52 protein-coding genes and 1 pseudogene (1 of these 53 running past the window's edge) are annotated in these 57,671 nt (G+C 60.1%); 18 read left to right on the plus strand and 35 right to left on the minus strand.

The genetic code is table 11. The annotated features are described in order from the left end of the window. Nucleotides 1-318: 318 nt before the first annotated feature. Nucleotides 319-2,289 carry a glycogen debranching protein GlgX gene (gene glgX / locus ASD36_RS09320; protein WP_060502990.1) on the plus strand — a complete coding sequence of 657 codons (1,971 nt, stop codon included), beginning with the start codon at nucleotides 319-321 and terminating at the stop codon, nucleotides 2,287-2,289. Between the two features lie 82 nt (nucleotides 2,290-2,371). Continuing rightward, nucleotides 2,372-2,860, plus strand: coding sequence for a MaoC family dehydratase (locus ASD36_RS09325; protein WP_060502991.1), 489 nt, complete (start codon nucleotides 2,372-2,374; stop codon nucleotides 2,858-2,860). A 102-nt stretch (nucleotides 2,861-2,962) separates the two neighbouring features. On the opposite strand, the gene ASD36_RS09330 is transcribed toward ASD36_RS09325, so the two are convergent. Genes ASD36_RS09330 through ASD36_RS09345 form a run of 4 tightly spaced genes read right to left on the minus strand, consistent with a single transcriptional unit; the run spans nucleotide 2,963 to nucleotide 8,103 of the window. Further along, nucleotides 2,963-3,511, minus strand: a complete 549-nt coding sequence (locus tag ASD36_RS09330) for a sarcosine oxidase subunit gamma (protein WP_060502992.1) — start codon at nucleotides 3,509-3,511, stop codon at nucleotides 2,963-2,965. After that, nucleotides 3,504-6,497, minus strand: coding sequence for a sarcosine oxidase subunit alpha (locus ASD36_RS09335; RefSeq protein ID WP_060502993.1), 2,994 nt, complete (start codon nucleotides 6,495-6,497; stop codon nucleotides 3,504-3,506). The genes ASD36_RS09330 and ASD36_RS09335 overlap by 8 nt, the downstream gene beginning before the upstream one ends. Next, complete coding sequence (locus tag ASD36_RS09340) at nucleotides 6,494-6,838, minus strand: sarcosine oxidase subunit delta (RefSeq protein WP_060502994.1); 345 nt, start codon at nucleotides 6,836-6,838, stop codon at nucleotides 6,494-6,496. Before ASD36_RS09340 ends, ASD36_RS09335 begins: the two co-directional genes overlap by 4 nt. Nucleotides 6,839-6,849: 11 nt before the next feature. After that, complete coding sequence (locus ASD36_RS09345) at nucleotides 6,850-8,103, minus strand: sarcosine oxidase subunit beta (protein WP_060502995.1); 1,254 nt, start codon at nucleotides 8,101-8,103, stop codon at nucleotides 6,850-6,852. A gap of 406 nt (nucleotides 8,104-8,509) precedes the next feature. Between ASD36_RS09345 and rpsU the strand changes: the two genes are divergently transcribed. Both rpsU and ASD36_RS09355 read left to right on the plus strand, forming a co-directional pair. Beyond that, nucleotides 8,510-8,746, plus strand: coding sequence for a 30S ribosomal protein S21 (gene rpsU, locus ASD36_RS09350; RefSeq protein ID WP_060502996.1), 237 nt, complete (start codon nucleotides 8,510-8,512; stop codon nucleotides 8,744-8,746). A gap of 265 nt (nucleotides 8,747-9,011) precedes the next feature. Further along, a complete protein-coding gene (locus ASD36_RS09355) occupies nucleotides 9,012-9,899 on the plus strand; it encodes a tetratricopeptide repeat protein (protein ID WP_060503156.1) in 888 nt (295 codons plus the stop codon). Between the two features lie 33 nt (nucleotides 9,900-9,932). Here ASD36_RS09355 and ASD36_RS09360 read toward each other — a convergent pair whose 3' ends face one another. The 7 genes from ASD36_RS09360 to ASD36_RS09390 form a co-directional block, all read right to left on the minus strand. Continuing rightward, the gene (locus tag ASD36_RS09360) at nucleotides 9,933-11,138 is read right to left on the minus strand and encodes a GGDEF domain-containing protein (protein WP_060509987.1); all 1,206 of its coding nucleotides are present in this window, start codon (nucleotides 11,136-11,138) and stop codon (nucleotides 9,933-9,935) included. A 160-nt stretch (nucleotides 11,139-11,298) separates the two neighbouring features. Beyond that, nucleotides 11,299-12,699 (minus strand): NAD(P)(+) transhydrogenase (Re/Si-specific) subunit beta, encoded by a 1,401-nt coding sequence (locus tag ASD36_RS09365; protein WP_060502998.1) that lies wholly within the window; start codon nucleotides 12,697-12,699, stop codon nucleotides 11,299-11,301. A 10-nt stretch (nucleotides 12,700-12,709) separates the two neighbouring features. Then, a complete protein-coding gene (locus tag ASD36_RS09370; protein ID WP_060502999.1) occupies nucleotides 12,710-13,120 on the minus strand; it encodes a proton-translocating transhydrogenase family protein in 411 nt (136 codons plus the stop codon). Between the two features lie 62 nt (nucleotides 13,121-13,182). Further along, entirely contained in the window at nucleotides 13,183-14,337 is a 1,155-nt protein-coding gene (locus ASD36_RS09375) for a Re/Si-specific NAD(P)(+) transhydrogenase subunit alpha (protein WP_060503000.1), read from the minus strand. A gap of 192 nt (nucleotides 14,338-14,529) precedes the next feature. Then, nucleotides 14,530-14,754, minus strand: a complete 225-nt coding sequence (locus ASD36_RS09380) for an aa3-type cytochrome c oxidase subunit IV (RefSeq protein ID WP_060503001.1) — start codon at nucleotides 14,752-14,754, stop codon at nucleotides 14,530-14,532. A gap of 222 nt (nucleotides 14,755-14,976) precedes the next feature. Beyond that, a complete protein-coding gene (locus ASD36_RS09385) occupies nucleotides 14,977-15,726 on the minus strand; it encodes a hypothetical protein (protein WP_060503002.1) in 750 nt (249 codons plus the stop codon). 228 nt (nucleotides 15,727-15,954) lie between these two features. Continuing rightward, nucleotides 15,955-18,264: an EAL domain-containing protein gene (locus tag ASD36_RS09390; protein ID WP_060503003.1), complete on the minus strand. Its 2,310-nt coding sequence runs from the start codon at nucleotides 18,262-18,264 to the stop codon at nucleotides 15,955-15,957. A gap of 440 nt (nucleotides 18,265-18,704) precedes the next feature. On the opposite strand from ASD36_RS09390, the gene ASD36_RS09395 reads away from it, so the two are divergent. After that, complete coding sequence (locus ASD36_RS09395; protein ID WP_060503004.1) at nucleotides 18,705-19,475, plus strand: gamma-glutamyl-gamma-aminobutyrate hydrolase family protein; 771 nt, start codon at nucleotides 18,705-18,707, stop codon at nucleotides 19,473-19,475. Here the strand turns inward: ASD36_RS09395 and ASD36_RS09400 are convergent. The 3 genes from ASD36_RS09400 to ASD36_RS09410 all read right to left on the minus strand — a co-directional run bounded on the left by ASD36_RS09400 (nucleotide 19,472) and on the right by ASD36_RS09410 (nucleotide 22,106). After that, nucleotides 19,472-20,443, minus strand: coding sequence for a 2-hydroxyacid dehydrogenase (locus ASD36_RS09400; RefSeq protein WP_060503005.1), 972 nt, complete (start codon nucleotides 20,441-20,443; stop codon nucleotides 19,472-19,474). The genes ASD36_RS09395 and ASD36_RS09400 overlap by 4 nt on opposite strands. A gap of 28 nt (nucleotides 20,444-20,471) precedes the next feature. Beyond that, nucleotides 20,472-21,500 (minus strand): LacI family DNA-binding transcriptional regulator, encoded by a 1,029-nt coding sequence (locus tag ASD36_RS09405; protein WP_060503006.1) that lies wholly within the window; start codon nucleotides 21,498-21,500, stop codon nucleotides 20,472-20,474. 105 nt (nucleotides 21,501-21,605) lie between these two features. Beyond that, nucleotides 21,606-22,106, minus strand: coding sequence for a MarR family transcriptional regulator (locus ASD36_RS09410; protein ID WP_060503007.1), 501 nt, complete (start codon nucleotides 22,104-22,106; stop codon nucleotides 21,606-21,608). A gap of 94 nt (nucleotides 22,107-22,200) precedes the next feature. Here ASD36_RS09410 and ASD36_RS09415 point away from each other — a divergent pair, with 94 nt between their 5' ends. The 4 genes from ASD36_RS09415 (at nucleotide 22,201) to ASD36_RS09430 (ending at nucleotide 25,859) form a co-directional block, all read left to right on the plus strand. After that, the gene (locus ASD36_RS09415) at nucleotides 22,201-22,992 is read left to right on the plus strand and encodes a creatininase family protein (protein WP_060503008.1); all 792 of its coding nucleotides are present in this window, start codon (nucleotides 22,201-22,203) and stop codon (nucleotides 22,990-22,992) included. A gap of 120 nt (nucleotides 22,993-23,112) precedes the next feature. Beyond that, complete coding sequence (locus ASD36_RS09420; RefSeq protein ID WP_060503009.1) at nucleotides 23,113-24,240, plus strand: GTP-binding protein; 1,128 nt, start codon at nucleotides 23,113-23,115, stop codon at nucleotides 24,238-24,240. Then, nucleotides 24,240-25,229: a WD40 repeat domain-containing protein gene (locus tag ASD36_RS09425; RefSeq protein ID WP_060503010.1), complete on the plus strand. Its 990-nt coding sequence runs from the start codon at nucleotides 24,240-24,242 to the stop codon at nucleotides 25,227-25,229. Before ASD36_RS09420 ends, ASD36_RS09425 begins: the two co-directional genes overlap by 1 nt. A gap of 63 nt (nucleotides 25,230-25,292) precedes the next feature. Further along, nucleotides 25,293-25,859, plus strand: a complete 567-nt coding sequence (locus ASD36_RS09430; RefSeq protein ID WP_060503011.1) for a helix-turn-helix domain-containing protein — start codon at nucleotides 25,293-25,295, stop codon at nucleotides 25,857-25,859. A 10-nt stretch (nucleotides 25,860-25,869) separates the two neighbouring features. Here the strand turns inward: ASD36_RS09430 and ASD36_RS09435 are convergent, their stop codons facing one another. The 4 genes from ASD36_RS09435 to odc2 form a co-directional block, all read right to left on the minus strand. Continuing rightward, a complete protein-coding gene (locus ASD36_RS09435; protein ID WP_060503012.1) occupies nucleotides 25,870-26,313 on the minus strand; it encodes a glyoxalase superfamily protein in 444 nt (147 codons plus the stop codon). A 306-nt stretch (nucleotides 26,314-26,619) separates the two neighbouring features. Then, complete coding sequence (locus ASD36_RS09440) at nucleotides 26,620-27,306, minus strand: OmpW family protein (protein WP_060503013.1); 687 nt, start codon at nucleotides 27,304-27,306, stop codon at nucleotides 26,620-26,622. Nucleotides 27,307-27,510: 204 nt separating this feature from the next. Then, nucleotides 27,511-28,089, minus strand: a complete 579-nt coding sequence (locus ASD36_RS09445; protein WP_060503014.1) for an N-acetyltransferase — start codon at nucleotides 28,087-28,089, stop codon at nucleotides 27,511-27,513. Between the two features lie 87 nt (nucleotides 28,090-28,176). Continuing rightward, nucleotides 28,177-29,310 carry an ornithine/lysine decarboxylase gene (gene odc2 / locus ASD36_RS09450; RefSeq protein ID WP_060503015.1) on the minus strand — a complete coding sequence of 378 codons (1,134 nt, stop codon included), beginning with the start codon at nucleotides 29,308-29,310 and terminating at the stop codon, nucleotides 28,177-28,179. 710 nt (nucleotides 29,311-30,020) lie between these two features. Between odc2 and ASD36_RS09455 the strand changes: the two genes are divergently transcribed. The 3 genes from ASD36_RS09455 to ASD36_RS09465 all read left to right on the plus strand — a co-directional run bounded on the left by ASD36_RS09455 (nucleotide 30,021) and on the right by ASD36_RS09465 (nucleotide 32,666). Then, on the plus strand, nucleotides 30,021-30,920 hold the full coding sequence (locus tag ASD36_RS09455) for a LysR family transcriptional regulator (RefSeq protein ID WP_060503016.1): 900 nt from the start codon (nucleotides 30,021-30,023) through the stop codon (nucleotides 30,918-30,920). Between the two features lie 97 nt (nucleotides 30,921-31,017). Next, nucleotides 31,018-31,659, plus strand: coding sequence for a DUF1007 family protein (locus ASD36_RS09460; RefSeq protein WP_060503017.1), 642 nt, complete (start codon nucleotides 31,018-31,020; stop codon nucleotides 31,657-31,659). Next, nucleotides 31,653-32,666, plus strand: a complete 1,014-nt coding sequence (locus tag ASD36_RS09465) for a nickel/cobalt transporter (RefSeq protein ID WP_060503018.1) — start codon at nucleotides 31,653-31,655, stop codon at nucleotides 32,664-32,666. Before ASD36_RS09460 ends, ASD36_RS09465 begins: the two co-directional genes overlap by 7 nt. A 4-nt stretch (nucleotides 32,667-32,670) precedes the next feature. Here ASD36_RS09465 and ASD36_RS09470 read toward each other — a convergent pair whose 3' ends face one another. The 4 genes from ASD36_RS09470 to ASD36_RS09485 form a co-directional block, all read right to left on the minus strand. Continuing rightward, nucleotides 32,671-32,886, minus strand: coding sequence for a hypothetical protein (locus ASD36_RS09470; RefSeq protein ID WP_060503019.1), 216 nt, complete (start codon nucleotides 32,884-32,886; stop codon nucleotides 32,671-32,673). Continuing rightward, nucleotides 32,883-33,575, minus strand: coding sequence for a GNAT family protein (locus ASD36_RS09475; RefSeq protein ID WP_060503020.1), 693 nt, complete (start codon nucleotides 33,573-33,575; stop codon nucleotides 32,883-32,885). The genes ASD36_RS09470 and ASD36_RS09475 overlap by 4 nt, the downstream gene beginning before the upstream one ends. Nucleotides 33,576-33,708: 133 nt before the next feature. After that, on the minus strand, nucleotides 33,709-34,488 hold the full coding sequence (locus tag ASD36_RS09480) for a tellurite resistance TerB family protein (RefSeq protein WP_060503021.1): 780 nt from the start codon (nucleotides 34,486-34,488) through the stop codon (nucleotides 33,709-33,711). A gap of 141 nt (nucleotides 34,489-34,629) precedes the next feature. Beyond that, nucleotides 34,630-35,268 (minus strand): 2-dehydro-3-deoxy-phosphogluconate aldolase, encoded by a 639-nt coding sequence (locus ASD36_RS09485; protein ID WP_060503022.1) that lies wholly within the window; start codon nucleotides 35,266-35,268, stop codon nucleotides 34,630-34,632. Between the two features lie 231 nt (nucleotides 35,269-35,499). Between ASD36_RS09485 and ASD36_RS09490 the strand changes: the two genes are divergently transcribed. From ASD36_RS09490 to ASD36_RS09510, 5 genes are all read left to right on the plus strand, one after another. Beyond that, nucleotides 35,500-35,997, plus strand: coding sequence for a CYTH domain-containing protein (locus ASD36_RS09490; RefSeq protein ID WP_060503023.1), 498 nt, complete (start codon nucleotides 35,500-35,502; stop codon nucleotides 35,995-35,997). Continuing rightward, on the plus strand, nucleotides 35,972-36,877 hold the full coding sequence (locus tag ASD36_RS09495) for a CHAD domain-containing protein (protein ID WP_060503024.1): 906 nt from the start codon (nucleotides 35,972-35,974) through the stop codon (nucleotides 36,875-36,877). The genes ASD36_RS09490 and ASD36_RS09495 overlap by 26 nt, the downstream gene beginning before the upstream one ends. Before the next feature lie 52 nt (nucleotides 36,878-36,929). Beyond that, nucleotides 36,930-37,622, plus strand: coding sequence for a YafY family protein (locus ASD36_RS09500; RefSeq protein WP_060503157.1), 693 nt, complete (start codon nucleotides 36,930-36,932; stop codon nucleotides 37,620-37,622). 68 nt (nucleotides 37,623-37,690) lie between these two features. After that, the gene (locus ASD36_RS09505) at nucleotides 37,691-38,050 is read left to right on the plus strand and encodes a VOC family protein (protein ID WP_060503025.1); all 360 of its coding nucleotides are present in this window, start codon (nucleotides 37,691-37,693) and stop codon (nucleotides 38,048-38,050) included. Nucleotides 38,051-38,113: 63 nt separating this feature from the next. Next, entirely contained in the window at nucleotides 38,114-39,058 is a 945-nt protein-coding gene (locus tag ASD36_RS09510; RefSeq protein ID WP_060503026.1) for a rhodanese-related sulfurtransferase, read from the plus strand. Between the two features lie 74 nt (nucleotides 39,059-39,132). Here ASD36_RS09510 and ASD36_RS09515 read toward each other — a convergent pair whose 3' ends face one another. From ASD36_RS09515 to ASD36_RS09540, 6 genes are all read right to left on the minus strand, one after another. Further along, a complete protein-coding gene (locus ASD36_RS09515) occupies nucleotides 39,133-40,509 on the minus strand; it encodes a GH1 family beta-glucosidase (RefSeq protein WP_060503158.1) in 1,377 nt (458 codons plus the stop codon). Between the two features lie 169 nt (nucleotides 40,510-40,678). Next, entirely contained in the window at nucleotides 40,679-41,860 is a 1,182-nt protein-coding gene (locus ASD36_RS09520; RefSeq protein ID WP_060503027.1) for a Gfo/Idh/MocA family oxidoreductase, read from the minus strand. A 195-nt stretch (nucleotides 41,861-42,055) separates the two neighbouring features. Then, nucleotides 42,056-43,108, minus strand: a complete 1,053-nt coding sequence (locus tag ASD36_RS09525; protein WP_060503028.1) for a sugar phosphate isomerase/epimerase — start codon at nucleotides 43,106-43,108, stop codon at nucleotides 42,056-42,058. A gap of 258 nt (nucleotides 43,109-43,366) precedes the next feature. Continuing rightward, nucleotides 43,367-44,320: a substrate-binding domain-containing protein gene (locus ASD36_RS09530; protein ID WP_060503029.1), complete on the minus strand. Its 954-nt coding sequence runs from the start codon at nucleotides 44,318-44,320 to the stop codon at nucleotides 43,367-43,369. Between the two features lie 66 nt (nucleotides 44,321-44,386). Next, entirely contained in the window at nucleotides 44,387-45,415 is a 1,029-nt protein-coding gene (locus ASD36_RS09535; protein WP_060503030.1) for an ABC transporter permease, read from the minus strand. A 46-nt stretch (nucleotides 45,416-45,461) separates the two neighbouring features. Then, complete coding sequence (locus ASD36_RS09540) at nucleotides 45,462-46,994, minus strand: sugar ABC transporter ATP-binding protein (RefSeq protein WP_060503031.1); 1,533 nt, start codon at nucleotides 46,992-46,994, stop codon at nucleotides 45,462-45,464. 165 nt (nucleotides 46,995-47,159) lie between these two features. Between ASD36_RS09540 and ASD36_RS09545 the strand changes: the two genes are divergently transcribed. Further along, nucleotides 47,160-48,191, plus strand: coding sequence for a LacI family DNA-binding transcriptional regulator (locus ASD36_RS09545; RefSeq protein ID WP_060503032.1), 1,032 nt, complete (start codon nucleotides 47,160-47,162; stop codon nucleotides 48,189-48,191). A 43-nt stretch (nucleotides 48,192-48,234) separates the two neighbouring features. Here the strand turns inward: ASD36_RS09545 and ASD36_RS09550 are convergent, their stop codons facing one another. The 7 genes and pseudogenes from ASD36_RS09550 to ASD36_RS09580 form a co-directional block, all read right to left on the minus strand. After that, entirely contained in the window at nucleotides 48,235-49,749 is a 1,515-nt protein-coding gene (locus ASD36_RS09550) for a globin-coupled sensor protein (RefSeq protein WP_060503033.1), read from the minus strand. Nucleotides 49,750-50,046: 297 nt separating this feature from the next. Next, nucleotides 50,047-51,354, minus strand: coding sequence for a xylose isomerase (gene xylA, locus ASD36_RS09555; protein ID WP_060503034.1), 1,308 nt, complete (start codon nucleotides 51,352-51,354; stop codon nucleotides 50,047-50,049). A 37-nt stretch (nucleotides 51,355-51,391) separates the two neighbouring features. Continuing rightward, the gene (gene xylB / locus ASD36_RS09560; RefSeq protein WP_060509990.1) at nucleotides 51,392-52,843 is read right to left on the minus strand and encodes a xylulokinase; all 1,452 of its coding nucleotides are present in this window, start codon (nucleotides 52,841-52,843) and stop codon (nucleotides 51,392-51,394) included. A 10-nt stretch (nucleotides 52,844-52,853) separates the two neighbouring features. After that, entirely contained in the window at nucleotides 52,854-53,924 is a 1,071-nt protein-coding gene (locus ASD36_RS09565; RefSeq protein ID WP_060503036.1) for a LacI family DNA-binding transcriptional regulator, read from the minus strand. Nucleotides 53,925-54,020: 96 nt separating this feature from the next. Further along, nucleotides 54,021-55,150 (minus strand): annotated as a pseudogene (locus ASD36_RS09570) (metallophosphoesterase). An 85-nt stretch (nucleotides 55,151-55,235) separates the two neighbouring features. Further along, nucleotides 55,236-56,831 (minus strand): DHA2 family efflux MFS transporter permease subunit, encoded by a 1,596-nt coding sequence (locus tag ASD36_RS09575; RefSeq protein ID WP_060503037.1) that lies wholly within the window; start codon nucleotides 56,829-56,831, stop codon nucleotides 55,236-55,238. 148 nt (nucleotides 56,832-56,979) lie between these two features. After that, nucleotides 56,980-57,671, minus strand: partial view of an HlyD family secretion protein gene (locus ASD36_RS09580; RefSeq protein ID WP_060503038.1) — the 3' portion only. Its footprint extends 532 nt past the window's final position; the window shows 692 of its 1,224 coding nt (coding positions 533-1,224); the start codon falls outside the window, past its right edge; it ends in the stop codon at nucleotides 56,980-56,982.

Consider the following 57,671-nt stretch of genomic DNA (forward strand, 5'->3'; position numbering starts at 1 on the left):
GGCGTGGTTATAGACCGTTGAGGAAGGCGACGATCTCCCTCTTCTCCCCATCGGGGAGAAGGTGGCCCGCAGGGCCGGATGAGGGGGGCGAAGCCACCTTTACCTGACGAAACCGGGCACACTGGGATTGAAAGCCATGGCAAAACGCTTGACTAACAAGACAGTCGCTCTCCCCGCCGGGGAGAAGGCGGAGTCCACCTCCCCCTCGAAAGGAGGTAAACATACCGCTTGCAACAAAGCCGAAAGCCGGAAAAAATCACTGTCAAACCAATCTGATACGAAACGTCCGAAGTCCCCGCATCATCCCGAGGTACCCCGATGCCGAACCTGCCCGCTTCTTCCCTCGGCGCCACGCTCACCGGCAGCGGCACGACCTTCGCGGTCCATTCTTCCTCGGCCTCGGGCATCGAGCTCTGCCTCTACGACGCGAGCGGCAACAACGAATTGCGCCGTCTGCCGATGCAACGCGGCGAAGACGATGTTTGCAGCCTGACAATCCCGGACGCCCCGTCGGGCACGCGGTACGGTTTTCGGGCTTCAGGAGATTACGATCCGGACAACGGCCTCTGGTTCGACCCCGCCAAGCTGCTGGTCGACCCCTATGCCCGTGAACTCGACCGGCCGTTCCATTACGATCCCCGCCTGTCGGCTTTCGGGGACGACACCGCCGATCTGGTGCCAAAGGCGATCGTGACCGCGCCGCAGAGCGCACAACGCCAGCCCCCGGTCTTCCAGACCGGCGGCCTGATTTACGAAGTTGCCGTCCGCCCCTTCACCATGCTGCATCCCGATGTGCCGGAACAGCAACGCGGCACCGTTGCGGCCCTTGCCCATCCCGCCGTCATCGCCCACCTGAAGCGCATCGGCGTTTCCGCCATCGAGCTGATGCCGATCACCGCCTGGATCGACGAGCGCCATCTGCCCCCGCTCGGCCTTACCAACGGCTGGGGCTACAATCCCGTCGCCTTCATGGCGCTCGACCCGCGCCTTGTGCCTGGCGGCATGACGGAACTGCGCGAAACGGTTGCGACCCTGCATGCCGCGGGCATTGGCGTTCTTCTCGATCTGGTCTTCAACCATTCCGGCGAAAGTGACCGCTTCGGCGCGACGCTCTCGATGCGCGGCCTCGACAACCATGCCTATTACCGCCACGCCGAGGACCGGCCCGGCGAACTGATCAACGACACAGGTACGGGCAACACCATCGCCTGCGATCACCCGGTGGTGCGCCAGTTGATCCTCGACAGCCTGCGCCATTTCGTTCTGTCGGCAGGCATAGACGGCTTCCGGTTCGATCTCGGCTCGATCCTCGGCCGAGATGCCAATGGTTTCCGCAGCGATGCCGCCCTGCTTACCGAAATGCGCACCGACCCAGTCCTGAAAGACCGCATCCTGATCGCCGAACCCTGGGATATCGGTCCCGGCGGCTACCAGCTCGGCAATTTCCCGGCCTCCTTCCTCGAATGGAACGACCGGGCGCGCGATGACCTGCGCCGCGTCTGGCGCGGTGATAGCCACACGATCGGCGATCTGGCGACGGCGCTCGCCGGCTCATCCAATATCTTCTCCCGCAATGGCGGTGAAAAGACCCGTAGCGTCAATTTCATCGCCGCCCATGATGGCTTCACGCTGATGGATCTCGTCTCCTATGCCGGCAAACACAACGAGGCGAATGGCGAGCACAATCGCGACGGCCACAACGAAAATCACTCCTGGAACAATGGCGTCGAAGGCGCAACAGCCGATCCCGAAGTTCTGGGCTTCCGCCGCCGCGATGTCATGGGCCTGCTCTCCACCCTGTTTGCCAGCCGCGGCGCCATCATGCTGACAGCGGGTGATGAAGGCGGCCGCAGTCAGCACGGCAACAACAACGCCTATTGCCAGGACAACGCCATCACCTGGGTCGATTGGAGCCAACTGGACGACACGCTTATCGCCCACACCGCCGCTCTGTCGCACATCCGCGCCCGCTTCGATGTCTTCAGCGATACCACGTTCTTTACCGGCAACGGTGATGTCGAGTGGCTGCGTTTCGACGGCCAACCGATGACGACGGGCGACTGGGAAAGCGCAACTACCGACCATCTGGTCATGCTGCTGTCCACCGGCGACAGGGACCAAAGCAGACGCACCCGGCTTGCCATCGCCATCAACCGCAGCCACGCGCCGCATGCGGTTCATCTGCCGGTCCGGCCGGGCTCGGGCTGGCAAAGCCTGCTACCGTCAGCCAACGCCGGTATCGGCATGACGGCGGCACGAAGTGTCAGTTTCCACGTCGAAATTTTGTAACCCTATACTGCTTCCCCGATTGCCGTTTTTCGAAAGAGCGGCATATAGAGAAACGGGGGGATGTTTTTGATCGGAAAAGAGAATGCCGCAGGAAATTTCGCTATCTGACGTCAAGAACCTGGTGGGCACCGAAGTCGGTATTTCCGACTGGATCACAGTGACGCAAGACACCATCGACAGCTTTGCCGGTGCCACCGACGACCATCAGTTCATCCATACGGACCCGATACGCGCCGCCGCAGAAACTCCGTTCGGCGGCACCATTGCCCACGGCTTCCTGTCACTCTCGCTGCTCTCGGCGATGAACTACAACTGCCTGCCGCGTGTGCGCGAACAGACGATGGGTATCAACTACGGCTTCGACAAGGTGCGCTTCATGACGCCGGTGAAAAGCGGCGCCAAGGTGCGCGGCCGCTTCACCATGGCCGAAGCCCGCTTCCGCGGCGCCGGCATGCTGATGGTCACCTATGAGGTTACCGTCGATATCGAAGGCGAACGCAAGCCGGCGCTGACGGCAACGTGGCTCACCATCATCCAGTTCGACCCGAAGGATCGGCCGGAGGATGCGTGATCCAGAGGCGATAGGAGACCCTCGGAACTGACCGCCGATTTCATGACCGTGGGGTCGGATCGCTCGAGTGAGCCCGGATGCCATCGAGACCGGGCTACACCATCAGTTCCCCGCGTCCTCGGCAGCTTCGGCGAGAAGCGTCGAGACATACGGCGAAAACGACCGCCAGCACTCGACCCGGAACGTATCTTCGGCAGTACGCAAAAGCACGATCTCGGCCTTGGCCAGAACCGTGCGCGAGCAGGCGCCAACCGGGAAGGCCGCCAGCGACAGGTCCTGCGGGCAGCCGCCGTTGATCGCCACAGCGGCACCCCGGCCCTTGACGATAATGGCCGTGTTGCGATGGGAAACATCGGTCGCCGAATGCAGCACGTTGCTGGACGCCACCGCTGCCATCAGGTCGGCCCCGTTCTCGTCGATGATGAGCCATTCATCCGGCCCGAGCCAGAGCGCGTGGCGGCCATTCGAAGATGCAGACGTCTTGGCTTTGGTGGGCAGCAACAGGCCGAGCACTCCCGAGAGAGCTGCAACAGCATCTGGCTTGGCCCTGAGCGATATCCGGGTTGCGGGAGAAGCGACGGAAAGCGCGGCAGCACCGGAGCCGCCGTGAAAGCCGGAAAGCGGCAGGGTACGGGTTGCGAGATCAGCCATTGATGCGGCCTCCTTCCTTGTCAAAGAACACCATGTCGCTCACCTCGACGGCGATCGTCTTGTCGGGCATCGGCACATACAGCGTCTGGCCAATCTTCGCCTTGCCGCCAGCAACCAGCGCCAGAGCGATCGAGCGGCCGCAGTTTTCCGACCAGTAGGCCGAGGTCACATGACCGATCATCGTCATCGGCAGCGGCTGGTTCGGATTGGCAACGATCTGCGCCCCCTCTTCCAGCACCACCGCCGGGTCCTTGGTCAAAAGCCCGACAAGCTGCTTGCGGCCATCGGCGACCAGATCGGGACGGCGCAGGCCGCGAATGCCGACGAAATCAGCCTTCCTCTTGCCGACCGCCCAGCCAAGCGAGGCATCGTCGGGGGTCACTGTCCCGTCGGTATCCTGACCGACGATGATGTAGCCCTTCTCGGCGCGCAGGATATGCATCGCCTCGGTGCCATAGGCGCAACCGCCGAGCGCTTCGGTCCGCTCGGAAATCGCCGCCCAGACGGCCGGGCCGAAATCGGCGGGAACGTTGACTTCGAAGCCGGTTTCGCCGGTAAACGACATGCGGAACAGCCGGGTCGGCACGCCGCAGATCTTGCCTTCGCGAACGCTCATATGCGGGAAGGCGTCGTTCGACAGATCGATACCTTCCACCAGCGGTCCGATGATCTCGCGCGCCTTCGGCCCCTGCACGGCGATGACAGCCCACTGCTCGGTAGCGGAGGTCAGCCAGACGTTCAGATGCGGAAACTCGGTCTGAAGATAGTCTTCCATATGGTTCATGACGCGGGCAGCGCCGCCCGTCGTCGTGGTGACATGGAAGCGGTCTTCCGCCATGCGGCCGACGACACCGTCGTCATAGACGAAGCCGTCTTCGCGAAGCATGATGCCATAGCGGCAGCGGCCGGGCTTCAGCGTATCCCAGCTATTGGTGTAGATCAGGTTGAGGAACTGCGCTGCATCCGGGCCGACAACCTCGATCTTGCCGAGCGTCGAGGCATCGAAGATACCGGCGACGTCGCGCACCGTCTTGCACTCGCGGTTGACGGCCTGATGCATGTCCTCACCAGCCCGCGGATAATACCAGGCACGCTTCCACTGGCCGACATCCTCGAACACTGCGCCTTGAGCTTCTTCCAGCGCATGCATCGGCGTCTTGCGGGTCGGGTCAAACAATTCGCCACGCGAATGGTTGATCAGCGTCCCGAAAGTCACCGGGGTATAGGGCGCACGGAACGTGGTGAGGCCAACCTTGGGGATTTCGCGGCCGAGCGTTTCAGCCGCGATCGCCAGACCATGGATGTTGGACAGCTTGCCCTGATCGGTCGCCATGCCATTGGTGGTGAAGCGCTTGATATGCTCGATCGAGTGCATGCCCTCGCGCACCGCAAGGCGAATGTCCTTGGCGCAGACGTCGTTCTGGAAATCGATGAACGCCTTGACGGTCGTGTCCGGTCCAGCGCCCTCCGCAGCGCCGGCCATGCCGCCGGTCCAGGCAAAGGCATTCGCGCCCTGAAGCGCCAGCTTTTGCGAGGCGGTAAAGCCCGAGGCATTCGACATCAGTTCGCCGGCCGCTAGCGATTCCTCGATGGTCGCCTGCAAATCGTTGGTGCCATTGCAGGCACCGACCGACAGGCAGTCCTGCGCATAGGTGCCAGGCAGGAAGCGCTGCGTCTCGGCGTCATAGGCGACCTTACCGCGCGACTGCGAGAACATGTGCACCGAAGGCGTCCAGCCCGCCGACATCAACAGCGCATCGATGGCGATCTTGCGCGCACCGCCGCCGCCATTGCGGGCAACCGACATGGAGGAAACCCGAAGCTTGCCGCCGGTATCGACAACAGCGTGACCAGCCAGCACTTCGATGCCAAGGGAACGCGCTTCGGCCAGCACCGCTTCGCCCGGCTGCTCCCTGGTATCAACGATAGCAGCAACGGTAATACCGGCGCGCTTCAGATCGAAGGCAGCCTCATAGGCGGAATCGTTGGCCGTGTAGACGCCAACCTTCTTGCCGACGGCGACGCCGAAATGGTTGAGGAACGTGCGGGCGGCGGATGCCAGCATGATGCCCGGACGGTCATTGTTGGCAAACACCATATGCCGCTCGATGGCGCCGGTGGCGATGATGACGCGCTTGGCGCGGACCTGCCAGAGGCGCTCGCGCGGCAGTTTTTTATCCGGCTTGGCCAGATGCTCCGTCACCCGCTCGTTCAGGCCGACGAAATTCTGGGCGTAATAGCCGAACGCCGTCGTGCGCGGCAGGACGGTGACGTTGTCCATCTTCGCCAGATTGGCGGCGGTGGCCTGAGCCCAGGAATAACCGTCCTGTCCATCGATCGTGACGCTCTTGTCGTAATGCAGTGCACCGCCAACTTCCGGCTGCTCGTCACAGATGATGACCCGCGCGCCAGTCTTGGCGGCGGCAAGCGCTGCCGAAAGGCCAGCCACCCCGGCGCCAATCACCAGAACATCGCAATGGGCGTAGCGGCTGGAATAATGATCGGTGTCGTCTTCGGTCGGCGACACGCCGAGACCCGCCGCCGCACGGATTTGCGGCTCGTAGACGTGTTTCCAGGCCTGCTTCGGCCACATGAAGGTCTTGTAGTAGAAACCGGCGGCAAAGAACGGTGCCAGCAGGTTGTTGACCGCGCCAACGTCGAAGGCGAGCGACGGCCAGCGGTTCTGCGAGATGACCTTCATGCCGTCAAAGACGTCCTGCACGGTGGCCCGCACGTTCGGCTGCTTGCGGGCAGCATCGCGCTCAACGCCGATCAACGCATTCGGCTCTTCCGCACCAGCCGACACGATGCCGCGTGGACGGTGATACTTGAACGAGCGGCCGACCAGATGAACGCCGTTGGCCAGCAGCGCCGAGGCGACGGTATCGCCTTCAAGGGCGGCATAGCTCTTGCCGTCGAAGAAGATTCGGGCGGTTTTTGCAGGGGTGAGACGGCCTGCACCGGGGATACGATTGGCGCCGCTCATTTAGCATTCGACTCCGTGGCTTCATAGGTTTCGACTGTCGCTTCCGTTGCCGGACGCAGCGTGCTGAGATCCGGGCGCGGCAAGCCGGCCTTGTAAGTGGTCAGGAATTTGTCGCTGACGGTATCGCGGGCAGCATTGAAGAAGCGGCCACAACCGTTCAGATGCCGCCAGCGCTCGAAGGTCAGCCCCTTGACGTTGTCGCGCAGGAAGAAGAAGGCCTCGAATTCCTCATCGGTCATCTCGGTCATGTTGGTGGGACGGGCGATATGCGCGTCACCGGCCTGGCGGAATTCGAGCTCTGAACGCTCTTCCTCGCAATAGGGGCAGTAGATCAAAAGCATGGTGTTTCCCCTTAGTGCGCAACGGCGGCGGCGGCCGCTTCGTCGATCAGGCGGCCCGAACGGAAACGTTCCAGCGTGAACGGCGCATTGATCTTGTGCGGCGCGTCGTTGGCGATGGTATGGGCAAAGACATTGGCCGAACCCGGCGTTGCCTTGAAGCCGCCGGTGCCCCAGCCACAGTTGACGTAAAGGCCGGAAACCGGAGTCTTGGCGAGGATCGGCGAGCGATCCGGCGTCACGTCGACAATACCGCCCCAGGAACGCATCATCTTCATGCGCCGGAAGATCGGGAAGAGTTCGCAGATGGCATCCAGCGTGTGGGTGATGATCTGCAGACCGCCAGTCTGGGAATAGGACGAATACTGGTCAGTCCCGGCGCCGATGACGAGCTCGCCCTTGTCGGACTGCGAGATGTAGGCGTGTACGGTGTTGGACATGACCACGCAAGGAAAGATCGGCTTGATCGGCTCCGACACCAGCGCCTGCAGCGGATAGCTGACCAGCGGCATGCGCACGCCGGCCATCTCCATCAGCACCGAGGTATGACCGGCAGCCACGACGCCGACCTTCTTGGCATTGATCTGGCCGCGATTGGTATCGACACCAGCGACGGAACCATCCGGATTGCGGCGGATGCCGGTGACTTCACAATTCTGGATGATATGAACGCCGCGATCGGCAGCCGCACGGGCGTAACCCCAGGCGACGGCGTCGTGACGCGCAGTACCGCCGCGCCGCTGCAGGGCGGCACCGTTGATCGGGTAGCGGGCGGTGCGGGAAATATCGAGCGGCGGGCAGAATTCTTTCGCCTGTTCCGGCGTCAGCCATTCATTGTCGATGCCGTTCAGGCGGTTGGCATGGATATGGCGTTTGAACACCTGCTGGTCATGGATGTTGTGCGACAGCATCATCACGCCGCGGGCCGAGTACATCACGTTGTAGTTGAGATCCTGGCTGAGCCCGTCCCAGAGCTTCAAGGCGTGATCGTAGATCCCCGCACTTTCGTCATAGAGATAATTGGAGCGGATGATGGTGGTGTTGCGGCCGGTATTGCCGCCACCGAGCCAGCCCTTTTCGAGCACGGCGATATTGGTGATGCCGTGTTCCTTGGCGAGGTAATAGGCGGTGCCCAGGCCATGGCCGCCGGCGCCGATGATGATGACATCATATTCCTTGCGCGGCTCGGGCGAGGTCCACTGAGCCTCCCATCCCCTGTGGCCGCGCATCGCTTCGCGAGCGACAGCAAAAACCGAATATTTGCGCATCCGCTTTCACACTCCGTAGTCCTGCCAGAAGGCCGGTGAATTTCTTGTGGTCGATCCTAGAAATCGCAAATCCCGAACTTCCGCAACGTTTCTTTTGCGACGCGAGACGGCGCTTGTCGCACGAGTTGCGACATGCCGCTTTCCGGGCACAATATAAGGCAGCGCCCATATTGGAAGCTGCAGCACACCGGGCCTGCTTCAGTGCGGTTACCGTTGCCGGAGCCGCGAAGCCATGGTTTTCCGGCGCTTTCGGCCGCCAAAAGCAACTGGAAGCTGGACTTTGAGCAACCGATCTGGTATCCGCTCTCTCAATCGTAAAGCTTCCGGGCTCCGCGAACTATATTTTTTTGCCTCGTTGACCTGATTTCATGAGGCGATCACTCCAAACTGAAGGAACGGGATTCTCGTGCAGGTACTAGTCCGCGACAACAATGTCGATCAAGCGCTTCGCGCACTCAAGAAGAAGCTGCAGCGCGAAGGCGTTTTCCGCGAAATGAAGATGCGTGAGGCCTACGAAAAGCCATCCCAGAAGCGCGCCCGCGAAAAGGCTGAAGGCGTTCGCCGCATTCGCAAGCTGGCCCGCAAGCGCCTGCAGCGCGAAATGGGTATCGTTACCCCCCGCCCTTCGGCGGCAGCGCGCTGATCAGCGTTTACGGCGTATTTGACGCGTAAATTGGGCGGGGGCGACATGATCGCCACCGCTCTTTCTGTTTCAATCGCATGTTGCCGGATATAATTCCTGACACAGGCGACGGGCGCGCAGAGCGTGCTACACTGTCTTCGGACACGGAGCGCATCGATGACGATGCATCTGACGCTCCAGAACATTGAAACTGTGCATGCTGGCCCGGTCTGCCGCTTCAGGCCCGGGACATGCCGAGACGCTTCGCTTAACGAGGGAATCAATCTTGACATCGACTGCCAGGACTGCGGATTTTTCCGACCATACCGGCCTTGCCGGGCGCTCCAATCGGCGCGGTTTTGCCCTCGCCTCCATGCTGGCTGTGACGGGCGCACTTGTCCTTTCCGGCTGCTCGACCGCAGATACGCCAAGCAACATGATGCGGGTCGAGCGGGCACAGGGAAGCAACGAGAACATTGCGTCTCTGTCTGCCGTGATCGCCGCCAATCCGAGCGACCCGGAAGGCTACAATGTCCGTGGTTCCGCCTACGGCCGCGCGGGTGAATTCCGCCGGGCACTCGCCGATTTCAACAAGGCGATCGAGCTCAATCCGCAATTCTATCAGGCCTATGCCAACCGCGCGCTTGTCCAGCGCAACATGGGCGACCAGTCGGCAGCGCAGTCCGATTACAACAAGGCCTTGCAGCTCAACCCGCGTTATGACGTCGCCTTCATCGGCCGCGGCAATCTTTACCGTCAGGCCGGACAGCTGGATCAGGCGTTTGCCGATTTCAACAAGGCCATCGAACTCGACACGACAGACCCGCGCGCCTATCACAACCGTGGCTTGATCTATCAGGCCCGCAAGCAGCATGCCCAGGCGATCGAAGATTTTTCGACGGCGATCTCGCTGTCACCAAGCGCGCCGGAGCCCTATAACGGCCGTGGCATTTCCTATGTTGCCACCAATGACGACGACAATGCGTTCGCAGATTTCAACACCGCGATCAACCTGAACGGCAAGATCGCCGAATCCTGGGCCAACCAGGCGCTGGTCTATGAGCGGCGCGGCGACAAGGCGAAGGCAGCGAAGTCCTACGGTCACGCACTGTCGCTGGATCCGAAATACGAACCGGCTCGCGCCGGTCTTGCCCGCGTCAAGGCTGCCGGCTGACGAGACAAGGCGCGGCGTCACGCCGCGCGCCGGTCACGCGACCGCAGCTACAGGGATTGGGCGCTCAACAATCGTACGATTGCGCCCCTCCCGTTTGGCCTCGTAAAGCAGCTGATCTGCACGATCGAGAGCCGCCCAGGCCGTTTCCTGCGGTTGCAGCAGCACACCTCCGATACTGGCCGTCACGAAAGCGCAGATATCCGAAGTGGCGTGATCGATGCGAAGCCCTCGCACCGCGGCGCAAAGCTCATCCATGCGGCCCTTCAGCGACGCTTCCCCGCAATCGTAGAGAACAAGCGCGAACTCCTCTCCGCCCATCCGGCAGGCCAGGTCGAGCGGACGGTGCGCAAAGGCGTCCAGGCACGCCGCCACGCATTGCAAGGCCAGATCACCGGCCTGATGCCCGTAGCGATCATTGTAACGCTTGAAAAAGTCGACATCGAGCAACAGCAAGCCGACGGGTACGTTTTCGCGCCGGGCCTGCTGGCGGACCGTCTCAAGCTGCTCATCAAGACCACGCCGGTTGGCAAGCCCGGTCAGCGGATCGTGTGACGCCTGCTCCTTGAGAATGCCGCGCAGAAGGAATTGCTCCCGATGCGCACGCTCCCGCAGATAACCGCCGACTGCCGAGAAGACCAGCGTCAGAAGCAGCATGGCGTTGAATTGCAGCCCTTGCAGTTCCAGTGGTAGCAGCCAGTATCGCAACGCGAAGGTCAGGACGACAACCCCTAAGGCCAGTTCGAAGCTGTGACGGAAACGGAGCCCCAGCGGCGAGAACGCTCCCATGACGAATAGAAGCTGGGCGAATTCGGCGTGCCCCAGACCGTTGCGCTTGTAGAGGCAGACCGACACCGCCCCACACACCGCAAGCGCCAGCACGGTAGCGATCGACAAAGGTGCTGCCCGCGACGCCCCACCCTGGCGATGGCAAAGATACAGGCAGACAAGCAGGAACAGGACCGCCACCACCCGGCTTGCCAGAATGCCCCACATATCGGCGGTGAGATCTGGAAACTGCCCCATCAAAGGGAGCCGGACAAAATCGGAAACTCCGAAGAGAATGATGAATGCCAGGGAGAAAACCGCACTGACCATCGCGGGCCGGCGCTCGTCCTTGTCGATCTGAAGCGCATATTCGCGCTCCATCTCGTCCGGGAAGCGCAACCACCCGATGCCCGCATCAAGCTGCCGGGCGTAGCGCCCGATCCGGGCATGACCGAATTGCGAAGATGAACTCATGATCCTCTTTCGTACCGGCGCCACGCATTGCAGCTGGCACCCGACGATAGGCGAGGACAATTGAATTTCGATTAAAATGCCGGGCGGGAAGGACGTCCGGATTGATACACGATGGAGTGCCGCCTTAACGGACGGCACTCCAGGTTCAGCGGTTCATCGCTTAGTGGTTCATGGCCTTGACGATATCATCGGTCATCTTCTTGGCGTCGCCGAGCAGCATCATGGTGCCGTCCTTGTAGAACAGCGTATTGTCGATGCCAGCATAACCGGAGCCGAGAGAGCGCTTGACGAACAGGCAGGTCTTGGCCTTATCGACATCGAGGATCGGCATGCCGTAGATCGGCGACGTCTTGTCGTCGCGCGCCGCCGGATTGGTGACGTCGTTGGCGCCGATGACATAGGCGACATCGGCCTGCGCAAACTCGGAATTGATATCCTCAAGTTCGAACACCTCATCATACGGCACGTTGGCTTCGGCGAGCAGCACGTTCATATGGCCCGGCATACGGCCGGCAACCGGATGAATGGCATATTTCACTTCGACACCGTTGGCCTTCAGCGCATCGGCAAGCTCGCGCACGGCGTGCTGCGCCTGCGCAACAGCCATGCCGTAGCCCGGCACGATGATCACTTTCGACGCATTGGCCATCAGGAAGGCGGCATCGTCGGCCGAGCCCTGCTTGACCGTACGCTGCACGCCATCGTCGCTGGTTGCGGCTGCGGCATCGCCGCCAAAGCCGCCTAGGATGACCGAGATGAAGGAGCGGTTCATGCCCTTGCACATGATGTAGGACAGGATCGCGCCGGACGAGCCGACCAGCGCACCGGTGATGATCAGCGCCAGATTGCCAAGCGTGAAGCCGATACCGGCGGCGGCCCAGCCGGAGTAGGAATTCAGCATCGAGACGACGACCGGCATGTCGGCGCCACCGATCGGCACGATCAGCAGAACGCCGAGCGCCAGCGACAGAACGACAATCGCCCAGAAATCGAAATGACTTTCCGACGCCGCAAGACCGACGATGAAGAAGATGATCAGCAGCAGAAGCGCCGCGTTGATGACATGGCGGAACGGCAGCATGATCGGCTTGCCCGACATGCGCCCGTCAAGCTTCAGGAAGGCGACGATCGAGCCGGTAAAGGTGATCGCACCGATGGCAACGCCGAGCGCCATTTCGACCAGCGCCTGCGCGTGGATCGAACCAATCTCGCCGATACCGAAGGACGACGGCGTATAGAGTGCGGAGGCTGCGACCAAGACGGCGGCAAGGCCGACCAGCGAATGGAAGCCGGCCACCAGCTGCGGCATCGAGGTCATCGGGATGGAACGGGCGATGTAGGCACCTGCACCACCGCCAATGGCAAGACCGAGCACGATCAGCACCAGGCCGCCAAACGACGGGGTGGCAAGGAGCAGCGTCGTGACGATGGCGATGCCCATGCCCACCATGCCGAGGATATTGCCGCGGCGCGAGGTGGTCGGATGCGATAGGCCGCGCAGCGCCATGATGAACAGGACACCGGAAACCAGATAGAGGAAGGCTGCGATATTGGCACTCATGACGGCAGCCTCACTTCTCTTTTTTCTTGTACATAGCGAGCATGCGCTGGGTCACCAGGAAGCCGCCGAAGATGTTGACCGAGGCAAGGATCAGCGCCACGAAGCCGAAGCCTGTGGCGAGGCCGGACGCCGAGATGCCGACCGCAAGCAGCGCGCCGACGACAATAACCGAGGAAATCGCGTTGGTGACCGCCATCAGCGGCGTATGCAGCGCCGGCGTTACCGACCAAACCACGTAATAGCCGACGAAGATCGACAGAACGAAGATTGCCAGCTGAAACACGAACGGGTCGATCGCGCCACCACTCAATCCGTGAACAACATTACCGGCGGCATCCGGCACATATTCGGCGGCAGTGCGCACCGCTTCGACCGCCCGGTCGAGGTCGCCGATCGCCTTGTCGAGCATCTCATTGGCCATCATATTTCTCCCTTAGGCAGCCGCACTTCTCCCCGAAGCACGCGCGCTGCCCTCTCCAATTTTCAAGCTGTTGCTGTGGCCACGGCCGGCGATGCAAAGTTTGGATGCACCACGGCACCGCCATGCGTCAGCATCGTCGCCTTGACGAGTTCGTCCTCGGCATTGAGCGCAAGCGCCTTGGTCTCCTTGGAAACCATGGTTTCAAGGAAGGTCACGAGGTTCTTGGCATAGAGGACCGAGGCGGAAGCGGCGATACGGCCCGGCATATTCGTATAGCCGACGACCTTGACGCCCTCGACCTCGACCACTTGATCGGCAACCGCACCTTCGACATTGCCGCCACGCTCGACAGCGAGATCAACGGCGATCGAGCCGGGTTTCATGGCTTTCAGCATCTCGCGGGTAATCAGCCGTGGTGCCGGACGGCCCGGGATCAAAGCCGTGGTAATGACGATGTCCTGCTTGGCGAGGTGCTCGGCGGTCAGCACCGCCTGCTTGGCCTTATATTCCGCCGACATCTCCTTGGCGTAACCGCCTGCAGTTTCGGCCGCCTTGAATTCCTCGTCCTCGACCGCAATGAACTTGGCGCCGAGCGAAGCGACCTGTTCCTTGGAGGCCGGGCGAACGTCGGTGGCGGAGACGACCGCGCCGAGACGCCGTGCCGTGGCAATCGCCTGCAGACCGGCAACGCCCGCCCCCATGACGAAGACTTTCGCAGCAGGAACAGTGCCCGCCGCCGTCATCATCATCGGCATGGCCCGGTCATATTCGGATGCAGCTTCGATCACCGCCTGATAGCCGGCAAGGTTGGCCTGTGACGACAGCACGTCCATCGACTGGGCACGGGTGATGCGCGGCATCAATTCCATCGCAAAGGCAGATACACCGGCCTTGGCCATATCTGCCAGCGCCTGATCATTCCCATAGGGATCCATGATCGCCAGCACGATGGCGCCGGACTTGTAGCCGGCAACTTCGGCAGAGGACGGACGGCGCACCTTCAGCACCACATCGGCACTTGCAGCATCGGCAGCAGAACCGATTACAGCGCCGGCCTTCTCGAACTCGCTATCAGGAATACGTGATAACGTGCCGGCACCGGCCTGCACGACAACCTCGAAGCCGAGGGTCTTGAGCTTCTTCACACTCTCGGGTGATGCCGCAATACGGCCCTCGCCCGGAAATGTTTCCAACGGTATGAATACGGTTTCTGCCACAGGTTCCTCCCTGACACGGGCGGGAACACGGCGGACCGCGATTTCCACTCTCCCGCACACTCTTAAATCACGCTTTGAACCACCCTCCGGCAGCCCGCGCGCATGTCTACCATGGCCTGGAAACCGCCGGGCCATGGAAAAGCCGGCACCTCACTCCCAAGTGCCGCTTTCATCAAAACTTTGGAAAACCGGTCAGCGCAGAAGAACGAAACCGGCGATATTGAGGAGAATGAAGAGAACGAAGGCGGTGAAGAAGCCGGCGCTGGTGAAGAAACCGGCAGCCATGGCGATCAGCAACGCGACGCAGAAGATCGTGACAATCTTAGTGCCTTCGAGGAAGAAGTTGTAGGTCTTCTCGTGTTCGGCATAATCCATCGGTGCGCCCAATTCGGCCGGTCCGGAATGATGTTCAGCCATCGTCCATATCTCCCTGAAATTCAGCCACACCCTACTCTGCCCCTGGTGGCGAGCGCAGCATCCCGTCTCTATTCCATTCTATGCGCATCCGACGTGCCCGAAAGCATCGATCGCGCATAGGTGGCCTTACACAAAGCCACAGTCAAACGCAACGAAAACTGCAGGCGCAACATGCGGCATAACGGTTGATAAGATAGCCACCTCCGCTACGCCAAAGCCCGATCAGGACTGGCTGCGCGCGCGGCTCTGCATCGTCAACGCCAGACGCGCGGTTGGCAGCACCGTCAGTGGCGCATACTGCGCCTCCCGGTCATCGCCGAACATCATGCGCCGCTCGAACGGTTCCGAATCGAAGAACGGAAACCGGGTATAGAGCCAGGGACGGATCTCGCGGACGCGGGCAGCGAGCAGCGTCAGGTCGATCTTGTAGTCGCCGCAGTTCTTTTGCGGGGAGACAATCGTATCGGCATCGAAAACCCGCTTGTAGAAGGCTGCGTGCTGCGGCTTTACCAGCGACAGGCAGCGATCGACGTCGAAATGCTCGGACGCCATGGTGGCAACGCGCAGAGTGAGATACGGGATGGCTGGCATTTCCTTCAGGATTTCCGGATCGGCGGCAAGCCGGACCGGATCGATCAACGACAGACCCGCATCGAGAAAGCTGTCGATCTCCGCCCCAAAGACGGACCCGGACGAACTGATCCGATGCTCCGGCGTCACATGGTGCACCCGCACGGTGCTGATCAAGCGCTCTTCGAAATAGATTCCGAAAACATAGGCGTGACTGTCGAAATCAATGTCATCAATGAGCATCGTGCCGGACAAGGGCAATATATCGGCCATCTTATAGGCCTTGAAACGGATACGGGCGACATCTTCCATGTCCTCCCCTGTTTCGACCCTTCGATATTCAACATGATCCAACAGTTCCAGCAGTCGCTCTGAAAACCTGTTCTGCTGCTCCACTTTCATTTCATCAAACGCCCCCGTTGAAGGGGGCATTCATCTTCCAAACGGAGGCACCTCACAATGTTTTAATAGATTATTAAGCATAAACCATTTGTTAAGGTTAACAGGTAGTTAATGCTAAATTATCATTGTGTATTTTGGCAGCGTAACAGCTTGAAACAGGTCGCATTCCGGCATCTCGGAATGATCACCTGGCTGGATCAAAAAAAGCTGCAGAAAGAGGTTGGATATCTAAGCCGTGCGCCGATTGCGCCGTTTTGGCACGGAAAGCTTCTTCAACAAGGTATCCGACAGGCTTTCGATCGCCAGCGAAGGCATGGGGGCTGCGAAGACATATCCCTGGATCAGGTCGGCACATTTGTACTGATTGATCAGCGCCAGCTGATCGTTGGTCTCGACCCCTTCGATGACGATTTTCAACCCGAGCTCGCGCGACAGGTTGACCATGCCGCGCAGAAGCTTGAAGCGTCGCGCATCCTCGCGGATGTTGCGCACGAAGGAGCGGTCGATCTTGATGATATCGAGCGGCAGTGCATCGAGATAACTGAGGCTCGAATACCCTGTTCCGAAATCATCGATGGCGATGGTAATACCGCGGGCGCGCAATTCCTGGAGGATCGTCTGCACCTTGGCCGCTTCTTCCATCAGGCAGCTTTCGGTCACCTCAAGGTGAAGCCGCGATGGATCCAGGCCGGTTTCAGACAGAATATCCGCGACGATCGGAATGATTTCGCCATTGCGCAGATCAAGGACTGACAGATTGACGGAAACGGCGATGTGACTGGGCCATTTCAGGCAATCAAGGCAGGCTTGGCGCAGCATGAATTTGGTGATGTTGGAAACAACACCGATTTCCTCGGCCAATTGAATGAACACATCCGGCGCGACCGGGCCGCGCTCGGGGTGGATCCAGCGCGCGAGCGCCTCGCAGCATTCGACGCGCGAGCCATCGGCGAGGAACATCGGCTGATAGGCAATCGACAGCCCACCCGTTTCAATCGCATCTCGCAGATCGGTCTTCATTTTCTGCCGGTCGAGATAGTTCGCGTCCATTTCCGCTTCGAACGCGGTGCAGCTTCCCTTTTCACGGCTCTTGCTTTCAAACAGCGCCAGGTCGGCCTTGATCTGCATGTCTTCAAGACGGAAATCTGAGCTATCGGCAATCACATAGCCGGCGCTCATCGCGATATTGAAGGTAAAGCCGCTGGCAAGATAAGCGCCGCGCATTTGCGCATGCACCGCCCGTATCCGCTCTTCGAGAAGACGGCGGTTGCTTTCGCCCGCAAAGAACAGAACGAATTCGTCGCCCATCAGGCGTGCAGCAATCGCCTTGTCTCCCGTCACCTTCTTCAATCGTTCGGAAATCGCACACAGCAACCTGTCGCCAACGACGTGGCCGCGCGTATCGTTGACATGCTTGAATTCGGCGACATCCAGAACCATGAAGCCGGTCACGCCGGTGCGGTTCTGATCGGCAAGCGCATTGCTCACCAGTTCGCCGAAATAATCACGATTTGGCAGACCGGTCAGCGTATCGAACCGCACCATCTGCAGGATTTTCTTTTCCGCCCGCACACGCGCCGTGACGTCTTCAAAGATCAACACAATGCCGCCATTGGCACGGCGGCTTGCTGAAAACTCGAGAAACAGATCGTCGGAGAACGGAATGAGCGCACGCGACTGAATGCCCTGCATCAACTGGCCCAGCTGCTTCAGCACCTGTTTTGCCTGATCCTGTTCCAGAAACGTGTGACGGACACCATAGCGCAGAACGGCATCGAGATGGCAATCCTTCAGGCGATCGCGATCGCCGAGATTGAGCAGTTCGCAGGCCCGTCGGTTGGCGACCAGAATACGGTTGTCGGCATCGAGCATGAACAGGCCATGCGGCATATTGTTGAGCGCAAGGTCGAAACGGCCGGCGATGGTTGAAATCTCCCGCGCGGCCAAAACGTTCTTGTGCAAGGTTTCGCGCACACCCCGGGCCATCGCCCAGGTCGTCAGAACAAACGGCACGATCAAGACGGCCAGCAATGCCATGAACCAGTCCATCAGGCCCAGCAGGCCGAGGATGATCGGGCCGCAAGCCGACAGGGACATGACGACGACGGCACGCGCCGAACCATAATTGCGGCCGACGAGCGACACCATGGTGGCAAGCGTCACGGAAATGCAGGCGAGTTCGGCAAAGGGATCGCGGCTGACGAGAATTGCGTAACCACAGGCTATGCCGAGCGTCATGGTGGCGCAGACACCTCCGGCATTATAGCGATTTTCCCAGCGGCGGATGCCTTCAAAATCCAGAGAGGCCAGGTTCTCGCGATCAAACCGCCGCATATCGATGCCACGCACGAACCAGATCAGCACAATCGCGATCGTGCAGCCGATGAAGAAGGGGTCACTGGTTTTTGCAAAGACGAGCAGGAATGTCACGACATGCGACAGCATGCCGATCAACAATGTCTGGCGGTAATCGTAGAGCGAGCTTACGAACGAAAGATACACATCGGTCGGAAGAGCGCTCTGTTCATTTGACTTCATGAACCCCCTGCTCCGGTTTGGCGAAGTGTTATTCCCGAGGGTTTAACGAAAGATTTCGCGCGCTTACCGGAAAAAATCTTCCCATATATTAGGCAAATTGGCTCAAACACGCCGGCATTGCAGATATTCAACCCAGTATTGCAGCAGGCTCCGCGGAGTAATGCTTTTATACAACCTTGCATGGTTTCGGCTGCGAGCCGGTTATTCGCGCACGCCAAAGCGAAGCCTTCTTCAAAACTGTTCCCAAGGATTTATCTGTCGCAATGGTTACTGCAGTTCTAAGGCAAAAAGCCAGATCTTGCCAGTCGCTTGCAACCGGTTTAGGCACGCTGCAGCCAGCATCGGAATTGACTTCTCCCCTCCCTGAGCGCAATGGCTTTATACCGTGATATGAGGCTGGGCTTCGAGCGAGGTGACCAGCCGTAGGTGGAGATCCAGCAGTGCCCAAACCCGTTGTTGCCATACCCGCTGATTTCAGGTCCTTCGACGGCAATGTTTGGCATGCCACGCCGCATCAATATGTTCGCGCTGCTGTCGAAGGCTCCGGCGTTATGACATTCCTGGTGCCAGCCCTTGAGAGTGGCAACGATGCCGATGAAATCCTCGACCGGGTGGACGGCGTTCTCGTCAGCGGATCGCGCACCAATGTGCATCCCTCCCTCTATGGACAGGAACCGTCGGAGGCCTATGGTCCCTTCGATCCCGGCCGCGACGCGACAAGTCTGCCGCTGATCCGCCGCGCGTTGGAACGGGGCGTGCCTTTGCTTGCCATTTGCCGCGGCATCCAGGAATTGAACGTTGTCCTGGGCGGCACGCTGGCAAACGAAATCCAGGACCTGCCCGGCATCTCGGATCACCGCAAGCCGGATGTGCCGGAACTCGATATCGCCTACGGCATCCGCCAGAACGTCATCATCAAGGAAGGCAGCTGCCTCGCTTCGGTGCTCGGCGCTGGCGAAGTACAGGTGAATTCGCTGCACCGGCAGGCGATCTCGAAGGCCGCCCCGCGTCTCGCTGTCGAGGCCATCGCCGAAGACGGCACGATCGAGGCGGTATCGGTCATCGACGCCAAGGCCTTTGCCGTCGGCGTGCAATGGCACCCGGAATACTGGGTCGGCAAGGACGCTCCGTCCTCGACCCTGTTTCAGGCCTTTGGCGATGCGGTTCGCGCCTATGCCGAAACAAAGAAGAAGGCGTTGACGGCTGTTTAAGCCGTCTTCCGCTTGAACGGCGTTTCCGGCACTGGCGTCAATGCGGCACCGGTATCGAACCACGCAACGAGATTATCCACGACCAGATCGGCCATCGCATTGCGCGTCGCTTGCGAGGCTGAGCCGACATGCGGCAGCAGCGAGAGGTTCGGCAGGGAAAGCAGCGCCTCGGGCACATGCGGCTCGTTCTCGAAGACATCGAGGCCGGCTGCCGCGATGACGCCGCGCTGCAAGGCATCGGCAAGGGCAGCCTCATCCACGGTGGTGCCGCGGCCGACGTTGATCAATACACCCTGTGGCCCCAAGGCCTCCAGGACGCTGGCGTTGATGGTTTTGCGGGTGCTTTCGGTGCCTGGCACGATCACGATGATCGTATCGACCGCCTCTGCCATTCCCTTGAGCGTTGGATAATGGGTGTAGGCCAGCCCCTCACGCGGCGTGCGGGTATGATAGGCGATGGAAACGCCGAACGCTTCCAGTCTCTTGGCAATCGCCAGCCCGATACGGCCGAGACCATAAAGGCCGACCGTCCGGCCGCGCAGGGTCAAGGGCGAAAGGCCAAAGGCTCCGTCTTTGACCCAGCGGCCCTGGCGCAGCCATTGTTCGGCGACGGGAAAACGGCGCAGGGTGTTGAGGAGCAGGCCAATCGCGGTATCGGCCACCTCATCCGTGAGCACATCCGGCGTATTGGTGACGGCAACGCCACGCTTGGCCGCATGCCCGGCATCGACACCATCATATCCGACACCAAAGCTGGCGATGATCTCGAGATTGGGAAACGCATCGATGAATTCAGCCGCGATTTTGCCCTGAACGGCGATACCGGAAACACTGGATGCAAGGTCAGCCGTCACCAGGCCGGGATCAGCGGCTACGATGAAAACAGGCTCAAAATGAGCCGGCAAACGGTCGAGCACACGCTGGCTCATTTTTCCGGGTACGAGAATACGCGGGCGACCGTTGGGCATGGTTTGCTCCTTGCGGAATTGGATCGAATTATTCGGAGGGATTGGGCCGAAACGGGCCGGTCGACTGGCGTATCCGCATTTCCGGCTTGATCAGGTGGATACCATCCGGCTCATGGCTGCCGTTCAGCTTATCAAGCAGCGCACGGGCGGCACTGCGGCCGACATCAGACTGTCCGTTCCAAACGGTGGTCAGCGCCGGCGTGGAGATCGAGGCTTCCTCGAGATCGTCGTAACCGGTGACCGACACATCGCGGCCGGGCACAAGACCGGCGCGGGCAATGCCATTCATCATGCCGATGGCGACAAGATCATTCCAGCAGACGACGGCCGTCGGCTTTTGCGGCAGCGACAACAGATGAACGGCAGCCTCGAAACCGCCCTGCATCGACCGGGGGCCGGGAATGCGCAGGTCCGGATCGACATCGATATTGGCCTTGCGCAGCGCGTTGACGTAGCCCTGATAGCGATCACGTCCTGTCGAGGTCTGGTCCGTGCCACCGACCATGGCGATGACACGATGACCAAGGCTGATCAGATGGTTGGTCGCGAGAGAAATGCCGTAGGCATCATCACCCCGGAAGATCGGCACATCGAGGCCTTCGATCGAACGGGCAATCAGGATTGCCGGCATGCCATTGTCTTCGGCGAGCTGGATGTCCTCCGGCGGCGTGCCGATGGCAGGCGACATGATGACGCCGTCGCCGCCCAGCTGTAGCAGGGTTTCGATGAAGGCGCGCTGTTTTTCGACGGAATCGTAATGGTTGGACAGAATGAAGGTTTGCCGGTCGCGATCGAGCTCAGCCTCGATGGCTTTCAGGATTTCGCCGTAGAACGGGTTCATGATGTCGTGCACGACAACACCGATAATGCCGGAACGGGACGTCCGAAGGCTGGCTGCGCGGCGATTGTAGATATAACCGAGTGCGCGCGCCTGATCCTTGATCTTGTCGCGGGTCATGGCCGCAACAAGCGGACTATCGCGCAAAGCCAGGGAAACGGTCGCCGTGGACACACCAAGCGTTTCCGCAATGGTGGAGAGCTTGATCTTCTGCGCCACGTTTCCCCCTCAGATATCCCGGCTAAATACCGCTATTTTTAAATCCTCTTTAAACTGTTTAAATTGCAACCGCAATCTCCAATTAAGGCACGATCGGAGAAGGGATTATTCGGCGGCGGCCGTGCCCTGAAGGTTGCCATCGACCGTGCGCAGAAGCTTCATTAGGGTCTTGATCTGCTTTTCGCTCAAGCCCTTCGTCGCCATGTCTTCAGAGGTCTTGCCCGCTTCAGCAATGGTCTGGAGGCGGTCGCGGCCGGTGGTGGTCAGATAGACCTTGGTCAGCCGTGCGTCCTCGTCATCGGCGCGGCGCTCCAGAAACCCTTGCGCTTCCATCCGGCCGACAGTGCGGGTCATCGTCGGTGCCTTGACGCCGAGCTTCATCGCCAGGACACCGGCGGTCAGACCATCGGTCTCGGCCAGCGCCAGCATGACGCCGTCCTGACCGGCATAGAGACCACTATCGAGGAGATTGCGCGACAACACCGTGCGCATCGAGCGCGCCGCCTGCACCAGCACCGATGCAAGGTCCTGTGCGTGGACTTCGATGTCATGATGTTTTTTCTTGCCGCCCTTGGCTTTCTTTTCGGCCTTGCTCTTCTTTCCCATCGGTCCTCCACCAAATTTCTTGCACGGCCATCCGTCACCTGTATGACTCGAATGACCTTCATACCGCAAGTACAACCGAAAGGCTCTCAGGAGCATGACAGTCCCCGCACCGCGTTGGAAAGACAATGATTCCGATCTGCCGGCCGCAGCAAGAGCGGACTGGATCGCCGTGCTGCCGCTCGGTGCCCATGAACAGCACGGACCACACCTGCCGTTCGAGACGGATACGCTGATTGCCGAAGGTTTCGCTGAACGGATCATCGCCCGCCTGCCACCGGCCCTGCCCGTCACGTTCCTACCGGTGGAACCCGTTGGCTATTCGATCGAGCATCTGGATGTCGAAGGCACCCGTTCACTGGGATACGATGAGGCGGTGCAGCGCTGGCTGGGCATCGCGCAGAATCTGAACGACAAAGGCATCCGCAAATTCGTCATGCTGAACGCGCATGGCGGCAACTCGCCACTGATGACCATTGTTGCGACGGAAGCGCGGGTGCGGTTCGGCATGCTGGCGGTGACGACGAGCTGGACGCGGTTCGGGCAACCAGATGGGTGGATGAGGCCGCAGGACAAAGCCATCGACATTCATGGTGGCGATATCGAAACCTCGGTGATGCTGGCGATGTATCCAGACCGGGTAGATATGTCGAAAGCGCAGAGCTTCACGTCACACCAGTCCGATTTCGCCGATCGTTTCAAACATCTGCGCGCCTATGGGCCGCACGCTTTCGGCTGGAAGATGACGGACTTGAACGAACAGGGTGTCGCCGGCGATGCCTCAGCGGCCACTGCAGAGCGCGGCGAGCAACTGATTGCCCATGCGGCCTCCGGCATTATCCAGTTGCTGGAGGATGTTGCCGCCTTCGATCTTTCGAACCTGCACTGACCCGCATGGTGCGCAGAAAAACGGCGTGAAGTTCACGCCCCCATTTGCGCTGGGGCTCACCATCTCCTATATCAGCATCACCCCCATGCCCGTAGGCATCCCGAATTTTCCGAGGTTCCCATGACCGAAGCAACCACAGCTGCCGCCAAGCCCATTCCCGTCACCGTGCTCACCGGTTATCTCGGCGCCGGCAAAACGACGCTCCTGAACCGCATCCTGTCTGAAAACCACGGCAAGAAATACGCTGTTATCGTCAACGAATTCGGCGAGATCGGCATCGACAACGACCTGATCGTCGAATCCGACGAAGAAATCTATGAAATGAACAATGGCTGTGTCTGCTGCACGGTGCGCGGCGACCTGATCCGCGTCGTCGAAGGCCTGATGCGCCGCCCGGGCCGCTTCGATGCGATCATCGTCGAAACCACAGGCCTTGCCGATCCGGTACCGGTTGCCCAGACCTTCTTCATGGATGATGATGTGCGCGCCAAGACCGAACTCGACGCTGTTGTCGCGCTGGTCGATGCCAAGCATCTGCCGCTGCGTCTGAAGGATTCGCGCGAAGCCGAAGACCAGATCGCCTTTGCCGACGTCGTGCTGCTCAACAAGACCGATCTCGTCACGCCGGAAGAACTGGCCAAGATCGAAGCGACGGTGCGGGCGATCAATCCGTCGGCGCGCATCCATCGTACCGAACGCTCGAATATCGACCTGACGAAAGTGCTCGACCAGGGCGCTTTCAGCCTGGAACGGGCACTGGAAAACGAGCCGCATTTCCTTGAGCAGGATCATCACGACCACGATCATACCTGCGGTCCGGATTGCGGCCACGATCATCATCACCATGATCACGACCATCATCACCACGATCATGATCATCACGGCCACGAACACCATCATCACGACCATGCCCCCTCGCCGATCCATGACGTTACGGTGCAGTCGGTTTCGCTGCGCGGTGGTGAAATGAACGCCGAGCGCTTCTTCCCGTGGATCCAGAAGATCACCCAGACGGAAGGTCCCAATATCCTGCGCCTCAAGGGCATCATCGCCTTCAAGGACGATCCCGAACGCTATGTTGTGCAGGGCGTGCACATGATCATCGAAGGCGACCACCAGCGCGCCTGGAAGGACGGCGAGAAACACGAAAGCCGCCTCGTCTTCATCGGCCGCGAACTCGACCGCGAAAAACTCGAACGCACGTTCAAGGCGTGTGAAGCCGCTCCCGCCGGAGCCGCAGCTTACTGATGCCGACAGTTGCTCCTCTCGATCTCCAGGGTCACGTCGCCGGCGTGGCCTTTCTCGGCGACATACCGTTCTTTGCCGAATCCTCCGGCCTCGTCCATCGCCTCGATCACGGCCATAAAACCGTCGAGGCGCACGAAGGCCTGCTTTCCTCCATCCGCGACGAAGCGAGCGACACGCTGCTGACCGGCGGTGAGGATGGCAAGGTGCTGCGGATCAAGGCGGACGGCACGGTGAGCGAGCTTGCCAATGTTCCGCGCAAATGGATTTCGCAGGTCGCTGCCGGACCACAAGGCGCCATTGCGTATGCCTATGGCAAGACAGCGCATGTGCGGCTGGCCGATGGAACAATCAAGGATTTCGCCGAGGAACGCACGGTCGAGGGCATCGCCTTTGCACCGAAGGGCCTGCGCATAGCGGTTGCGCGCTACAACGGCGTCTCCCTGCATTGGGTGGCGATGGCGAGCCAACCGGTCGATCTTGAATGGAAGGGCGCTCATACCGGCGTTACCTTCTCGCCCGACGGCCGTTTCGTCGTCACCTCCATGCAGGAAAATGCGCTGCACGGCTGGAAGCTCGATACCAAGCCCGGCGCCGAGACCCGGCATATGCGGATGACCGGCTACCCGGCCAAGATCAAATCAGTTTCATGGTCCGCCAAGGGCAAGTGGCTTGCCTCTTCCGGGGCACCGGCCGCCATCGTCTGGCCCTTCCAGGCCAAGGACGGCCCGATGGGCAAGGCGCCGCTGGAACTCGGCACCCGTGCCAATATCATGGTCACCCAGGTCTGCTGCCATCCCGTCGAAGAGATTGCGGCCATCGGTTATGCCGATGGCATGATCATGGTGGTGCGCTTCGCCGACAGCAAGGAAGTGTTGCTGCGCCGTCCCGGCAAGGGCGCGATATCAGCCATGGCCTGGAACAAGAACGGTCGGCAGCTTGCCTTCGGCTCAGAGGCGGGCGATTGCGGCGTGGTCGATATCGCCGGCTGACCTTGCGCCCTCAGCATCGGCGGCAGGCTTGACGATAAAGGTCTGCCGCGCGAAAACCTTTGAATGCTGTTCAAAAAGGACGTGCTCGAGGAGATCGCGAAAGGCGCCGTGACTCTGGCATTCCGGCGCTGGCAGAAGCCGACCGTGCGGGCCGGCGGGACGCTACGCACCGCTGCCGGCGTGCTGGCCATCAATGCGATCGATATGACGGACGCTGGCAGCCTCACCGATGAGGATGCTTCCCGTTCAGGCCATTCGTCGTTGGACGCGTTGCTTGCCGATATCGCGGGACAACGTGCAGGTACCCTCTATCGCATCGCCTTCCATGTTGCAAGCGCCGACCCGAGAGTTAAGTTGCGTGACATCTGCAGTTTTGGCCTTGGCGAACGGGACGAACTGCGGCGCCGCCTGACAGCCTTTGATGCTGACACTCCCTGGACATTGCAAACGCTGCGGCTGATCGCGGCGCGCGAAGGCATCACGGCCGGAGAGCTTGCCACGAGCATCGGCTTTGAAAAGGCCGCCCTCAAGCAGAAAATCCGCAAGCTGAAGGAACTCGGCCTGACGGAAAGTCTGCAGAGCGGCTATCGCATCTCGCCGCGAGGACGCACATTCCTCGCGGAAATCTGAGTATCCGTTTTCACCACGCCAACTCCACCTGCGGCCGGCCATTCGACGTTTTCTCAACCGTTCGTCCTGTCTCGTCGATCGTGCAGTGGACGCGCTTGCGGAAGGCGGAGAAACTATCAAAGGTGACGACATCCACGGGCTCATCGAAATCCAGCGTTAGCCGGTAACGGCCCGGCTGCGCAGTCACGGCCTGCACCCCGAGAATGGTCGCTTCAAACGGCTGGCCGAGATAGTGACCCTTGACTCGCGAGCCGAGCATCCACGGATTGAGCGGCGGCCGGTTGCCCACCACGGCATGCAGCGTGTTCCAGTCGCGAAATCCGTATTGCGCGGCCAGAAGTTCCAGCGATTTCGAATGGGTGATGTCCTGACCATCGGCACCAAGACCGGCACGCAGCCGCTTTGCCTGATCTTTCAGGGCATCGAGTGAGGGAAGCGGGATCGATCCACGCATCGTTCAGTCTCCAACATGGAGCGTGCAATCATCCGGAGGGGGTCCGCCTTGCCACCGTTCGCACGCCACAATCATGGACGACCGAAAAGGAACGAGAGACTTCACCAAAAGCTTGGAGCTTGCGGACGGCCGGGGCTCTCACCCGTTGGCGGACATCTAATCCATTGCGCAGATACTGTCAAACATCCGGCCCAACGAGAAACGGTGGGCGTTACCTTCCGGTATCGCCCACCGTTATGATGCAGAACCGCTCGGCCACAGGGAAAGCAGGTCCTGCCCCTCGCCCTGCGTCTCAAATGTCAGCGGCTAGAAACGATAGGTAATACCCGTACCGATCAGCCAGGGATCGATCTTGGCCTTGCCGCTCAAAGGACCAAGCGTATCATGATCAGCCGACCATTCGGTTTTGAGGAAAATCTTCTTCACGTCGAAGTTGACGCCCCAATTGTCGTCCAGCATGTAGTCGAAACCGACCTGAAGCGCTGCGCCCAAATGGCTCTTGACGTCGAGATTGCTGAAACCGGGCTTCTCAGACTGATTGTAGAACAGCGAATAGTTGACGCCCGCCCCGACATAGGGCTTGAACGCGCCGAAATCGGTGAAGTGGTATTGCAGCGTCAGAGTGGGCGGCAGCAGCCAGGCCTTGCCAACCGGCACACCCACCGCGCCATCCTCATGGATATTGGCATAAGTGGTGCCGAGGATCAGTTCGGCCGCGATATTGTCGGTGAAAAAATAGCTGATATCGAGCTCCGGGATCAGCGTATCCGAATAACTGAGATCGGAGCCGGGCACGCCGTCGATGGAGCCAGTGTCGCGCGTGATGACGCCAAGCGCACGCACACGTATCTGCCAGGGATTGCGCGCCGTCAGGGTCTCGATGGAGACCGGCTCCAGCGGAGCCTGCGCCAAATCCGCCGCTGCGGCTTGCCCCGTCACAAACAATGCACATCCCGCCACCAGCGCAGCGATGACTTCACGCCCGTATCCCATATTGCCTCTCCTTGAAATGTCGAATGACCTTGGCAAGGGAGGGCTACGCCGACGCGGCAGCAATGCTTTGATTCAAATCAATTTATGAGAGAAGCGGCGATCCAATTTCCCAAACGGGAAACAACCGGCCAAGACCGTTGCATCCCTGTCACAGGAGAAGCCCCGCCCCCTGGAGGCAGGCGGGGCTTTTGCAACATTGGCGGATTACCGTGCCGCCCTGGCAAAGGTGCAGCCGCTCGCCACCATGATGCCGGCAGCCCCCTCCAGCCAGCCGTCCTTGAGCTCCAGCGCCAGAAAACGGTGGCGCTCGAACGGACCGGGCATGACGAGATGGCGGGCCTTTTCAGCGAAAAAGCCGAAGCGCTCATAGTAAGGCGCATCACCAACGAGCAGAATGGCACCGTGGCCGCGGGACTTCGCCTCACCGATGGCTGCGCGCATCAGCGCGCCGCCTATGCCCTTGCCCTCATGGGCGCAATCGACAGCCAGCGGGCCAAGCATCAAGGCATCAACCGGAACGCCTTCGCGGCTCACGCCAGCCTCGACATTCCACAGGCGCACGGTGCCGATGACGTGACCATCCGGATCGCGGGCAACCAACGCCAGGCCTTCGGCCGGTACACGGCCACGGCGCAGCGCCTCGGACGACTTGCGGCGGCGGTTTGGACCCATGGTGAGGTCAAGCAGGTTTTCGCGCGCGACAACGTCGCCCGGGTTTTCCGCGTCGATGGTAAAGGAATTCTGCGCAAAGAATGCGCGGACAGAATCAAGAACAGCGGCCATCGGGGCCTCCCGCACTCAAAACCGATTCAAACGGTATCGAAAACAAATTGTGAGGGTGCTGCTCCGGCGTGAACCGGAGCAGGCTTTTTAGATCACGTAAGCCTTCAGCGGATCGAAGCCATTGAAGGCAACAGCCGAGTAGGTCGTCGTGTAGGCGCCGGTGCCTTCGATCAGGACTTCGTCACCGATCGAGAGCGTGATCGGCAGCGGGTACATGTTCTTCTCGTACAGCACGTCGGCCGAATCGCAGGTCGGGCCGGCCAGAACGCAAGGCTCCATTTCGTCGGCATCATGGATCGTGCGGATCGGGTAACGGATCGCTTCGTCCATGGTTTCGGCGAGACCGCCGAACTTGCCGATGTCGAGGAACACCCAGCGGTGATTGTCATTGTCCGACTTCTTCGAGATCAGGACGACCTCCGCCTTGATCACACCGGCATTGCCAACCATGCCGCGGCCCGGCTCGATGATCGTTTCCGGCAGGTTGTTGCCGAAGTGCTTGCGCAGCGAACCGAAGATCGCCTTGCCATAGGCTTCAGCCGACGGCACGTCGCGCAAGTACTTGGTCGGGAAACCGCCGCCCATGTTGACCATCTTCAGCTCGATGCCCTGCTTGGCCAGCTGAACGAAGACGCGCTTGGCATCGGCAAGGGCCGAATCCCAGGCGTCGACCTTGGTCATCTGCGAGCCGACATGGAACGAAACGCCGTACGAAACCAGGCCCAGCTGATGCGCGTAGACGAGAACGTCGACGGCCATCTGCGGAACGCAGCCGAACTTGCGCGACAGCGGCCATTCGGCGCCTTCGCCATCCGTCAGGACACGGCAGAACACGCGGGCACCGGGAGCGGCACGGGAAATCTTTTCGACTTCCTCGTGGCTATCGACAGCAAACAGCGAAACGCCGAGCGCATGCGCCTTGGCGACATCGCGTTCTTTCTTGATGGTGTTGCCGAAGGAAACACGCGACGCAGTCGCACCGGCATCGAGCGCCATTTCGATTTCAGCGACGGACGCGCAATCGAAGTTGGAGCCCATGGATGCGAGCAGGCGCAGTATTTCCGGCGACGGATTTGCCTTGACGGCATAGTAGATCGAGCTATCCGGCAGAGCGTGACGGAAAGCCTTGAAATTGTCGCGCACGACATCGAGGTCAACCACGAGGCAAGGACCTTCGGGACGTCGGGTGTTCAGGAAGTCGATGATACGTGCAGTCGTCATGGTTCTATCCCCAATCAGGTACGCTCCACGAAAACGTGGAGGACAAAGGACATACGCGAACATGCCCCGGAACCAGCCGGTGGAGACCCCGGATCCAGACATGCGCACGATGCGCGAATGATGGAACAACGCTCCGCCAAGAGCTTTGATCCGCTTTGTCTGCCATTGATTGGAAGGATGACCTACCGCACTTCCGGCAATGAAGGTGTGCCTCTTCAGTAACCCCCGCTGATGGAAAGCAGGGAGAGAACAAAAAGGCCCGCACCGTCGTTGCTTCGGATGTCCTCGCATTTTCCGGTTGGCCGGAATAGCGACTGGAGGGGTTAATTCCAGGTACCTTACCGATTTCCTCACCAATTCGAGGGTCGGCGGACAGCCATGGGCACGTGCGACTTTGGGCTGAAGCGGAGATAAGAAAAAACCTTGTCGTAATCAAGACTTTTTTCACATTGGCTGCTGATTTTTTATGCGCGCCAAAACCCGTTAAGATGTTCAGATTTCCTGAACAATCTCCGCCAACCCGTCGCAGAAACCAACGTCTTGTTTTAAGATCGTTTTTGGAGCGGTGCGGCAGCGGCCGGCGGAGGTGACAAACGTTAACGCCGTAACAGTTCTTCGTCTTTACGCAACGCCGGTCTATCGTTGCAACGGCCCCAAACCGCGAATCAGAAACAGGGCAGCAGCCCGAGCAGGCAGGATAAAGCAGCCCGATGGATACACTGACACGCATCCGCGCCTTCATCGATGTCGTCGATGCCGAGGGATTTTCCGCAGCCGCCCGGCGTGTCGGGCGCTCAAAGGCGCTCTTGTCCAAATATGTGCGGGAACTGGAAGACGAACTGGGCGCCCTTCTGCTCAACCGCACGACCCGGCAGTTTTCTCTGACTGAAGCCGGCCATACCTATTACCGGACGGCATCGGAGATCCTCAAGGAGATCGACAATCTCGCCGATCTCGTCCGTGCCAGCAATTCCGACCTGAAAGGCCGGTTGCGCATTTCCGCGCCGCGCACATTCGTCGACGCGGAGATCGGCCAGTCCTTGATCGATTTCGGTAAGGCGCATCCGGAACTGTCATTGGAAATCATCTCCGACGACCGTTTTGTCGATCTGGTCGAGGAAGGTTTTGACGTGGCTATCCGCATCACCAAGCTGGAGGATTCGACACTGATCGCCCGCAAGCTTGACGATTTCCAGGTTCTGTACTGCGCGACACCGGCATTCCTCGAAGAATTCGGACCGATTAACCACCCATCCGAGCTGTCGCGGCACGCCTGCATCATCGATACCAACGGCCGTTCCTACAGCAATTGGCGCTTCACCGAGCCGGATGGCACAGGGTTCAGTGTTCCCGTGGGCGGCCCGATCGAAGTCAACAGTCCGCTGGCCGCCGTGCGCGCGGCGGAATCCGGCATGGGCGTCGCCAGCATTCCCGATTTCATCGCCCGGCCGAAAGTGGCCGCCGGTACGCTGGTTTCCATTTTCGAAGACTACATACCAAAGGATCGCGGCATCTACGCGATCTATCCGCATCGGCGTTATCTGCCGACCAAAGTGCGCACATTCGTCGACTTCCTGCATCAGTGGTTTCGCAAGAACGCGGAAAATTGACCGGGCCACGATGGGCAGAAGTCCCAATTCCGTCCCATTTACCCCACATTGCATGAATGCTGCGTTGCGCCAAAACAGCCAGAGGAATCACGACAGAATGAAACGATCGTCCCTGATCCTGACGGTAGCGGCTGTGCTTGCGCCCGGCGCAGCACTCGCTCATCCGCATATTTTCGCCGAGGCGCGGCTGGAAATCGTTGCGGATGCGACCAACCAGATCACCGAACTGCGCAATGTCTGGCGTTTTGACGAGTTGTTTTCCGCCAGCGTGGTGATGGATTTCGACAAGAACTCCAATGCGCAACTCGATCCCGATGAACTGCAGGAGGTCGGCCAGACGGTTCTCGATTCCCTGCAGGAATACAATTACTACACGACGATCACCGACAACGGCAAAACCATCAAGGTCAGCAAGCCGGACGAAATCACGGCTGATTACAAGGACGGCCAGTTGCTCTTAATGTTCGCCGTCAAGCCTGCCGAGCCGATGCTGCTTAAGGGCAATATGTCATTCGGCGTCTATGATCCCACCATGTACACGGCGATGGATTTCCCGACCGACGGCGATCTCGTTGCGGTTGGCGACCAGTTGAACGCCTGCGAGCACAAGGTGGTCCGTCCCGACCCGGATGAAGTGCTTGCCCAGAATCAGGCAAGCCTCACCGACGCCTTCTTCAACGATCCGACAGGAACCGACATGTCGAAGATGTTTGCCACACGAATCGAGTTCAAATGCTGATGCTGCGGCATCCCGCGCGCCTGCTGGGTTTGGCGCTGGCTCTGGCCGCCGCCGGCATCAGCATCGCCCACGCACAGTCGCCGCTCGGTATCGGCACCGCTGAGCCGGCCTTCAATACCAGCGGCATTTTCGGCGGCTTCTTCGCCTGGATCAACATGGAGCAGCAGCGTTTCTACCACACGCTGACAGAGGCGATCAAAGCCATGCGGGACGACCCGTGGCACCTCTGGTCGCTGATCGGCCTGTCCTTTGCCTATGGTGTGTTCCACGCTGCCGGCCCCGGTCACGGCAAGGCGGTCATTTCCTCTTACATGATCGCCAACGAGACCGAACTGAAGCGCGGCGTGCTCCTGTCCTTCCTGTCGTCGATGATGCAGGGAGGCGTCGCCATCCTGCTCGTCGGCGCCGCCTATCTGGTGCTGCGGGGATCATCAATCTCGATGACGCAGGCCACGCATTTCCTCGAAGTGGTCAGCTACGCCCTGATCGCTGCCTTTGGCGGCTGGCTGCTGTTTCGCAAGCTGAAGGCTATACGGACGCGGCGGCTGGCCCCAGTGGTTTCGTATGACCACGGACACGGCCACAGTCCTCACTCCCATGATCATGGCCATAGCCATGGGCCGGGCGAAGTCTGCGACACCTGCGGCCACGCACATGCACCCGATCCTTCAATGCTCAAGGGTGATCGCTTCGCGCTCCGCGAGGCCTGGTCGGCGATTGTTGCCGTGGGCTTGCGCCCCTGCTCCGGCGCGCTGATCGTGCTGAGCTTCGCGCTGTTAAACGGGCTTTATCTCGGCGGCGTTCTATCGGTCTTTGCCATGTCGATCGGCACGGCCATCACCGTCTCCGTGCTGGCGACGCTCGCCGTCACCGCCAAGGACCTGGCTGTGCGCTACGCGTCTAACGGATCATCGGCCATGCGCATCAGCAACGGCATCGAAATCTCCGGCGCCTTGCTGGTGCTGGTACTGGGCATTGTTCTGCTTGGGGCGTCGCTGCAGGGCTAAACCTTCAAAGTCCACGCCCGCGCTGGTATCGGGCGCGCAGCCAGAAGATCAGGAAGAAGCCGAGCACGAAAACCGCACCGAAGGCCGCGGCCAGCCAGGGCGAAAACGTGCCAAGCCAGAGCATGATTTTCGGCAGGATAAAGAAGCCGGCCCCGACGATGACCAGGATAACGGCCGCGGCGATCGCTGGCGAGTGTTCCTTCTTTTCCGGGGTATTCATGCGGTCTCCTTTTGCGCCAGTCCGGCGCGAATATCTTCAAGCTTTCGCTTCTGCGTGCCATCACCGGCAAAATTCTCAGGCGACAGCCAAGCTTCGAAAGCAGCGTTGAGCAACGGCCATTCGCCATCGATGATCGAGAACCATGCCGTATCGCGATTGGCGCGCTTCGACAACATGTGCTGGCGGAAGACCCCTTCAAAGCTGAAGCCAAGCCGGCTCGCCGTTTTCTTGCTGGCTTCATTACGGTTGTCGCATTTCCACTCGTATCGCCGGTATCCCAGGTCCTCGAAGGCGTGCCTGGCCATCAGGTAATGAACTTCGGTGGACAAGGGCGACCTGGCCATCGAAAAAGAATGCGCTACACCACCGACCTCGACCACACCATTGGCGGGATCGGGCCGCATGTAGTTGGCCATGCCGACGACATCGCCGCTGGCCTTGTCACAGAAGACTTCCGTAACCCAGCCGCCCTTCTGCACCGCCGTGAGCCAGGCATCGAAATCCTCGATGCCGCGAAAATCATCCTGCGAGAAATACTGAAGGCGCACATTGATCTCCAGACCACCAAAGGCTCGCCATAGCGCTTCCAGGTGGCTCACCCGATCATAAGGCACGATCCGCACATAACGGCCTTCCAGAGTCACCGGTTTCGGGGCCGGGCGGGCTGTCCAATTGGTCAAATCACGCATCTGCAAACTCCGGAAGAGACGACACCAGCAACCTTGAAACCGGCGCAGAAACCGCACCGGTCATAACAAAGGCTTTGACGCTGGCATAGGACAGCTCAGGCATCGGCACAAATGCAAAGTGATGATGGATTGATCACCACGGCGACTTGATTGGGGGCTGACCGGTCTGCGGCACCGAGGTCTGCTGCGGATTGGCCTGTGCTTCGATAACCGGTGTCTTGGCCGACGAGACCGTCGCCTCGATATGGTCGATCAGAGCATCGGCAAGGCCAAGGCGTCCGGCCAGTTGATCGAGATATCCGCGCTCGGCGCGGCTGTCGGCATCGATGGCAAGACGCGACGCGGTATAAAGCTCGACACGCTCCTCTTCGGTCACAGCCGCCGCGACGATGGCATCGAGGTCGACCGGCTGGCTTAGCTCCTCATGCAGGAACTGCTCAGCTTCCGAATCGAGGCCGGAGACTTTCACCTTGTCCATGATGCGGGCGCGCTCGACATCGTCGATGTGACCATCGGCGCGGGCGGCGGCAATCATGGCGCGGACCAGAACGAGCACAAAATCATTGCGAATGACAGCGGGTTCGGTGCTGAAGCCGGAATCGGCCGGTGGCGGCAGCAGTTCTGGCTGCGCCTGCGCTTCCGGCTGCGCGATAGGTTCCTTGCCGGCCTGATAATTCTTGTAGGCTTGGTAGCCAAGACCGGCGATGGCAGCGAGACCACCAAGTTTCAGGGCCGAGCCAGCCACCTGGCGGCCAGTACCGGTGCCGAGCAGAACGGCAGCGATGGCGCCGGCGGCCAGCGGATTGTCCTTGGCCAGCTGCGTCGCCTGACCGGCCCGCTCCCGCACCGATCCGCCAGCACCGGGGATTTGCGAACCCAAAAACTGATCCAGCAATTTCTTCGCATCAAACATTCGGTCCACTCCCTTGAGGCCGGTTTCGGTCGGAAAGAAACATAGGAATGCAACGACAGAAATACAAATGAAAGACGCCTGCCATGAAAAAGGCCGGGCGCACGCGCCCGGCCTTTTGAACAGTCATAACGAAACGATCGATCAGCCGCGCAACGCGAAAGCCTCGGCAGCCAGCTTGGTGATGCCGGCCCAGTCGCCCTTGGCAACCAGTTCCTTCGGCGCCACCCAGGAGCCGCCAACGCAGACGACGTTGGGCAGCGACAGGTAATCCCGGGCATTCGACAGCGAAATGCCGCCGGTCGGGCAGAACAGCGTGCCGGCCAGCGGCGAGGACAGCGACTTCAGGTAGGCAGCGCCGCCAGCCTGTTCGGCTGGGAAGAACTTCATCACCTTGTAGCCTTCTTCGCGCAGGCCCATGACCTCGCTTGCCGTGGCAGCACCCGGCAGAAGCGGGATATCGGAATCATTGGCAACGTCGATCAGCTCCTGCGTCGTGCCGGGGCTGACGATGAACTGCGAGCCCGCCTCGACAGCCGCTTCGTATTGGGCCGCATTGAGGATGGTTCCGGCACCGGCAACGGCACCTTCCACCTCGTTGGCCACAGCCCGGATCGCTTCGAGCGCAGCAGTCGTGCGCAGCGTAATTTCGATCGCTTTCAAACCACCGGCGACAAGGGCACGCGCCAAAGGCACGGCGGTCGCGAGGTCATCAATGACCAGCACCGGAACGACCGGCTGCAATTTCAGGACAGAAAGAAGTCTCTCGGTTTTCTCGCTCATGCCGGACAGCCTTTTTTAAAACGATTGAAGTGAGGCTCGAATACTCTTCCCATCCGCTTTTGTCGATACCAAACGGGACAGCCAAGCCTATTCGGACATGGTGACGCATGCTTGACAATAGACAGGCCCGAACGTGCTTCAAAGCCGCCGGCAGGTCAAAGTGCTTGCTTGTTCGAATGTGACAATCCTGTAGTGTGCTTGGCGTGGGCATTCAAACGGCAGGCGTTATCAATGGCCAAGGAAATTGAACGCAAGTTTCTGGTGGCTTCCGATGGCTGGCGCGAGGCCGCAGACGGCGGTACGCGTTTTCTGCAGGCCTATATCGTCACCATGGACGACCGTTCCGCACGTGTGCGGCTGATCGATGACAGGCGCGCGAAACTGACGATCAAGATCGGCACTGGCTCGATGACCCGCGATGAGTTCGAGTATGAGATTCCCGTGGAAGACGCCAAGGATATGATGTCTTTGGCCGTCGGCCTTGTCATCGAGAAGACCCGTTATGAGGTTAGCCACCACGGCTTCGTCTGGGAGGTCGATGTCTATGGCGGCGCGCATGAAGGGCTGATTGTCGCCGAAGTCGAACTTGAGGCCGAAGATGACACACCGGACCTGCCCTCCTGGCTGGGTAACGAGGTGACCGGAGACCCGCAGTACTCCAACCAGTATCTCTCGACCAATCCGTTGGTATCCAAGGCAGATCATGAGCTATCATATTCGCCCTTCTGAACACTTCACGGATGAATTCAAAGCGGTTGGTAGCGAGCAACTGACACTTGCCATTGCAGTATTGACCGACCGTCCGCAGGGGCTGCCGGAGGCCATTCACGATGCCCGCAAGAATTTCAAAAGACTGCGTTCTCTCTATCGCCTCGCCGCGGCAGACATTCCCGCATTCCAGCGCTCGGAGAATGCACGCATCCGCAAGATGTCCCAAATGCTCTCGATTTCCCGCGACGCGACTGCCCTTGTCGAAGTCAACCGGTATCTGCTGGAGCATGCCGAAACCAACGACGAACGCGCCGCCCTGAAACGGATCGGCAAAGTGCTGATCACCCGGCGCGATGAGCGGGCCGCGGAGGGAGATCAACAGGAAGAAAGCGTCGCTTTAGCGCTCTCAACCTGCGGCAGGGCACTGGATTCACTCGCCTGCATCACTTTTCGGGACGGTGGCAAAAAGGGTGCCAAACGCATCGCCAAGGGCTGGCGCAAGGCATTGGAGAGAGCTTCCACCGCGCTGGAAGCCTGTACGGACACCACCGATGCACATCTGTTTCATGAATTGCGCAAACGCAGTCAGGACTACCGTTTCTATCTCGATCTTCTGCAACGTCTGTGGCCCTCGGCGATGCACGCAAAGCGGGTCGAGGTCACGAAGGTGGTCGATCTGCTTGGCCATCACAACGATCTGGCGCTCCTTGCCTCCTTGGTCGATGAGCAGCCGCATCTATTGGGCAAGAGCGAGGACGTCGCCTATCTCCTCTCGGCCGTCATCACGCGGCAGAAAGCCCTGCGGGAACAGGCACTGACCGTTGCTGCTTCGGTTTTTCGCGATGACCCGAAGGACGAAAGCCGCAAGATCATGCTCCTGTGGCAGGACGCAGTCTGACGCGGCACTCCCGGCATTGATACTGCCAATCCCTGTCAGTATGATCGCGACCATGTCCCGCTCCACCCGTCTTCTCGATCTTATCCAGCTTCTGCGCACGTACCGGCGCCCGGTGAGCGGCAACGCGCTTGCCCAGCGCATGGGCATCAGCATCCGCACGCTCTACCGCGACATCGCCACACTGCAGGCGCAAGGTGCCGACATCCAGGGCGCGCCCGGCTTCGGCTACGTGCTCAAACCCGGTTTCCTCATGCCGCCGATGATGCTGAGCGAAGAGGAAATCGAGGCGCTAGTGCTCGGCGCACGCTGGGTAGCGGCGCGGACCGACGACGAATTGAAGGATGCCGCCCGCAACGCTCTGACAAAGATCGCCGCCGTGCTGCCCGCCGATCTGCGCCATGAGTTGGAAACGAACTCGCTGCTCGTCTACAACACCCGTGACCTTCGGCTGGGAACCATCGATTTTCCGGCCATTCGCGAAGCTATCCGGCTGGGTATAAAGATCGACATCGACTATGCCGACGTCAATGGACAGCCGACAACGCGGCGCATCTGGCCTTTTGCGCTGGCTTATTTCGAGGAAACCCGCGTGCTGGCGGCCTGGTGCGAGCTGCGCAGCGACTTCCGTCATTTCCGCACCGACCGTTTTACCACCATGACCGTGACCGGCATCCGCATTCCACGCCGGCGCGACCGGTTGCTGGCCGAATGGCGAAACACCCACAAGGTCCCTCAGGACATGTGAGCCTACTGCCATAAATTGACAGCAGAACGGAATAGAAACGTCTCCGGACCCACCGAGAGGAGACTGCCATGAAAACCGACTTTGTTCTGCCCGTCGACAGCCCGGCCGAAAGCGCCGTTTTCTACATGGCGATGTTCGGTGCGCTGCCGCTGGAGCTGTCGCCGACCTATGCGGTCGTCCTGATGAACGATGCGTTGAAGCTTGGCCTGGCAAAGAGAAAGAGGCTGCCAGCCGCCGTGAATACCAACGACGCGGAGCTTCCAATCTTCGTCGCTGGCCGCGAAGGCGTCGATGCGCTTCACGACGAATGGCGCCGGAAAGGCGTGACGATCCTGCAGGAACCGGTCTCGTCGGACAGTGACTATACGTTTATCTGCACCGACCCGGATGGCCATCGCCTGCGTGTCTTTACGCCGCAGGCCGCATGACCATCTCCATGCCGGCCGCGCACCCGATTGCGCGCGCGGCCGGAAAGCTGTATTTCACGCCGCATGACAGACACGATCCACACCCCTCGCCCGGAAGCCAATGGCCAGTTTCTGGTGGCAGCGCTTTATCATTTCGCCGCATTCGAGCGCTTTGCCGACTTTCGCGAGCCATTGCAGGCGATCTGTGATGACAATGGCGTCAAGGGCACATTGCTGCTGGCGCATGAGGGCATCAACGGCACGATTGCCGGTCCTGAGGACGGCATCAGGGCCGTGCTTGCCTTTCTGCGCACCCAGCCGGAATTCGTAGGTCTCGAACATAAGGAAAGCTGGGCCTCCTCCATGCCGTTCCTGCGCATGAAGGCGCGGCTGAAGAAGGAAATCGTTACCATGGGCGTCGAGGATATCGACCCCAACAAGATCGTTGGCACCTATGTGGCTCCGAAGGACTGGAATGCGCTGATCTCCGATCCCGATACAATCGTGATCGATACCCGCAACGACTACGAGACCGCGATCGGCATGTTCCGTGGCGCGGTCGACCCCAACACCAAAAGCTTCCGTGAGTTCCCCGGCTGGGTGAAAAACAATGCCGATCTCGCCGCAAAGCCGAAGATCGCCATGTACTGCACCGGCGGCATCCGCTGCGAGAAGGCGACAGCCTTCATGAAGGAACAGGGCTTTGACGAGGTCTACCACCTCAAGGGCGGCATCCTGAAATATCTGGAAGACATGCCGGAAGAGGAAAGCCTCTGGGATGGCGCCTGCTTCGTCTTTGACGACCGCGTCTCGGTGACGCATGGCCTGAAGGAAGGCGAGCACACGCTCTGCCACGCCTGCCGCCAGCCGCTGACGCCGCAGGACCTTCTGTCACCCCATCACGAGCATGGCGTCACCTGCGTCCACTGTCATGATACCCGCACAGAGGAAGACCGCCAGCGTTATCGCCAGCGGCAGCGGCAGATGGAGCTGGCAAAGAAACGCGGCGAGCGGCATTTGGGAAGCTGAGCCCGCCGCCGAGGCGGGCCGGGTATCTGTCCTGCGCTGCATCACCATTCTTATGATGATGCAGCCGGTCGAATTTACCCGGCCTTGTGATTGCCCTTCGGAAACTGTTCGGCCAGTTCCTTGTACCAATGACCGCTTTTCTTGATGGTTCGGACCTGGGTATCGTAATCGACATGGACGATGCCGAAGCGCATCTTGTAGCCTTCCGCCCACTCGAAATTATCCATCAGGCTCCAGGCAAAATAGCCTTTCATCGGATAACCTTCCCGGATCAAATCTGCCGTGACGGCAAGATGCTCGGCGATGTAATCGAGCCGCGGCTGATCATCGACCACGCCGTTTTCGACGCCCATATTGTAGGCCGCCCCGTTCTCGGTGATGTAGCAATCCGGCAGCGCGTAGCGGTCGTTGACCGTGCGGATGAGATCACCCAGCGCCTGCGGAAAGATCTCCCAGCCGATATCGGTCTTCACGTCGTTGACCGGCTTGGCGTTCACCGTCGCCGGGAATTCGGCACCTTCGGCTGGATCATGGGACACACGCATCGGCGTGTAGTAGTTGACGCCCCACCAGTCGGTTTTCTGGCTGATCGTTGCCATATCACCATCCTCAATGGTGGGCATGCGATGGCCGAGCGCCGACAGGAAGCTTTGCGGATATTCACCCTTGAAGACCGGGCCGAAGAAGACGCCGTTGTGGAAATCGAAGGCCCGTTCAGCCGCCGCCTTGTCCTCGGCGCTGTCGCTATCGGGATAGACATGCATCGGGTTGATGACGATGCCAACCGGCAGGTCCGGCTGGAGTTCGCGGACGGTGGCAACGCCAAGGCCATGGGCGAGGTTGGTGAAATGCAGCGCATGCAGGGCCGCATCCATGTTGCGCTCACCCGGGGCGTGAATGCCGTAGAGATGGCTGAGCCAGACGGAGCACCAGGGCTCGTTGAACGTCGCCACAGCATCGAGACGATCACCGAGGCGGGCGATGACGGTTTTGGCGTAGCGCTGGTAGGCATAGGCCGTCGTGCGCGCCGTCCAGCCGCCGTCGCCCATCAGCGCCAGCGGCAGGTCCCAATGATACAGCGTCGCAAAGGCCTGGATGTTGCGCTGCTTCAGGCCATCGACAAGGCGATCGTAGAAATCCAGCCCCTTTTCATTGACCGGCCCGGTGCCTTCCGGAATGATCCGCGGCCAGGCGATCGAGAAGCGATAGGCTTCGACACCAAGGCCCTGGATCAGGTCAAGGTCCTCATCCAGCCGGTTGTAGTGATCGCAGGCGACATTGCCGTTGTGCCCCTGATAGACCCGGCCCGGCATGTTGGAAAACGCATCCCAGATCGACGGCTTGCGCCCATCGGTCTTGGTTGCCCCCTCGATCTGGAACGAGGCGGTCGCCACACCGAAAATGAAATCGCCGGGGAAGCGTTCAGCCAGTTTCTTTGCTTCGATCATCATCGCCCTCATCGGATTGCGCGGCAAACCATCAAATCCGCTCCACGCCATCAGGAAATCTGAAACGTTGCAGTAACTCGGAATGACCAAAAGTCAACCACAGAATCGCCTATGGACTGCATCACTCCGCCCTTTCGGGGCGGAGTGAATGAGAGCACGTATCTGCGATGGATCAGACCTTGATCCAGGCGCCGTTGCGCTTCGACGACTGGACGCAGGCATCGACAAACACCATGCCCTTCATGCCATCATCGATCGTCGGATAAACGACCGCCGGGTCGACCGCCACGCCCTTGCGCTTGGCGAAGATGGCGCGAGCGGCTTCGGTGTAGATATTGGCGAAGCCTTCGAGATAGCCTTCCGGATGGCCGGACGGGATGCGGGACACACGGGCGGCGGCCGGGCCGGAACCGGCACCCGCACGGGTGATCAGGCGCTTGGGCTCACCGAACGGCGTGTACCAGAGATAGTTCGGGTCCTTCTGCGTCCATTCCAGGCCGCCCTTCGTGCCATAGACGCGGACCATCAGGCCGTTCTCATGGCCGGGGGCAACCTGACTGCACCAGAGCATACCCTTGGCGCGCTGACCGTTCTTTTCCTTGAAGCGCATCATCACATGCGCGTTGTCATCCAGCGCCCGGCCTTCGACGAAGCTATCGAGATCGGCAGCCAGCTCTTCCAGCTCAAGGCCGGAAACGAAAGCGCCGAGATTATACGCATGGGTGCCGATATCGCCGGTGGAGCCACCCGCCCCTGACTTCGACGGATCGGTGCGCCATGCGGCCTGCTTCTGACCGGACTGTTCGATATTCTCGGTCAGCCAATCCTGCGGATACTCCATCTGCACCAGCCGGACGGCGCCGATATCGCCATTCTCGATCATCTCGCGGGCCTGGCGGACCATCGGATAACCGGTGTAATTGTGGGTGAGCACGAACAGCGCGTCGCTCTCATCCGCCAGCTTCTTCAGTTTCTTAGCGTCCGATAGCGTTGAGGTCAGCGGCTTGTCGCAGATCACATGAATACCGCGTTTGAGGAATTCGCGGGCGGCCTCGTAATGCACGTGGTTCGGCGTAACGATAGCGACGGCCTCGATGCCGTTCTTCAGCTTGGCTTCGCGGATCGCCATTTCCTTGAAATCGGAATAGCTGCGTGCCGGATCAAGACCGAGTTCGGCACCCGAATTCTTCGCCTTTTCCGGTGTCGACGACAGCGCGCCAGCGACCAGCTCGAATTGATCGTCAAGTCGCGCAGCCATGCGGTGGACGGCGCCAATAAACGCACCAGACCCGCCGCCGACCATGCCGAGACGAATACGCTTTTCCCGAACCTCGGTGGTTCCTTCGATTGCCATAGAGTGTCTCCCTTAATTGGATTTGTGTTCGTAGGAGTTTTTCTCTCCCTTACCGGCGGTGGCGACCTCTTCTCCCCAGCGGGGAGAAGTGCCGAACGCAGTGAGGCGATGAGGGGGCGGCTCGGCAAATTCTGAGCGTTTGCCCCCCTCATCCGGCCCTTCGGGCCACCTTCTCCCCGAGGGGGAGAAGAGGCTTTAAAGCCCCAGCATACGCCGGTTGGCCGCGTCGTCTGCCCCACTGTCGGCAAAATCATCGAAGGCTTTTTCGGTGACGCGGATGATGTGGTGCTTGACGAATTCCGCGCCTTCGCGGGCGCCGTCTTCGGGATGCTTCAGCGCGCATTCCCATTCGACCACAGCCCAGCCGTCGAAATCATTGGCGGTCAGCTTCGAGAACACCGCGCCGAAATCGACCTGGCCGTCGCCCGGCGAGCGGAAGCGCCCGGCCCGGTTCACCCAGCCCTGGTAGCCGCCATAGACACCCTGGCGCCCCGTCGGATTGAACTCGGCATCCTTGACGTGGAACATCTTGATGCGCTCGTGGTAGATATCGATGTTGTCGAGATAATCCAGGCACTGAAGAACATAGTGCGAGGGATCGTAGAGCATGTTCGCGCGGGGATGGTTGCCGACGCGCTCGAGGAACATCTCGAACGTGATTCCATCATGCAGGTCCTCGCCCGGATGAATCTCATAGGCGATATCGACGCCGCAATCATCGGCGTGATCGAGGATCGGCTTCCAGCGGCGGGCGAGTTCATCAAAAGCGGTTTCCACCAGACCTGCGGGGCGCTGCGGCCACGGATACATGAACGGCCAGGCGAGCGCGCCGGAGAAGGTCGCATGCGCCTTGATGCCGAGATGCTTCGACGCCGTCAGCGCCATCTTGACCTGTTCGACAGCCCATTGCTGGCGGGCCTTCGGATTACCGCGCACTTCGGGGACAGCAAAACCATCGAACGCTTCGTCATAGACCGGATTGACCGCGACCAGCTGGCCCTGAAGGTGGGTCGAAAGCTCGGTCACCTCAACGCCGTTCTCGCGCGCCTTGCCGGCGAACTCGTCACAATAATCCTTCGACGAAGCTGCCTTCTTCAGGTCGATCAACTGGCTGGCCCAGGTCGGAACCTGAACGCCGATATAGCCGCAATCGGCCGCCCACTGGGTGATCGAATCCCATGAATTAAAGGGAGCGGCATCACCCGCAAATTGGCCAAGGAAAAGCGCGGGGCCCTTGATGGTCTTCATGTCAGATTCCTCCCTGATTATCGACCGTAAACGTTTCCGTAGTGTTGTAACATGCCATTTATCGAGGGCAAGGCGCCTCTTTCCGATAAAGCCAGCTGGCGGCGATGGCCAGAATTCCAGTGCGCCGGAACCTAATCACGGACTTTGCGTGGCGGCAAGAGGTACGTGCCGCAAAAATCCGGCGAGACAGTCCGAACAATGTCCCGTCATAAAAATAGGCGCCCGTTTTCGCGGGCGCCCGGTCGTTGCCTTAAGCGATCAGAACGGTGAATCGGGGAAGTAGAAGTCCTTGGCATTGTCCTTGGTCACGAGCGTTGCGTCGATGGTGTAGACGCCGCGAACCGGAACCTGGCCATAGAAATTGGCAACGGTCATTTCGAGCGCGGTACCAACCATTGCCGGCGGATAGAGCACGTCGACCGGGATCATCTTGTCACCGTCCATGACCTTCTTGATCATGTCCTTCGAACCGGCACCGGCCACGACATACTGGATGTCGGTGCGCTTGGCCTGGTCGATAGCCTGCAGCACGCCGACAGCCATGTCGTCGTCCTGGCACCAGACCACGTCGATCTTCGGGTACTTGGTCAGGTAGTCCTGCATGACCTTGAAGGCGTCGTCGCGGTTCCAGTTGCCGAACTGGCGGTCGAGAACCTTGACGTTGGAACCTTCGATGCCCTTGTCGAAGCCATCCTGACGCTGCTGGTCGATCGGGATCGGCAGGCCGCGAATGATGACGACTTCAGCGTCCGGCGTCGTTGCCTTGATATATTCGCCGGCCGTCTGACCGAGAGCCGGGTTGTTGCCGGCCACATAGAGGTCGCGAACAGTGTTGTCGTTGACGGACGGCGCGCGGTCGACGATGGCGACGAACGTGCCCTTGCCCTTGACTTCCTTGATGGCGTTGACCAGCGGATCCGGATCGGACGGCAGGATGACCAGTGCGTCGATGCCCTGAGTTTCAAGGTCCTGCACGGCATTGGCCTGGCTTGCCGGATCCGGCGACGTCTTGACGATGACGTTGAGGCCCGGATGCTGCGACATCAAGAGCTTGGCGACACGTTCGGCGTGGAACACGACGCCCGACGTCCAGCCATGGTCGGCGGCCGGGATCGAAACGCCGATCGTGACCTTCTTTTCCTCTTGCGCGTGGGCAACGCTGGTCAGCGCCATGACGGCGACGGCTGCTGCGCCCAATAGTCCTTTACGCATGTTTCTCTCTCCCTAGTGAATGCGGGTCTAACAGTCCTGACCGGGCGACCCCCTGAACCCGGTCCTTCACGATTTCCGAACCAGCGAACGCTGGACGAGCATCGCAACGATGATGATCGTGCCCTGGATGGCCCCGATCAGATATTCGCTGATGAAATTGGAAAGCAGCATGATGTTGCCAACGAGTTCCAGAATGAAGGCACCACAGATCGTCCCCCAGACCCGGCCCGCGCCACCCTTCAGCGCCGTTCCGCCGACGACGACAGCGGTGATCGCCTGGAGTTCCCACAGGATGCCGGTCGTCGCCGACGTGGAGCCGAGGCGCGGCACATAAAGAAGAACCGCAATCGCCACGCAAAGCCCCTGGATGACGAAGGCGATGGTGCGAACCCGGTTGACCGGAATGCCGGAATAGCGGGCAACATCGGCGTTCGAGCCAACGGCAACGACATGGCGGCCATAACGGGTGCGATAGAGAATGAAAGCCGCAATGCAGGTCACCGCCAGAATTACCACAATCGGCACCGGGACACCGAGGATCGAGCCGAAATAGGCGGGGCGGTATATTTCCTGGAGGGCCGGATCCTTGAGCGTGATCGCACCGCCCTGCGACAGCCACGTCGTCAGTCCGCGGTAGATGCCCATGGTGCCAAGCGTTGCGATGAATGGCTCGATCCGGCCGACCGTGGTGATCAGGCCGTTTGCCAAGCCACACAGGGACCCTGCGACAACCGCGAACAGCACTGCCGCCGTCAGCATCAGGGCCGGGTCGGCGATGACGCCGGAGTTCATGAACAGGATCATCAGACTCGCGACGAAGGCCACCATCGCGCCGACGGACAAATCGAGATCGCCGGAGGAAATAACGAACGTTGCGCCAATCGCGATGATGGCGATGAAGGCACTGCGGGTGGCGACATTGGCGAGATTGTTCAAGCCGATGAAGTTTGGATTGACGAGTGCCCCGAGGATGAGAAGCAGTATCAAAGCCGCAAATGGCGCGACCGCCCGAAGGTCGATATCCCGCCAGCTCCGGCGCCGCACGTCCCGGGTTTCCTCATTCACGCTTGTATCCACTCCAACCTCCCGTCCCATTATCCCTGGGGTTTGTTTTTCAGTGCGCCGCTTTCGCCACAACAGTTCAGGCCGCGGCCTTTTTCTTCAGTCCAGCCGCGTAGCGCATGATCTCCTGCTCGGAGATTTCATCGCCTTCCAGCATGCCGACGATCCGCCCTTCCCGCATGACAGCGACGCGTGTGCAAAGGCCGATCACCTCCGGCATTTCCGAGGAGACGACGATGATCGAGCGGCCATCTCGCGCCAGTGCCGAGATGAAGTGATAGATCTGCTGCTTGGTGCCGACATCGATGCCGCGGGTGGGTTCGTCGATGATGATGATCTCGGGCTCGGTTTCCATGACCTTGGCAAGCAGCAGCTTTTGCTGGTTGCCGCCCGACATGCGGCCAGCCACCACATTGCCATCGCGTACCCGGATATCGAAGCGGCGGCGCGCGCGCTCCAGCGCCTGCGCCTCGCTGGCGGGGCTGAGATAACCGAGCTTGCCGTGATTTTCGAGCGACTGCAGCGTCAGGTTGGCGGTCATCCGCGAATTGAGCAGCAAGCCCTTCGACTTGCGATCCTTGGTCATGTAGGCAAGGCCGCGCCGGTTGGCGGCATGCACATCGCCTGATGGAACCGCTTCGCCGTGGATAACCACTTCACCCGAGGCGCGCGACCTCAAGCCCGCAATCGCCTCCATCAATTCCGTGCGACCGGAACCGATCATGCCGGAAAACCCGAGGATCTCGCCCTTGCGAACCTCGAAACTCACATCTTTGACGTAGCCGGTCGACACCGCGTCGACGCTCAACACGATCTCTTCGTCAACATTCGGCTCGCGCTTGGCCGGATAGAGTTTCGACAACTCGCGCCCCACCATCAGCTGCGCGATCGATTCCCCATCAAGAATGGATGTCGGCGACGTCTTGATCCACTGGCCGTCACGCAGCACGGTGACCCGGTCGGTCAGCTCCATGACCTCGTCCAGCTTGTGCGAGACGAAGACGAAACTCGTCCCCTGATCGCGCAGCTTGCGCACCTGCTTGAACAGGAAATTGGTTTCCTCGCGGGAAAGCACGGCGGTCGGCTCATCCATGAAGACGACGCGGGCATCGCGGCTGATCGCCTTGGCGATCTCGACCATCTGTTTGTCGGCAATCGACAGCGAACTGATCATCGCATTCTCATCGACATGCGATCCGAGCAGATCAAGCACGCGGCGCGTTTCGGACCGCATGAACTTGCGATCGAGCACGCCGAAACGCGTGACTTCGCGGCCGAGAAACAGGCTCTCAGTGACGGTCAGATGTTCGGCGAGATTGAATTCCTGGTGAATGATGACAATGCCGAGCGCTTCGGCGGCACCGTTCGGCGGCAGCTTGACGGAATGTCCATCGAGGATGATGTCGCCGGAGGTGGGCTGCTCGAAACCGGAAAGAATCTTGACGAGCGTGGATTTTCCAGCACCGTTTTCCCCCATCAAGGCATGGATTTCGCCAGCACGCAGATCGAAGTCGACACCGAACAGGACCTGCACGCCGTTAAACGACTTGCTGATGCGCCGTGCGGACAACACGATCGCGCCATCACCGGCGCCGCTGGTCTGCGAACTCATGAAATCCTCCCTGCGGCTCCCATCCGCTTGAGCATGATGTAAACCTTTACATAGATCATGTAAAGGTTTACATCAGGGCATAACCGAGAAATTCTTCGTGCAGGCTTTGACCTCCGGGCAAGTCTGTGTAGTGTCCCGCCGAGACTAAAACCAAGGCAGAGCGCAGTGTCGAATTCCACGCCGGCAACCATCGAAGACGTCGCCCGGATCGCGGAAGTGTCGATTGCGACCGTGTCGCGCGCCATCCATATGCCAGAGAAAGTCGCCAATTCGACGCGGCTCAAGGTCAGCCAGGCAATCGCCATCACCGGCTACACGACCAACGCCATGGCCCGCAGCCTGCGGCTTGGCCGTTCCAATATGATTCTGGTGGTGGCGCCCGATATCGGCGACCCGAATTTTTCCAACATTCTCGTCGGCCTGGAAAACGAAGCGCGCTCGCATGGTTACGGCGTGCTGATCGGCCATACGCAGAACGACGCCCAGCGCGGGCTGGAATATCTGAAGTTCCTGAATTCCAACCAAGCCGCCGGATTGATCCTGTTTACCGGCATCCTGCCTTTTGGCCATCAGTCGATGACTGCACGGCTGCCGCCCAGCGTCGGTGTTTTCGAACCGGTTTTCAATGGCGGCATTCCTTATGTCGGCGTCGATGATACCGAGGGCGCCCGCAAGGTAATCGACCTGCTGATCGCCGAAGGTCATCGCAAGGTGGCCTTTATCGGTGATTCCCGCACCCGGCTGGCCTATAGCCGGCGGCGCAGCGGATATGAGGCCGGGCTGGATGCCGCCAATGTCAGCGCCGATCAGCGTATCGTTTTTGAAGGCGACGGCACGATCGAAAGCGGGCGGCTTGCCGTCGAACAATTGTTCATGCGCGACACGCTGCCAACAGCCTTCATGTGCGTTAACGACCAGACGGCAATCGGCGTGATGATTGGCCTTGGCGCCCGCGGTTACGATATTCCGCGCGATTTTTCCGTGACCGGTTTTGACGACGTGCCACAGGCAAGCTTCATGTCACCGGCACTGACGACCATCCGCCAGCCGCGAACCGCAATCGGCAAACATGCGATGGCGCTATTGCTGGATCTTTTGTCCGACGGAAAGCCGCCGGAAACGGAAATCCTGCTCCGTCCCGATCTGGTGGTCCGCAACTCGGTTGCCGCCCCGTCGCTCAAATGGGCGAAGCGCTGAGCCTTCCGGCCAGCGCTCCATTCATCAAACAGATGTTCGGTGATCAGGCGTAACGCTTCTCAGGCGCGCGGCGCGACACGACTTCAATATGCCGCCGGTTTGACACCGTGAACTGGTTGGCCAGGTCCTTCAGCGTCGTGCTGACACGCATCAGATTATGGGTTGCCGCATTGGTCTGCTCGACCATGGCGGCATTTTGCTGGGTCATTTGGTCCATGCCCGTCACCGCCGTGTTGATTTCGGTAATGCCGATCGCCTGCTCCCGCGCTGAACCGGCGATGGCATCGATATGACCGTTGATATGCATGACCTGTTCGCCAATCGTCCGCAGAGCCTCGCCAGTCTGGTTGACGAGGGAAACGCCGGTCAGCACGTCCTCGAACGACTTGTCGATCAGGCCCTTGATCTGCTTTGCCGCATCGGTGGACTTTTGTGCGAGTTCACGCACTTCCTGCGCCACGACAGCAAACCCCTTGCCCGCATCCCCGGCGCGGGCCGCTTCAACGCCGGCGTTCAATGCAAGCAGATTGGTCTGGAACGAGATCTGGTCGATGACGCCGATGATCTGGGTGATCTTCTGGGACGATTCCTCGATCGCGCTCATCGCCGATACGGCCTGCTGGACGACTTGCCCCGATTTGCGCGCCTCTTCGGTGGCGTTACCGACGACACGGCGGGCCTCTTCGGTGCGGATCGCCGCTTCCTTGGAGATCGTGGTGATCTCTTCCAGCGCTGCAGCAGTCTGTTCCAGCGAGGCCGCCTGCTGTTCGGTGCGGCGGGCCATATCATCGACGGCGGTCACCAGTTCGCCCGCATTGCCGGAGGTTTCGTCGGCGGCCAAAACGATAGAGCCGAGCGCCTTGTCGAGCGTTCCAAGCGCAGAGTTGAAATTGGTTTTTAAACCGTCGAACTGCGGCGCAAGCGCCGCGCTGAGCTTGGCGGTCAGGTCGCCATTGGCAAGTCCTGTCAGCGAGCGGTCGAGCGCCGAAAGAGCCTCGTCCTGCTGTACCGAGTGTGTTTTCCGCTCGGCATCCCCGATTGCCCGCTGCTCCTGCAGGGCATCGAGATAGACCGAGATGGCATAGTCCATATCGACAAAGGCGGCTTTCATGATCGCCGTCACTTCGATGCTGATATCCTTGGCCTTCTTCTTGTAGAGAAAGCCTTCAAGGTGCTTTTCAACAACCGCCTTGATGATCGATTCCATGATCAGCGCATAGCCGCCGATGTACCAGCGCGGCTCCAGGCCGAGGCGGGCATGGGTCTTGCCAATCGCGGTGACAGCCTCGACATATTTATCATCGAACTCACCGGAGGCGATCTGATCCCAGTGGCGAACCTGCCGCGACTTGGCGCTTTTGACATGCGCTTCGCTGGCGAAGAATTTCGCTGTTTCCGGCACCGCCGTCGCCTTGGCATAGAATTTGTCAAGCGCAGCATCCAGGGAGGCCGAAATGGCCGGCCTTGCCCGGACCAGGGCAGCGCGTTCTTCGCCAACGAGCCCGACAAAATCGAGACGTTCATTCAGGTGTTTGGTCGCGGAAACGGGCGCAGACATAATGGAGCATCCTAAAATCAAAACGGGGAAAGGCATGCGCGCTGCGCAATCGGCGTCATGCCGGCAGGGTGGTCCAAAGCGTGAAGACAGAACTAGGCCGGCATAGTTAAGAATGCCTTTAAGAGCGCTGGTTACTGTTGATGCCAAACCGCCCTAAGACCCTGTCTTCGCCCATATTTTCTCAAAAATGCGACAGAGTGACCGGGGTTGTTTCAAACAACCAAAACAGCATTTCATGCAAAAAGGGGCGCCGGTGGCGCCCCTTTGACTGATCATGAATTTAACTTGGAACGACGATCAGACGTAACGGTTGACGACGTTTTCGAGCAGTTCCTGCTTGCCGGACTTCGGCTGCGGATTGAGATCTGTCTTTTCGACATAGGCCGTAATCTCTTCCAGCGACATGCTGGTCAGGCGCTTCTGGCCTTCGGCCGATTTCCAGCCGGCATAGCGAGCGTCGAGCGGACCGGAGAGTGCCTTGTCCTCGACCATCTTGGCGGCAGCGCGCAGGCCCCGGGCGCAGCAATCCATACCGCCGATGTGGCCGATCAGCAGGTCTTCCGGATCGATCGACTGGCGACGCAGCTTCGAATCGAAGTTGGTACCACCGGTCTTGAAGCCGCCGCCGGACAGGACCTGATAATAGGCCAGCGCCATTTCCGGAACGTTGTTGGGGAACTGGTCAGTATCCCAGCCGGACTGGTAATCGTTGCGATTCATGTCGATCGAACCGAAAATACCATAGGCGTTGGCAAGCGCCAGTTCATGCTCGAACGAATGGCCGGCGAGGATCGCGTGGCCCTGCTCGATATTGACCTTGACCTCGTTTTCAAGACCGTAGGACTTGAGGAAGCCGTAGACTGTGGCGACGTCGTAATCGTATTGGTGCTTGGTCGGCTCCTGCGGCTTCGGCTCGATCAGAATGGCGCCCTTGAAGCCGATCTTGTGCTTGTACTCGACAACCATGTTGACGAAGCGGCCAAGCTGGTCGAGTTCCTGCTTCAGGTTGGTGTTGAGCAGGGTCTCGTAGCCTTCGCGGCCGCCCCACAGGACATAGTTGTCGCCGCCGAGCTTCAGCGTTGCGTCCATGCAGGTCTTTACGGTCGCGGCAGCGAAGGCAAAGACGTCCGGATCCGGATTGGTGGCAGCACCCGACATGTAGCGGCGATTGGAGAACAGGTTTGCCGTGCCCCAGAGCAACTTGACGCCGCTGTCGGACTGCTTCCTGGCGAAATAATCGACGATTTCGTTGAGGTTCTTGGTATTCTCGGCAAAATTCTTGCCTTCCGGGCGCACGTCGGCGTCATGGAAGCAATAGAAGGGTGTCCCGAGCAGCGAGAAGAATTCGAAGGCGACATCGGCCTTCAGCTTGGCTGCCTTCATGCTGTCTTCGAACCAGGGGCGCTCGAATGTCTGGCCACCAAAGGGGTCACCGCCCGGCCAGACGAAGGTGTGCCAATAGGCAACCGCAAAGCGCAGGTGATCTTCCATGCGCTTGCCCATGACGATTTCGTCGGGGTTGTAATGGCGGAAGGCCAGCGGATTGGTGCTGTCCGGGCCTTCATATTTGATCTTGGCGATATCGCCGAAAAAGCCTGTGCTCATGGGTGTTTCCTCTTTGTGTTCAAAACGCTGATTGCAATCAGTAGGCGGAGCGGATCGCCGGGTAGAGGCGGCGATAACGCTGATAGGCTTCCGCATAGGCGCCGTGCAGCGCCGCGTCGGGCTGGATAGTTTCGGCCGTCGCCGGAGCGGTGAAGACCGACAGCGGGTCGGCCTTTGTCGCTGCGACGAGGCCCAGACGGGCGGCGCCGAAAGCCGCGCCAAAATCGCCGTCAGCAGGCACATCGACCGGCAGGTTCAGCGCCGTCGCAATCGATTTCAGCCAGTAGCGCGAGCGCGAGCCGCCGCCGATGGCGGTGACGCGGGAGAGTGTCGTGCCTGCGACCCGCAATGCCTCGAGACTATCACGGAGCGCGAAGGACACGCCTTCGAGAACGGCCTGCGTCAGCGCCACCCGGCTGCTTTCATGGCCAAGTCCAGCGAAGACACCACGGATAGACGCGTCATTGTACGGTGTGCGTTCACCAGAGAGATAAGGCAGGAAGGTAACGCCGGACGGCGCGTTGAGGGTGTCGCCCAGCTCGGCTGTGAGATCGGCGGCGCTTTTGCCGGTGATCTCCGAATGCCAGTTGAGCGCGTCGGTTGCTGACAGGATGACCCCCATCTGATGCCAGGTGTTGGGCAGCGCATGGCAGAACGCATGCACGGCGCTGGCCGGGTTGGGCAGATAGCTGGCATTGGCGGCAAACAGCACGCCGGAGGTGCCGAGCGAGACGAAGGCATGGCCTTCACCAACGGTGCCCATGCCACAGGCGGAGGCGGCATTATCGCCTGCCCCGCCGGCAACGATAACGCCGGCGCCCATGCCCCATTTGGCAGCAAGATCAGCCTTGAGCGTCCCGCCCTGTTCCGTGCCTTCGATCAAGGACGGCATATGGCTTTCGGTGAGCCCCGTCGCATCGAGCAAGCTTTCCGACCATGCGCGCTTGCCGGTATCGAGCCAGGAGGTCCCGGCCGAATCCGACATTTCGGAAATATGTTCACCGGTCAGCCACAGGCGAAGGTAATCCTTGGGCAGCAGGACCCAATCGACCTTCTCGAAAATATCGGGTTCGTTTTCAGCCACCCAGGCGAGTTTCGGGGCTGTAAAACCTGGAAAGACAATATTGCCAGTCAACGCCCGGAACTGCGGATCGGCGTCCAGCGCCAAGGCCTGCTTGTGGCTGCGCGTATCGTTCCAGAGAATGCAAGGGCGCAGCACCTTGTCATTGTCATCCAAAAGCGTCGCGCCGTGCATATGACCGGAGAGGCCGATGCCCTTGACGGCGGCCAATTCCTTGGGATGAGCGGCTTTCAACCCGGCGATCGCCTCTTCCGTGGCGCGGATCCAATCGGCCGGGTCCTGTTCCGACCAGCCGGGATGCGGCCGCGATACGTCCATTGCTCCCGATGCGGAACCGATGATCCGCTGGCCGCCGTCGATCAGCAATGCCTTCACCCCGGACGTACCGAGGTCGATGCCAAGATACATGATGATCTCCCTAGTCTTGCCTGCCCTCAGCGGGCATCTGGTTGCTGTCCTGCTCGAACGGCAGGTTATCCTTGAGGAAAATGTCGAGGCGGATGCGTTCCTGCGCACCGATGACGGCGACGCCATCGGCCTTGGCTTTCAACACGCGAATGGCGCTACGCACCTCGTGCCCCGCGTCCTGATTGAGGACCACATCGATCAATCCGTCGTTCAATGCCGCCCGCGTATGCTGTGTCAATTCGTGGGCGATGACGCAGACCGGGGCCGTACTCTTTCGCCGCTTCAAGGCGGCGATCAGGCCGCGATTACCGGCGCCGAGGCTGTAGATACCGGCAATTTCCGGCGATGCGGCAAGCGCCTGACCGACAAGCCTCTCGACCAAGGCAGGATCGTCCTGCCCTTCGATGACAGGCAAGAGCGCATGGCCGCTGAAATGTTCCGCCATGACAGTACGAAAGCCGTCAAGCCGTTCGCGATGGTCGCGCACCAGCATCGAACCGGCCAGCACCGCCACCGGTCCGGAGCGGCCGCCGAGAAATCGCCCCATCAAGCTGGCCGCCGTGCGTCCTGCGGCGATATTGTCGACGCCAGCGAAATGATCGCGCTTCGAACCGGCCAGATCGGAAACAAGCGTCACGACGGGGATGTGATCAGCCCGCAGGCGGTCGACGGCGGCTATGACATCGGGAGAATCGATCGCCACAACCGCGACCCCCGCGGGAGATCCCGCCCGCGCCTCATCCAGCGCAACAACCAGGGCTTCGGCGTTGAACGCCGGGACAGTGACAATGGAGATGGCGGTACGCTCGGCAGAGGAACGGCCAATCGCAGCGCGTACCTGGGTCTCAAGGCCGCGCATGAACGAATTGTCCCCGGACGGCAGAATGAAGACGAGAGGATAGACGCGGCTCTTGGCAAGGTTCGCTGCCGCGACATCGCGGACATAACCAATGCGTTCGATCGCCTGCTCAACCTTTTCGCGCGTGACGACGCGGACGCCGGCGCGCTGGTTCAAAACGCGGTCGACGGTCGCAAGGCTGACCCCTGCCGCGGCGGCAATATCGTGAACTGTCGGGCGCATGTTTCCTCCGGCAACGAGCCTTAGAGGAAATTTTGATGTACGTAAATCAGAAAATGGCGACCGAGCCATTTCCGGGCAATCGCCATCAATCGCAGATCACCCGAAACGCTTGCTGAATGCCTTCTGAAACGTCACGCCGCCATCCGTGCCGTCAGCCTGCGCGAGGGCTACGTCCATGTATTGATTGGTGATATGCACCACAGCAAAGCCACCCTTGAAGGTGGCAATTGGCTTGAACAGATCAAGGCTGCCCTCTTTATAGATCATCGGCGTATCGTGCTCGTGGCCATGAAACAGGCCAACGACATTATAGCCTTTCAAGACCGAGAGCAGTGCGGCGCGATCATCGTCATCCCACCAGTGCGCGTGACCGGAGCCTTCATCATCGAAGGTCATCTTTGCAGGGTCCCATTTCTCCAGCGAGAAAGTATCCCAGCCGTAATGTTGAAACACGACGACCGGCCGGCCATCAGCCGCCGCATTGGCGAGGTCCTGCTTCAGCCAGTCCAGCCCGCTGATTGCTCCTTTGCTGGTATCGCCACCGAAACGCTGCAGCTGCACCAGATGCAGGCCGCCCCAGAGGAGTAATTGTCGGAATCGATGTCGTAATTGGCGACGGCCACCGGTGGCTTGTAGAACACCGTCGGGCGATGATTAAGCTCGACATAGTCGCGCAGTTCACGGCGATACCAGTCGATATGCGGCGGTACTCCATCCTGGTCGAGATCATGATTGCCAAGGCCGTTATAAACGGGGAAATGCACCCGGTCCGGCCCGGTGCCTTCCTGATAGCGGCTTGAAAATTGCAGCAGTTGGTGGCCTTCCCCGGGAACCTTGACTTGGCCCCCGCCATCATCCGTCATGTCGCCGCCGATCACCAGGCCGAGCGGCTTGGCGATTTTCTTGCCTGCCCCGGCAAGCCCGGTCGCGACGCCGCCAATCTCCGTTGGCCAGCTAAACTCCGTGATGCGATTCAGCGCCGCCACATGCCGCAAGAGATTGGCGTCGGTCTTGCCCTCTGCTGCGCAATTGGGGCTGAGCACACCGCCGGAAATGAGGCAGGTATGAACGTCAGCCGTGAACAGGAATGTCGCATCGATGGAAGGCCAGGCTGGCTTTGCGTTCGCCGCCGCGAACGCCGGTCCGACCGACGAAACAACTCCGAGACTGAGAAGATTGGCGAGAAACGACCGTCTGGGGAGCGGAGGAAACGGATGACCAGTCATGCAGAATGCCCTGAAGTTTGCCTTCAGGGCATTCTGGCGGATGAAAGCCATGACGTACAGATCGGATATGCAGTGGCCTTAACGGCTAGTGCCCGCCACCGCCCGCTCCCGTTGGCACGGGTTGCGGTTTCTGGATCAGGAAGGCGCAGAAGACCAAGGCGCCGAACAGGCAAGTGAGGATCAGGAACACATCGATGAACGACATGACCGTTGCCTGCTGCGTCACCATCCCGGACAGCTTTTGAATGGCAATGGTCGCGCCGTCGAGGCCATGCGAATTGTACTTGGCGATCATGTTGTTCAGCTGGTCCATGGCTTCCGGGTTGCCCCATTGCACATGTTCCTGCAGGCGGGCGTAATGCTCTTCCTGGCGCTGCGTGAGAATGGTATTGATCGCAGCCAGACCAACGGCGCCACCGAGATTACGCGTCAAGTTGAACAGGCCGGATGCCCCGCGAATACGGGCGGGCGACAAGGTGCCAAGCGCGACGTTGTTGATCGGCACCATGCACATCATCAGACCGAAACCACGCAGGATCTGCGGCAGCAGAAGCTCATAGAAATCCCAATCCGCCGTCATCGAACTCATCAGCCAGGTACCGGACGCGAAGCTGGCAAAACCGATCGCCATCATGACGCGCGGATCGACCTTGGTAGACAGCCTGCCCGCAATCGGCGCGGTGCAGAACATCGCCAGGCCTGACACGAACATCGTCTCGCCGATCATCAGCGAATCGTAGCCGCGGATTCGGCCGAGATAGAGCGGATAGATATAGGTGAGGCCGTAGAGGCCTATCCCCATGACGAAGGAGAACAGCGACCCAAAGGCGAAGTTTCGATTGGAGAAAGCCCTTAAATCGACCACCGGAAACTCGACTTTGAAGGCCCGATAGAAGAACACCACAGCACCGATCGCCGATGCAACCGCGCCGATGAGAATATATTCGTCGCTGAACCAGTCGTTCTTGTTGCCTTCCTCCAGCACATATTCCAGCGCGCCGAGGAAGACCGCCATCGACAAGAGGCCCCACCAGTCGAACTTCTTGAAAAGGCCCCACTCAGGCTTGTCGAAATCGATGAAATTCCAGGTTACGATGGTAACGATGATGCCCGGGATAATATTGACGAGGAACAGCCAGTGCCAGGAAAAGGCATGGCTGAGATAGCCGCCGACGGTCGGTCCAATGGTTGGCGCCAGCGTCGCGACAAGGCCGATGATCGGCGAGACGATGCTGCGCTTTGACGGCGGGAAGATCGTGAAGGCAGCTGCGAACACCGACGGGATCATGCCACCGCCGATAAAGCCCTGCAGCACCCGGTAGACGATCATCTGGTCGATATTGGTGGCCGTCGCCGCGAGGGCGCTGGCGATCGTAAAGCCTGCAGCCGACACCGAGAACAGCACACGCGTCGAAACGATCCGGGCCAAGGTGCCGGACAGCGGGATCATGATGACCTCGGCGATCAGATAGGCCGTCTGCACCCAGGCGACTTCATCGGAGCCGGCCGACAGTCCGGCCTGGATTTCGGCCAGCGAGGCCGAGACGATCTGAATGTCGAGGATCGACATGAACATGCCGAAGACCATCGCGAAAAAGGCGATCAGCCGTTTCGGGTCCATCTTCTCTTCCGCTTTGGCGGCAGGAAGCGGCATTGTACCCGCTGTTGCAGTGGCAGCCATCGGCTTTGCTCCTGGCGTGACCGCGTTCAAACGAACGTGGGAGCCATCATGATCATGAAAACTGGTGCATCACAGGGTCCCGGCACATCGGCCCGGGACGTTTTTGTCTAAACCGCTGAAGCCGCGCCTTGACGGCGCGGCATACGGATCACTTGGCCGCAGCGGTTTCCTGCTTCGGTGCGGTGCGGGTATCGACATCGACCACGACGCTCAAGCCGGCGCGAAGGCGGCCGCTGTCCAGCACCTCTTTCGGGAAGACAATGCGAACCGGAACGCGCTGGATCACCTTGGTGAAATTGCCCGTGGCATTTTCAGCCGGAAGCAACGAGAACACCGAGCCGGAAGCCGGCGAGATCGACTGCACGGTGCCGACGATCGGCGCTTCGTCGAAGGCATCCACATGGATGTTGACCTTCGAGCCTGGCACCATGTGAGCGATCTGCGTTTCCTTGAAGTTCGCATCGATATAGAGCTGCTCGGTCGGCACCAGGGCCGCCAGACGCTGACCCGCGGAAACGAGGTCGCCATCCTGAACGGACAGATTGCCGATGACACCGTCATAAGGCGCCTTCAGCACCGTGAAGCCGAGATCGCGCTGAGCCTTGTCGCGGGCCAGTTCGAGCGTCCGGATGGTGCTTTCGGCCTCGGCGCGCTGAGCAACCAAAACGGCGATGTTGGCGTTCGCCGTAGCGATCTGCGCATCGCCACCAATGAGATTGGCCTTGGCCTGATCGAGTGCCACCGTGGCATCATCGAGGGAGGCGACCGTACCGACTGCCTTTGACTGGAGGTCACTGGCACGCGCGAGCGTGATCTGGGCACCACGGACGGTCGCCTCAA

Origin of the sequence: Rhizobium sp. Root1334 (assembly GCF_001426665.1) — a bacterium.
Lineage (GTDB): Bacteria > Pseudomonadota > Alphaproteobacteria > Rhizobiales > Rhizobiaceae > Pararhizobium.

Bases quoted from the DNA above. Each gene is read 5' to 3' on its own strand.
- glgX (WP_060502990.1), top strand. From the start codon at position 319: ATGCCGAACCTGCCCGCTTCTTCCCTCGGCGCCACGCTCACCGGCAGC.
- ASD36_RS09325 (WP_060502991.1), top strand. From the start codon at position 2,372: ATGCCGCAGGAAATTTCGCTATCTGACGTCAAGAACCTGGTGGGCACC.
- ASD36_RS09330 (WP_060502992.1), bottom strand. From the start codon at position 3,511: ATGGCTGATCTCGCAACCCGTACCCTGCCGCTTTCCGGCTTTCACGGC.
- ASD36_RS09335 (WP_060502993.1), bottom strand. From the start codon at position 6,497: ATGAGCGGCGCCAATCGTATCCCCGGTGCAGGCCGTCTCACCCCTGCA.
- ASD36_RS09340 (WP_060502994.1), bottom strand. From the start codon at position 6,838: ATGCTTTTGATCTACTGCCCCTATTGCGAGGAAGAGCGTTCAGAGCTC.
- ASD36_RS09345 (WP_060502995.1), bottom strand. From the start codon at position 8,103: ATGCGCAAATATTCGGTTTTTGCTGTCGCTCGCGAAGCGATGCGCGGC.
- ASD36_RS09360 (WP_060509987.1), bottom strand. From the start codon at position 11,138: ATGAGTTCATCTTCGCAATTCGGTCATGCCCGGATCGGGCGCTACGCC.
- ASD36_RS09365 (WP_060502998.1), bottom strand. From the start codon at position 12,699: ATGAGTGCCAATATCGCAGCCTTCCTCTATCTGGTTTCCGGTGTCCTG.
- ASD36_RS09370 (WP_060502999.1), bottom strand. From the start codon at position 13,120: ATGGCCAATGAGATGCTCGACAAGGCGATCGGCGACCTCGACCGGGCG.
- ASD36_RS09380 (WP_060503001.1), bottom strand. From the start codon at position 14,754: ATGGCTGAACATCATTCCGGACCGGCCGAATTGGGCGCACCGATGGAT.
- ASD36_RS09385 (WP_060503002.1), bottom strand. From the start codon at position 15,726: ATGAAAGTGGAGCAGCAGAACAGGTTTTCAGAGCGACTGCTGGAACTG.
- ASD36_RS09390 (WP_060503003.1), bottom strand. From the start codon at position 18,264: ATGAAGTCAAATGAACAGAGCGCTCTTCCGACCGATGTGTATCTTTCG.
- ASD36_RS09400 (WP_060503005.1), bottom strand. From the start codon at position 20,443: ATGCCCAACGGTCGCCCGCGTATTCTCGTACCCGGAAAAATGAGCCAG.
- ASD36_RS09410 (WP_060503007.1), bottom strand. From the start codon at position 22,106: ATGGGAAAGAAGAGCAAGGCCGAAAAGAAAGCCAAGGGCGGCAAGAAA.
- ASD36_RS09415 (WP_060503008.1), top strand. From the start codon at position 22,201: ATGACAGTCCCCGCACCGCGTTGGAAAGACAATGATTCCGATCTGCCG.
- ASD36_RS09420 (WP_060503009.1), top strand. From the start codon at position 23,113: ATGACCGAAGCAACCACAGCTGCCGCCAAGCCCATTCCCGTCACCGTG.
- ASD36_RS09425 (WP_060503010.1), top strand. From the start codon at position 24,240: ATGCCGACAGTTGCTCCTCTCGATCTCCAGGGTCACGTCGCCGGCGTG.
- ASD36_RS09430 (WP_060503011.1), top strand. From the start codon at position 25,293: ATGCTGTTCAAAAAGGACGTGCTCGAGGAGATCGCGAAAGGCGCCGTG.
- ASD36_RS09435 (WP_060503012.1), bottom strand. From the start codon at position 26,313: ATGCGTGGATCGATCCCGCTTCCCTCACTCGATGCCCTGAAAGATCAG.
- ASD36_RS09440 (WP_060503013.1), bottom strand. From the start codon at position 27,306: ATGGGATACGGGCGTGAAGTCATCGCTGCGCTGGTGGCGGGATGTGCA.
- ASD36_RS09445 (WP_060503014.1), bottom strand. From the start codon at position 28,089: ATGGCCGCTGTTCTTGATTCTGTCCGCGCATTCTTTGCGCAGAATTCC.
- odc2 (WP_060503015.1), bottom strand. From the start codon at position 29,310: ATGACGACTGCACGTATCATCGACTTCCTGAACACCCGACGTCCCGAA.
- ASD36_RS09455 (WP_060503016.1), top strand. From the start codon at position 30,021: ATGGATACACTGACACGCATCCGCGCCTTCATCGATGTCGTCGATGCC.
- ASD36_RS09460 (WP_060503017.1), top strand. From the start codon at position 31,018: ATGAAACGATCGTCCCTGATCCTGACGGTAGCGGCTGTGCTTGCGCCC.
- ASD36_RS09465 (WP_060503018.1), top strand. From the start codon at position 31,653: ATGCTGATGCTGCGGCATCCCGCGCGCCTGCTGGGTTTGGCGCTGGCT.
- ASD36_RS09470 (WP_060503019.1), bottom strand. From the start codon at position 32,886: ATGAATACCCCGGAAAAGAAGGAACACTCGCCAGCGATCGCCGCGGCC.
- ASD36_RS09475 (WP_060503020.1), bottom strand. From the start codon at position 33,575: ATGCGTGATTTGACCAATTGGACAGCCCGCCCGGCCCCGAAACCGGTG.
- ASD36_RS09480 (WP_060503021.1), bottom strand. From the start codon at position 34,488: ATGTTTGATGCGAAGAAATTGCTGGATCAGTTTTTGGGTTCGCAAATC.
- ASD36_RS09485 (WP_060503022.1), bottom strand. From the start codon at position 35,268: ATGAGCGAGAAAACCGAGAGACTTCTTTCTGTCCTGAAATTGCAGCCG.
- ASD36_RS09490 (WP_060503023.1), top strand. From the start codon at position 35,500: ATGGCCAAGGAAATTGAACGCAAGTTTCTGGTGGCTTCCGATGGCTGG.
- ASD36_RS09495 (WP_060503024.1), top strand. From the start codon at position 35,972: ATGAGCTATCATATTCGCCCTTCTGAACACTTCACGGATGAATTCAAA.
- ASD36_RS09500 (WP_060503157.1), top strand. From the start codon at position 36,930: ATGTCCCGCTCCACCCGTCTTCTCGATCTTATCCAGCTTCTGCGCACG.
- ASD36_RS09505 (WP_060503025.1), top strand. From the start codon at position 37,691: ATGAAAACCGACTTTGTTCTGCCCGTCGACAGCCCGGCCGAAAGCGCC.
- ASD36_RS09510 (WP_060503026.1), top strand. From the start codon at position 38,114: ATGACAGACACGATCCACACCCCTCGCCCGGAAGCCAATGGCCAGTTT.
- ASD36_RS09515 (WP_060503158.1), bottom strand. From the start codon at position 40,509: ATGATGATCGAAGCAAAGAAACTGGCTGAACGCTTCCCCGGCGATTTC.
- ASD36_RS09520 (WP_060503027.1), bottom strand. From the start codon at position 41,860: ATGGCAATCGAAGGAACCACCGAGGTTCGGGAAAAGCGTATTCGTCTC.
- ASD36_RS09525 (WP_060503028.1), bottom strand. From the start codon at position 43,108: ATGAAGACCATCAAGGGCCCCGCGCTTTTCCTTGGCCAATTTGCGGGT.
- ASD36_RS09530 (WP_060503029.1), bottom strand. From the start codon at position 44,320: ATGCGTAAAGGACTATTGGGCGCAGCAGCCGTCGCCGTCATGGCGCTG.
- ASD36_RS09535 (WP_060503030.1), bottom strand. From the start codon at position 45,415: ATGGGACGGGAGGTTGGAGTGGATACAAGCGTGAATGAGGAAACCCGG.
- ASD36_RS09540 (WP_060503031.1), bottom strand. From the start codon at position 46,994: ATGAGTTCGCAGACCAGCGGCGCCGGTGATGGCGCGATCGTGTTGTCC.
- ASD36_RS09550 (WP_060503033.1), bottom strand. From the start codon at position 49,749: ATGTCTGCGCCCGTTTCCGCGACCAAACACCTGAATGAACGTCTCGAT.
- xylA (WP_060503034.1), bottom strand. From the start codon at position 51,354: ATGAGCACAGGCTTTTTCGGCGATATCGCCAAGATCAAATATGAAGGC.
- xylB (WP_060509990.1), bottom strand. From the start codon at position 52,843: ATGTATCTTGGCATCGACCTCGGTACGTCCGGGGTGAAGGCATTGCTG.
- ASD36_RS09565 (WP_060503036.1), bottom strand. From the start codon at position 53,924: ATGCGCCCGACAGTTCACGATATTGCCGCCGCGGCAGGGGTCAGCCTT.
- ASD36_RS09575 (WP_060503037.1), bottom strand. From the start codon at position 56,831: ATGGCTGCCACTGCAACAGCGGGTACAATGCCGCTTCCTGCCGCCAAA.